The sequence below is a fragment of the Vogesella alkaliphila genome (genome assembly GCF_014652475.1).
Taxonomy (GTDB): Bacteria; Pseudomonadota; Gammaproteobacteria; order Burkholderiales; family Chromobacteriaceae; genus Vogesella; species Vogesella alkaliphila.
The window spans coordinates 229,727-285,839 of sequence record NZ_BMYW01000004.1; the positions used below are offsets into that span (position 1 = coordinate 229,727).

At 66.7% G+C, this 56,113-nt stretch carries 53 protein-coding genes and 1 other RNA gene (1 of these 54 only partly in view); 38 read left to right on the plus strand and 16 right to left on the minus strand.

The window, feature by feature from the left end; all coding sequences use genetic code 11:
- Positions 1-59: 59 nt before the first annotated feature.
- A complete protein-coding gene (gene typA / locus IE100_RS08265; protein WP_189373630.1) occupies positions 60-1,877 on the minus strand; it encodes a translational GTPase TypA in 1,818 nt (605 codons plus the stop codon).
- 116 nt (positions 1,878-1,993) lie between these two features.
- On the opposite strand from typA, the gene IE100_RS08270 reads away from it, so the two are divergent.
- Complete coding sequence (locus tag IE100_RS08270) at positions 1,994-2,857, plus strand: hypothetical protein (protein WP_189373631.1); 864 nt, start codon at positions 1,994-1,996, stop codon at positions 2,855-2,857.
- Positions 2,858-2,960: 103 nt separating this feature from the next.
- Here IE100_RS08270 and IE100_RS08275 read toward each other — a convergent pair whose 3' ends face one another.
- Positions 2,961-3,953, minus strand: a complete 993-nt coding sequence (locus IE100_RS08275) for an NAD(P)H-quinone oxidoreductase (protein WP_229800290.1) — start codon at positions 3,951-3,953, stop codon at positions 2,961-2,963.
- 48 nt (positions 3,954-4,001) lie between these two features.
- On the opposite strand from IE100_RS08275, the gene IE100_RS08280 reads away from it, so the two are divergent.
- The 14 genes from IE100_RS08280 to ubiT all read left to right on the plus strand — a co-directional run bounded on the left by IE100_RS08280 (position 4,002) and on the right by ubiT (position 19,361).
- On the plus strand, positions 4,002-6,425 hold the full coding sequence (locus tag IE100_RS08280; RefSeq protein WP_189373632.1) for a heavy metal translocating P-type ATPase: 2,424 nt from the start codon (positions 4,002-4,004) through the stop codon (positions 6,423-6,425).
- Positions 6,425-6,601, plus strand: a complete 177-nt coding sequence (gene ccoS, locus IE100_RS08285) for a cbb3-type cytochrome oxidase assembly protein CcoS (RefSeq protein ID WP_189373696.1) — start codon at positions 6,425-6,427, stop codon at positions 6,599-6,601. The genes IE100_RS08280 and ccoS overlap by 1 nt, the downstream gene beginning before the upstream one ends.
- 390 nt (positions 6,602-6,991) lie before the next feature.
- Positions 6,992-8,362 carry a Trk system potassium transporter TrkA gene (gene trkA, locus IE100_RS08290; RefSeq protein ID WP_189373633.1) on the plus strand — a complete coding sequence of 457 codons (1,371 nt, stop codon included), beginning with the start codon at positions 6,992-6,994 and terminating at the stop codon, positions 8,360-8,362.
- On the plus strand, positions 8,362-8,754 hold the full coding sequence (gloA2, locus tag IE100_RS08295) for an SMU1112c/YaeR family gloxylase I-like metalloprotein (protein ID WP_189373634.1): 393 nt from the start codon (positions 8,362-8,364) through the stop codon (positions 8,752-8,754). Before trkA ends, gloA2 begins: the two co-directional genes overlap by 1 nt.
- A complete protein-coding gene (locus IE100_RS08300; RefSeq protein ID WP_189373635.1) occupies positions 8,755-10,209 on the plus strand; it encodes a TrkH family potassium uptake protein in 1,455 nt (484 codons plus the stop codon).
- 2 nt (positions 10,210-10,211) lie between these two features.
- Positions 10,212-12,050, plus strand: coding sequence for a lytic transglycosylase domain-containing protein (locus tag IE100_RS08305; protein WP_229800291.1), 1,839 nt, complete (start codon positions 10,212-10,214; stop codon positions 12,048-12,050).
- 24 nt (positions 12,051-12,074) lie between these two features.
- Positions 12,075-13,025, plus strand: coding sequence for a complex I NDUFA9 subunit family protein (locus IE100_RS08310; protein ID WP_189373637.1), 951 nt, complete (start codon positions 12,075-12,077; stop codon positions 13,023-13,025).
- On the plus strand, positions 13,022-14,257 hold the full coding sequence (locus tag IE100_RS08315) for a multifunctional CCA addition/repair protein (RefSeq protein ID WP_189373638.1): 1,236 nt from the start codon (positions 13,022-13,024) through the stop codon (positions 14,255-14,257). Before IE100_RS08310 ends, IE100_RS08315 begins: the two co-directional genes overlap by 4 nt.
- Complete coding sequence (locus tag IE100_RS08320) at positions 14,254-15,366, plus strand: 2-methylaconitate cis-trans isomerase PrpF family protein (RefSeq protein WP_229800292.1); 1,113 nt, start codon at positions 14,254-14,256, stop codon at positions 15,364-15,366. Before IE100_RS08315 ends, IE100_RS08320 begins: the two co-directional genes overlap by 4 nt.
- Before the next feature lie 104 nt (positions 15,367-15,470).
- A complete protein-coding gene (locus IE100_RS08325; protein WP_189373639.1) occupies positions 15,471-16,319 on the plus strand; it encodes an SPFH domain-containing protein in 849 nt (282 codons plus the stop codon).
- A 182-nt stretch (positions 16,320-16,501) separates the two neighbouring features.
- Positions 16,502-16,813, plus strand: coding sequence for a pyrimidine/purine nucleoside phosphorylase (gene ppnP, locus IE100_RS08330; RefSeq protein WP_120809766.1), 312 nt, complete (start codon positions 16,502-16,504; stop codon positions 16,811-16,813).
- A 177-nt stretch (positions 16,814-16,990) separates the two neighbouring features.
- Entirely contained in the window at positions 16,991-17,998 is a 1,008-nt protein-coding gene (ubiU, locus tag IE100_RS08335) for a ubiquinone anaerobic biosynthesis protein UbiU (protein ID WP_189373640.1), read from the plus strand.
- Positions 17,999-18,016: 18 nt separating this feature from the next.
- Positions 18,017-18,940 carry a U32 family peptidase gene (locus IE100_RS08340; protein ID WP_229800293.1) on the plus strand — a complete coding sequence of 308 codons (924 nt, stop codon included), beginning with the start codon at positions 18,017-18,019 and terminating at the stop codon, positions 18,938-18,940.
- Positions 18,927-19,361 (plus strand): ubiquinone anaerobic biosynthesis accessory factor UbiT, encoded by a 435-nt coding sequence (gene ubiT, locus IE100_RS08345; RefSeq protein ID WP_189373641.1) that lies wholly within the window; start codon positions 18,927-18,929, stop codon positions 19,359-19,361. The genes IE100_RS08340 and ubiT overlap by 14 nt, the downstream gene beginning before the upstream one ends.
- An 87-nt stretch (positions 19,362-19,448) precedes the next feature.
- On the opposite strand, the gene IE100_RS08350 is transcribed toward ubiT, so the two are convergent.
- Positions 19,449-20,558, minus strand: coding sequence for an HD-GYP domain-containing protein (locus IE100_RS08350; RefSeq protein WP_189373642.1), 1,110 nt, complete (start codon positions 20,556-20,558; stop codon positions 19,449-19,451).
- Between the two features lie 331 nt (positions 20,559-20,889).
- Here IE100_RS08350 and IE100_RS08355 point away from each other — a divergent pair, with 331 nt between their 5' ends.
- Both IE100_RS08355 and IE100_RS08360 read left to right on the plus strand, forming a co-directional pair.
- The gene (locus IE100_RS08355) at positions 20,890-21,093 is read left to right on the plus strand and encodes a cold-shock protein (RefSeq protein WP_047965275.1); all 204 of its coding nucleotides are present in this window, start codon (positions 20,890-20,892) and stop codon (positions 21,091-21,093) included.
- 84 nt (positions 21,094-21,177) lie between these two features.
- The gene (locus IE100_RS08360) at positions 21,178-21,744 is read left to right on the plus strand and encodes a DUF1415 domain-containing protein (RefSeq protein ID WP_189373643.1); all 567 of its coding nucleotides are present in this window, start codon (positions 21,178-21,180) and stop codon (positions 21,742-21,744) included.
- Positions 21,745-21,798: 54 nt separating this feature from the next.
- Here the strand turns inward: IE100_RS08360 and IE100_RS08365 are convergent, their stop codons facing one another.
- Both IE100_RS08365 and IE100_RS08370 read right to left on the minus strand, forming a co-directional pair.
- Positions 21,799-22,374, minus strand: a complete 576-nt coding sequence (locus IE100_RS08365; RefSeq protein WP_189373644.1) for a lysophospholipid acyltransferase family protein — start codon at positions 22,372-22,374, stop codon at positions 21,799-21,801.
- A 115-nt stretch (positions 22,375-22,489) separates the two neighbouring features.
- Positions 22,490-22,972 (minus strand): AtaL-like protein, encoded by a 483-nt coding sequence (locus IE100_RS08370; protein WP_189373645.1) that lies wholly within the window; start codon positions 22,970-22,972, stop codon positions 22,490-22,492.
- 339 nt (positions 22,973-23,311) lie between these two features.
- On the opposite strand from IE100_RS08370, the gene IE100_RS08375 reads away from it, so the two are divergent.
- From IE100_RS08375 to msrB, 5 genes are all read left to right on the plus strand, one after another.
- Positions 23,312-24,193 carry a hypothetical protein gene (locus tag IE100_RS08375; protein ID WP_189373646.1) on the plus strand — a complete coding sequence of 294 codons (882 nt, stop codon included), beginning with the start codon at positions 23,312-23,314 and terminating at the stop codon, positions 24,191-24,193.
- A gap of 111 nt (positions 24,194-24,304) precedes the next feature.
- Complete coding sequence (locus IE100_RS08380) at positions 24,305-25,654, plus strand: deoxyguanosinetriphosphate triphosphohydrolase (protein ID WP_189373699.1); 1,350 nt, start codon at positions 24,305-24,307, stop codon at positions 25,652-25,654.
- Between the two features lie 120 nt (positions 25,655-25,774).
- On the plus strand, positions 25,775-26,650 hold the full coding sequence (locus IE100_RS08385) for an AEC family transporter (protein WP_189373647.1): 876 nt from the start codon (positions 25,775-25,777) through the stop codon (positions 26,648-26,650).
- Positions 26,651-26,662: 12 nt separating this feature from the next.
- Positions 26,663-27,298: a histidine phosphatase family protein gene (locus IE100_RS08390; RefSeq protein ID WP_189373648.1), complete on the plus strand. Its 636-nt coding sequence runs from the start codon at positions 26,663-26,665 to the stop codon at positions 27,296-27,298.
- Between the two features lie 62 nt (positions 27,299-27,360).
- The gene (gene msrB / locus IE100_RS08395; protein ID WP_189373649.1) at positions 27,361-27,771 is read left to right on the plus strand and encodes a peptide-methionine (R)-S-oxide reductase MsrB; all 411 of its coding nucleotides are present in this window, start codon (positions 27,361-27,363) and stop codon (positions 27,769-27,771) included.
- Between the two features lie 126 nt (positions 27,772-27,897).
- Here msrB and hflX read toward each other — a convergent pair whose 3' ends face one another.
- The 4 genes from hflX to IE100_RS08415 form a co-directional block, all read right to left on the minus strand.
- On the minus strand, positions 27,898-29,286 hold the full coding sequence (gene hflX / locus IE100_RS08400) for a GTPase HflX (RefSeq protein WP_189373650.1): 1,389 nt from the start codon (positions 29,284-29,286) through the stop codon (positions 27,898-27,900).
- A 381-nt stretch (positions 29,287-29,667) separates the two neighbouring features.
- A complete protein-coding gene (locus tag IE100_RS08405; RefSeq protein WP_189373651.1) occupies positions 29,668-29,904 on the minus strand; it encodes a hypothetical protein in 237 nt (78 codons plus the stop codon).
- 139 nt (positions 29,905-30,043) lie between these two features.
- Positions 30,044-31,306 (minus strand): Y-family DNA polymerase, encoded by a 1,263-nt coding sequence (locus IE100_RS08410; RefSeq protein ID WP_189373652.1) that lies wholly within the window; start codon positions 31,304-31,306, stop codon positions 30,044-30,046.
- Positions 31,303-31,725, minus strand: coding sequence for a LexA family protein (locus IE100_RS08415; protein ID WP_189373653.1), 423 nt, complete (start codon positions 31,723-31,725; stop codon positions 31,303-31,305). The genes IE100_RS08410 and IE100_RS08415 overlap by 4 nt, the downstream gene beginning before the upstream one ends.
- 295 nt (positions 31,726-32,020) lie before the next feature.
- On the opposite strand from IE100_RS08415, the gene IE100_RS08420 reads away from it, so the two are divergent.
- The 3 genes from IE100_RS08420 (at position 32,021) to IE100_RS08430 (ending at position 33,450) form a co-directional block, all read left to right on the plus strand.
- On the plus strand, positions 32,021-32,728 hold the full coding sequence (locus IE100_RS08420; protein ID WP_189373654.1) for a hypothetical protein: 708 nt from the start codon (positions 32,021-32,023) through the stop codon (positions 32,726-32,728).
- Positions 32,729-32,820: 92 nt separating this feature from the next.
- An RNA gene (gene ffs / locus IE100_RS08425) (signal recognition particle sRNA small type) lies at positions 32,821-32,919 on the plus strand.
- Positions 32,920-33,123: 204 nt separating this feature from the next.
- On the plus strand, positions 33,124-33,450 hold the full coding sequence (locus IE100_RS08430; protein WP_047968489.1) for a helix-turn-helix domain-containing protein: 327 nt from the start codon (positions 33,124-33,126) through the stop codon (positions 33,448-33,450).
- 97 nt (positions 33,451-33,547) lie between these two features.
- Here the strand turns inward: IE100_RS08430 and IE100_RS08435 are convergent, their stop codons facing one another.
- On the minus strand, positions 33,548-33,997 hold the full coding sequence (locus IE100_RS08435) for a universal stress protein (RefSeq protein ID WP_189373655.1): 450 nt from the start codon (positions 33,995-33,997) through the stop codon (positions 33,548-33,550).
- Positions 33,998-34,124: 127 nt separating this feature from the next.
- Between IE100_RS08435 and IE100_RS08440 the strand changes: the two genes are divergently transcribed.
- The 4 genes from IE100_RS08440 (at position 34,125) to IE100_RS08455 (ending at position 36,832) form a co-directional block, all read left to right on the plus strand.
- Positions 34,125-34,571, plus strand: a complete 447-nt coding sequence (locus tag IE100_RS08440) for an acyl-CoA thioesterase (RefSeq protein ID WP_189373656.1) — start codon at positions 34,125-34,127, stop codon at positions 34,569-34,571.
- On the plus strand, positions 34,568-34,984 hold the full coding sequence (locus IE100_RS08445; protein ID WP_189373657.1) for a hypothetical protein: 417 nt from the start codon (positions 34,568-34,570) through the stop codon (positions 34,982-34,984). The genes IE100_RS08440 and IE100_RS08445 overlap by 4 nt, the downstream gene beginning before the upstream one ends.
- Positions 34,985-35,099: 115 nt before the next feature.
- On the plus strand, positions 35,100-35,945 hold the full coding sequence (locus tag IE100_RS08450; RefSeq protein ID WP_189373658.1) for an AAA family ATPase: 846 nt from the start codon (positions 35,100-35,102) through the stop codon (positions 35,943-35,945).
- Positions 35,942-36,832 (plus strand): tyrosine-type recombinase/integrase, encoded by an 891-nt coding sequence (locus IE100_RS08455; protein ID WP_189373659.1) that lies wholly within the window; start codon positions 35,942-35,944, stop codon positions 36,830-36,832. Before IE100_RS08450 ends, IE100_RS08455 begins: the two co-directional genes overlap by 4 nt.
- Before the next feature lie 9 nt (positions 36,833-36,841).
- Here the strand turns inward: IE100_RS08455 and IE100_RS08460 are convergent, their stop codons facing one another.
- On the minus strand, positions 36,842-39,037 hold the full coding sequence (locus IE100_RS08460; RefSeq protein ID WP_189373660.1) for a patatin-like phospholipase family protein: 2,196 nt from the start codon (positions 39,035-39,037) through the stop codon (positions 36,842-36,844).
- A gap of 100 nt (positions 39,038-39,137) precedes the next feature.
- Between IE100_RS08460 and IE100_RS08465 the strand changes: the two genes are divergently transcribed.
- A complete protein-coding gene (locus IE100_RS08465; RefSeq protein WP_189373661.1) occupies positions 39,138-40,664 on the plus strand; it encodes a cyclic-di-GMP receptor FimW-related protein in 1,527 nt (508 codons plus the stop codon).
- Positions 40,665-40,728: 64 nt separating this feature from the next.
- Here the strand turns inward: IE100_RS08465 and IE100_RS08470 are convergent, their stop codons facing one another.
- On the minus strand, positions 40,729-41,559 hold the full coding sequence (locus IE100_RS08470; protein WP_189373662.1) for an SDR family oxidoreductase: 831 nt from the start codon (positions 41,557-41,559) through the stop codon (positions 40,729-40,731).
- 180 nt (positions 41,560-41,739) lie between these two features.
- Between IE100_RS08470 and IE100_RS08475 the strand changes: the two genes are divergently transcribed.
- The 4 genes from IE100_RS08475 to IE100_RS08490 are packed head-to-tail and all read left to right on the plus strand — an operon-like array spanning position 41,740 to position 46,057.
- Positions 41,740-41,973 (plus strand): exodeoxyribonuclease VII small subunit, encoded by a 234-nt coding sequence (locus IE100_RS08475; protein ID WP_047968401.1) that lies wholly within the window; start codon positions 41,740-41,742, stop codon positions 41,971-41,973.
- Complete coding sequence (locus IE100_RS08480) at positions 41,963-42,859, plus strand: polyprenyl synthetase family protein (RefSeq protein WP_189373663.1); 897 nt, start codon at positions 41,963-41,965, stop codon at positions 42,857-42,859. The genes IE100_RS08475 and IE100_RS08480 overlap by 11 nt, the downstream gene beginning before the upstream one ends.
- Positions 42,860-42,883: 24 nt before the next feature.
- On the plus strand, positions 42,884-44,737 hold the full coding sequence (dxs, locus tag IE100_RS08485) for a 1-deoxy-D-xylulose-5-phosphate synthase (protein ID WP_189373664.1): 1,854 nt from the start codon (positions 42,884-42,886) through the stop codon (positions 44,735-44,737).
- 24 nt (positions 44,738-44,761) lie between these two features.
- Positions 44,762-46,057 carry an MgtC/SapB family protein gene (locus IE100_RS08490; protein WP_189373665.1) on the plus strand — a complete coding sequence of 432 codons (1,296 nt, stop codon included), beginning with the start codon at positions 44,762-44,764 and terminating at the stop codon, positions 46,055-46,057.
- 13 nt (positions 46,058-46,070) lie between these two features.
- Here the strand turns inward: IE100_RS08490 and IE100_RS08495 are convergent, their stop codons facing one another.
- Positions 46,071-46,496 (minus strand): acyl-CoA thioesterase, encoded by a 426-nt coding sequence (locus tag IE100_RS08495; protein ID WP_189373666.1) that lies wholly within the window; start codon positions 46,494-46,496, stop codon positions 46,071-46,073.
- A gap of 133 nt (positions 46,497-46,629) precedes the next feature.
- Here IE100_RS08495 and IE100_RS08500 point away from each other — a divergent pair, with 133 nt between their 5' ends.
- The 4 genes from IE100_RS08500 to IE100_RS08515 all read left to right on the plus strand — a co-directional run bounded on the left by IE100_RS08500 (position 46,630) and on the right by IE100_RS08515 (position 52,295).
- Entirely contained in the window at positions 46,630-47,181 is a 552-nt protein-coding gene (locus IE100_RS08500) for a thymidine kinase (protein ID WP_189373667.1), read from the plus strand.
- Between the two features lie 189 nt (positions 47,182-47,370).
- Positions 47,371-48,804, plus strand: a complete 1,434-nt coding sequence (locus tag IE100_RS08505; protein WP_189373668.1) for an NADH-ubiquinone oxidoreductase-F iron-sulfur binding region domain-containing protein — start codon at positions 47,371-47,373, stop codon at positions 48,802-48,804.
- A complete protein-coding gene (fdhF, locus tag IE100_RS08510; protein WP_189373669.1) occupies positions 48,792-51,449 on the plus strand; it encodes a formate dehydrogenase subunit alpha in 2,658 nt (885 codons plus the stop codon). Before IE100_RS08505 ends, fdhF begins: the two co-directional genes overlap by 13 nt.
- Before the next feature lie 18 nt (positions 51,450-51,467).
- Positions 51,468-52,295 (plus strand): formate/nitrite transporter family protein, encoded by an 828-nt coding sequence (locus IE100_RS08515; protein WP_189373670.1) that lies wholly within the window; start codon positions 51,468-51,470, stop codon positions 52,293-52,295.
- A 69-nt stretch (positions 52,296-52,364) separates the two neighbouring features.
- Here IE100_RS08515 and tldD read toward each other — a convergent pair whose 3' ends face one another.
- The 3 genes in view from tldD to IE100_RS08530 are tightly spaced (at most 11 nt apart) and all read right to left on the minus strand, a layout consistent with a single transcriptional unit that may run on beyond the window.
- Positions 52,365-53,804 (minus strand): metalloprotease TldD, encoded by a 1,440-nt coding sequence (gene tldD / locus IE100_RS08520; RefSeq protein ID WP_189373671.1) that lies wholly within the window; start codon positions 53,802-53,804, stop codon positions 52,365-52,367.
- Between the two features lie 11 nt (positions 53,805-53,815).
- Entirely contained in the window at positions 53,816-54,625 is an 810-nt protein-coding gene (locus IE100_RS08525; RefSeq protein ID WP_189373672.1) for a carbon-nitrogen hydrolase family protein, read from the minus strand.
- A protein-coding gene (locus IE100_RS08530) for a YhdP family protein (protein WP_189373673.1) crosses the window boundary here: on the minus strand, positions 54,622-56,113 show its final stretch. 2,381 nt of this gene lie beyond the right edge of the window; 1,492 of the gene's 3,873 nt are visible here — the last part of the coding sequence; its start codon lies off the right edge, out of view — the gene reads right to left on this strand; it ends in the stop codon at positions 54,622-54,624. Before IE100_RS08530 ends, IE100_RS08525 begins: the two co-directional genes overlap by 4 nt.

Consider the following 56,113-nt stretch of genomic DNA (forward strand, 5'->3'; position numbering starts at 1 on the left):
CAGGCCTGTCGGGCGGTTTTGCTGGCAGCCGGGAACCGTTGCCGGTTCCGGCCTGCCGATTAGTTGGCGGCAGCCTTGTTCATGCGGCGACGATCGGATTCGTTCAGGAAACGCTTGCGAATACGGATCGACTTCGGCGTGATTTCCACCAGTTCGTCGTCGTCGATGAATTCCACGGCCGATTCCAGTGTCATCTTGATCGGGGTGGTCAGGCGCACGGCTTCGTCGGTACCGGAGGCACGCACGTTGGTCAGCTGCTTGCCCTTGACCGGGTTTACCACCAGGTCGTTATCGCGGCTGTGGATGCCGATGATCATGCCTTCATACAGCTTGTCGCCCGGGGACACGAACATGCGGCCGCGGTCTTCCAGCTTCCACAGTGCGTAGGCCACGGCTTCGCCGTTTTCCTGCGAGATCAGCACGCCATTGTGACGGCCCGGCATGTCGGCTTTCACCGGTGCGTAGTCGTCGAACACGTGGCTCATCAGGCCGGTGCCGCGGGTCATGGTCATGAAGTCAGACTGGAAGCCGATCAGGCCACGTGCCGGAATGTGGTATTCCAGACGGGTACGACCCATGCCGTCGGATTCCATATTGGTCAGCTCGCCGCGGCGACGACCGATTTCTTCCATCACGCCACCCTGGTGGTTGTCTTCCAGGTCGATGGTCAGGTTCTCGTACGGCTCGCACTTCTCGCCGTTGATCTCCTTGTACACCACGCGCGGCTTGGCCACAGCGATTTCAAAGCCTTCGCGACGCATGGTTTCCAGCAGGATGGTCAGGTGCAGTTCGCCACGACCGGACACGCGGAACACGTCGGAGTCTTCGGTGTCTTCGACACGCAGCGCCACGTTGGTCAGCAATTCCTTGGTCAGGCGGTCGCGGATCTGGCGCGAGGTCACGAACTTGCCTTCGGTACCGGCCAGCGGCGAGGAGTTCACCATGAAGTCCATGGTCAGGGTCGGCTCGTCCACGCCCAGCACCGGCAGGCCGATCGGCTGGTCCTTGTCGCAGATGGTCACGCCGATACCGATGTCCTCGATACCGGAGATGATGATGATGTCGCCGGCTTCGGCGCTGTCAACCGGCACGCGCTCCAGACCACGGTAGCCCAGCACCTGGTTGATACGACCGGCGGCAACCTGCTCTTCGTGGTTCATGACCACGACTTGCTGGCCCGGCTTGATGCGGCCGTTCAGCACGCGGCCGATGCCCATGCGACCGGTGTAGGTCGAGTAGTCCAGCGCGGAGATCTGGAACTGCAGCGGGGCGTCGGCATCGCCGGCCGGAGTCGGCACGTGCTTGAGCACGGTCTCGAACAGCGGACGCATGTTGTCAGAGACTTCTTCCAGTTCCAGCTTGGCAAAGCCGTTCAGGCCGGAAGCGTAGATCACCGGGAAGTCCATCTGTTCGTCGTTGGCGCCCAGCTTGTCGAACAGGTCGAAAGTCTGGTCTACCACCCAGTCCGGACGTGCGCCCGGACGGTCTACCTTGTTGATCACCACGATAGGACGCAGGCCCAGGGCCAGTGCCTTCTTGGTCACGAAACGGGTTTGCGGCATCGGGCCTTCAACGGCATCCACCAGCAGCAGTACGCCGTCCACCATGCCCAGAACGCGCTCTACTTCGCCACCGAAGTCGGCGTGACCAGGGGTGTCAACGATGTTGATGTGCACACCTTCGTACTCGACGGCGGTGTTTTTGGACAGAATGGTAATGCCACGCTCTTTTTCAAGATCGTTGGAGTCCATTACACGTTCGTCAACTTGCTGGTTTTCACGGAAAGTACCGGATTGACGCAGCAGCTGGTCAACCAGTGTGGTTTTGCCGTGGTCAACGTGGGCGATAATGGCGATGTTACGAATTTGTCGGGTCATGGGAACACGTAGTTTTAGAAAGTCGCGCGAATCATAGCACAAACAGGGTTACAGTTCACCGCCTGGGGTGGCTTTATTTCGGTACACTGGCGGCGTTTCATCAGGAGAACAACACAATGTACGACTGGAATGCGCTTTGGCACACTCATGCCGGCAAACAGCAGCGTTTTGCGAGCGAGACGCTGGACATCAACCAGCTGGCCCCGGAACTGGGCGCCACGCTGCATCGCGCCGCGCGCAACCCGCACGACATCGCCGTCTATGACCACGGCGACCACTACAGCCTGCTGCGCCACGACCAGGGCCTGCAGCTGCTGCGCCTGGAAAAACGCGTCCTGTTCGACATTGCCATCCGCCTGGTCACCGCGGACGAGGGCCAGCCGCTGGCCCTGCCCTATCTGGAAGTGCTGGTCGACAACCTCGCCACCGGCGAAGCCAGCAGCTGGCGCGCCGAGGTTCGCTGCAACGAGGACGGCGAGCTGCTGGCCAACGACACCCCGCTGCAACACGAGCAGCCGCCGGCGATGGACTGGCCCGAGCTGAGCTTCGCCGACGACGCCCGCTTCGCCGCCGCACTGCGCGACAGCTGGCAGGAAGCCGCCGAAGCCGTCACCCTCGACGCCGCCGCCTGGTTCAACGCCGAAGCGCTGGAGCAGCACGCGGCCGAGCCGCCGCTGGACGCGCGCATCCAGCAGATGTGCGAGCGCTACGCCGAGATCGTCCGCCGCGAACAGGCGCTGCTGTCGCGCCAGTTCAGCGACGAGGAGCTGATGCTGATCGCCGAGGTGTTGCGCGGCGTGACCTTCGAATCCGCCGAATCCTGCCGCGGCCTGTGGCTGGCGGTGGAAAACCGGCTGCTGCAGGACGAGCTGGACCGCAAGCACGGCGTCGATGGCGCCGCGCTGCTGCGCCAGCTGCAACAGCTGAGCTACACCCAGGAAGTGGCGCTGATCGAGGCGCTGGCGCCGGCGCAGGACTGAGCAAAAAAAACGGGGCAATCCGTCCAAAGATTGCCCCTACCCCTATCCATTCAGCAGAAAGTGAACACCGTTTGCTGATGCACTGCATCATAGCGGCGCCAGATTACGCCGCCGTGACAGGGAACAGCGTCAGCACCACCTTGCCGAGATTGCGGTTGTCGGCCAGATACCGGTGTGCCTCGGCCACCGCCACCAGCGGATAGCTGCTGTCCAGCGTCACCCGCGCACGGCCGGACTGCAGCGCCGGCAGTACCTGCGTTTCCAGCGCCTGCGCCAGCTGCGCGCGCCGCGCCAGCGGCTGGGTGCGCAGGGTCGAGCCCTGCACCCGCAGGCGCTTCATCAGCAGCTGCGCCAGATTGATCTCGCCCTTGCTGCCGCCCATCACCCCGATCAGCAGCAGGCGGCCGTCGGCACGCAGACTGGCCAGATTGTCGGCAAACAGCGCGGCGCCCACCGGGTCGAGGATCACGTCGACGCCGCCGGCGGCTTTAAGGTTGGCCGCAAAGCCCGGCTGCCGGCTGTCGATGGTCAGCGTCGCACCCAGCGACTGGCAGTAGCAGCGCTTCTCCTCGCTGCCGGCGCTGGCCACCACCTCGGCGCCGAGCAGGCCGGCCAGCTGGATCGCCGCCGCGCCGACCCCGCTGGCGCCGGCGTGGATCAGCGCCCGTTCGCCCTCCTGCAGCTCGGCCAGTTCGACCAGGTTCAGCCACGCCGTCATCCACGCCTCCGGCAGGCTGGCGGCCTCGACCCAGCTCAGCCAGTCCGGCTTCGGGATCGCCACCGCGCTGTCCAGCAGTGCGTACTCGGCATAGCCGCCGCCCGCCACCAGCCCGAACACGGCATCGCCCTGCTGGAAGCGCGACGGGCCGTTCACCTCATCGACGATGCCGGCCACCTCCAGCCCCAGCAGCGGCGACGCACCCGGCGGCGGTGGGTAGTGTCCCTCGCGCTGCACCAGATCCGCGCGGTTCACCCCGGCGGCCAACACCCTGACCCGCAGCTGGCCCGGCTGCGGCTGCGGTTTCTCGATCAACGCCAGTTCCAGCGTCTCCACCCCGCCCGGGGCCTGTTGAATCACGGCCTGCATAGACATCATTGACCCTCCGCAAGCTAAGCATGTGCACTTGCATTACAATAGCACGCCATGAGCGCACCCTGTTTCCACTGCGGGCTTCCCGTTCCCGCCGATGCCGACTACCCCGTCCGTTACCGCCAACTCCACCAGCAAACCTGCTGCGCCGGCTGCCAGGCCGTGGCGCAGACCATCATCGACGCCGGACTGGACGACTACTACCAGCACCGCACCGAAGGCGGCCGCCAGGCCGAGGCGCTGCCGGCCGAGCTGCTGCAACAGATGCAGCTGTACGATAACGACGAACTGCAGAAAAGCTTCGTCCACCTCGAAAGCGAACAGGTCCGCGAAGCGGCGCTGATGCTGGAGGGCATTACCTGCGCCGCCTGCGTCTGGCTCAACGAGCAGCAACTGCGCCGCCTGCCCGGCGTGCTGACGGTGGACATCAACTACGCCACCCACCGCGCCCGCGTGCGCTGGGACAACGACCGGCTGCAGCTGTCCGCCATCCTGGAGGCCATCGCCGCCATCGGCTACCGCGCCCACCCCTACGACGCCTCGCGCCAGGAAGCACTGCACCAGAAGGAACGCAAGCAGGCGCTGAACCGGCTATGGGTCGCCGGGCTGTCGATGATGCAGGTGATGATGTACGCGGTGCCGGTGTACATGGCGCCGGACGGCGAGATCGAGGCGCAATACCTATGGCTGCTGCACTGGGCCAGCTTCGTGCTGACCGTGCCGGTGGTGATCTACTCCGCCATTCCGTTCTACCGCGCCACCTGGCGCGACCTGAAGACACGCCGCGCCGGCATGGACACCCCGGTCACCATCGGCATCCTCACCGCCTTCTTCGCCAGCTTCTGGGCACTGATCAACCGCATCGAACACGGTATCTACTTCGACTCGGTGTCGATGTTCGTGTTCCTGCTGCTGGGCGGGCGCTACCTGGAAGGCATGGCGCGACGCAAGACCGGCGAGGCCACCGAACGGCTGGTCAAACTGCTGCCGGCCTTCGCCCACCGCCTGAGCAACTGGCCGGCCTCGCGCGACAGCAGCGAGGTGGCTGCGGCCAACCTTGCGCTGGGTGACCTGCTACTGGTCAAGCCCGGCGAAACCATTCCCGCCGACGGCATCATCCGCGACGGCCAGTCCAGCATCGACGAATCGCTGCTCAGCGGCGAGAGCCTGCCGGTCGCACGCCGCAGCGGCGAGGAAGTGGTCGCCGGCAGCGTCAACAGCGCCAGCCCGCTGGTGATCGAGGTCAACCGCATCGGCCAGGGCACCCGCCTGGCCGGCATCGTGCGGCTACTAGACCAGGCGCTGGCGGAAAAACCGCGCCTGGCGCTGCTCGCCGACCGCTTCGCCAGCGTGTTTGTCGCCGCGCTGCTGCTGGTGGCGCTGGCCACCTTCGCCGGCTGGTACTGGTTTGAGCCGGCGCGCGCGCTGTGGATCACCGTCGCGGTACTTGTGATCTCCTGCCCCTGCGCGCTGTCGCTGGCGACACCGGCGGCACTCACCGCCGCCACCGGCCACCTGGCGCAGCTGGGCGTGCTCACCGCCCGCGGCCATGCGCTGGAGACGCTGAGCAAGATCAGCGACGTGGTGTTCGACAAGACCGGCACCCTCACCCACGGCCGCATGCAGCTGCTGCACACCCGGACCTTCGGCACGCTCGACGAGGGCGCGGCGCTGGCGCTGGCGGCGGCGATGGAGTCCGGCTCCGAACACCCGATCGCGCGGGCGCTGCTGGCCGCTAACGCGGCACCGCTGCCGGCGCTGGGCGACGTGGTCAACACTCCCGGCCAGGGCATCAGCGCCCGCCTGCAGGACACCGTCTGGCGCCTGGGGCGGCCGGAGTTCGTCAGTAGCCGCGCGCCAGCCACACCGGATAACTGGCCGGCGGCGGCGACCTGCATCGCGCTGGGCCACGACGACGAGATCGTCGCCCTGTTCGCCATCGGCGACCAGCCGCGCGCCGAGGCCGCCGCCGTGGTGCAGCAGCTGCAGCGCCGCGGCCTGACCCTGCACCTGCTGTCCGGCGACGCCGCGCCTGCGGTCGAACACCTTGCGGCCAACCTTGACCTGGATCACGCGCGCGCCGCGGCCACGCCGGAAGACAAGCTGGCCTACGTCAGCCGGCTGCAGCAACAGGGCCGCCGCGTGCTGATGATAGGCGACGGCGTCAACGACGCGCCGGTGCTGGCGCGCGCCGACGTATCGCTGGCGATGGGCGGCGGCACCGACGTCGCCCGCGCCAGCGGCGACCTGATCCTGATCCACGACGAGTTGGGCCGCCTGCCGGCGACGCTGGCGCTGGCGCAGCGCACCATGCACATCATCCGCCAGAACCTGTGGTGGGCGGCGCTGTATAATCTGCTGGCGCTGCCGCTGGCCATCGCCGGCTGGGTCACGCCGTGGCTGGCCAGCCTCGGCATGGCGCTCAGCTCCTTGCTGGTGGTGGGCAACGCCCTGCGTCTGATCAAACGAGATAAATGATGGAAAGCCTTTATTTGCTGATACCGATGAGCATCGTGCTGGTGTTTTTCATCGGCGTGCTGTTCTGGTGGTCGACCCGCTCCGGCCAGTTCGACGATCTGGAAGGCCCGGCGCACCGCATCCTGATGGACGACGACGACACCAGCGACGACGGCACCCCGCCCGCCGCACGCTGAGCACCGCCCCACCCCTGACGCCACGTCGAGACTTCGGCGTGGCGTCGCGCTTTTCCGTCATGCCGCCACGCGGCGTGGCAAAAAAACGGGGGAGCAAGCTCCCCCTCGAAAACCGAACCGCTGCAGGGCACGCAGCCGGCACGGCCACAGCCCGACCGCCACCGTGTCACGGCGACCATCGGCTGGCCGCCATTGTCCGCAGCGGCGCATCAGCCGGCCAATTAATTGTCGCCAAACTGGTGATTATGTTTTTCAATCACCCTGCCGCGTCACAAGGCGGCGGGCAGCCGCTAAAATGGCCGGCCCGGCGCGATGATGCCAATGGCGTCACCCGCGATCCCCACCAACACAGCGCCGCCGCGATCGCGGCCAACTTAGGACACGACACAGATGAGAATCCTGATTCTGGGAGGAGGACAAGTTGGCGCCAGCGTGGCGGAGAATCTGGTCAGCGAAGGCAACGACGTCACCATCGTCGACCAGGACAGCGCCCTGCTGAAGCTGCTGCAGGACAAGCTGGACATTCGCACCGTGCAGGGCAACGCCGCCCAGCCCGCCATCCTGCAAGAAGCCGGCATCGGCGAAGCCGAAATGCTGCTGGCGCTGACCCGCAACGACGAAACCAATCTGGTGGCCTGCGCACTGGCGGAGCAACGCTACAACGTGCCCACCCGCATCGCCCGCCTGCGCGCCGCCGACTACGTGGACGGCGACACGCCGGTGATGCGGCAGTTTGGCGTCGAGCACGCCATCTGCCCGGAGCAGATCGTCACCGACAACCTGCTGCGCGTGCTGGCCTATCCGCGCGCGCTGCAGGTGCTGGACTTTGCCGGCGGCAAGGTGCAGCTGGTGGTGGCGCGCGCGGTGGCCGGCGGCAAGCTGCTGGGCAAGCCGCTGCGCCAGCTGCGCGAGGACATGCCGGAAGCCGATTGCCGCATCTGCGCCATCTACCGCAAGGACAAGCTGGTGCGCCCCGACGGCGACACCGTGATCGAGGCGGACGACGAGGTGTTCTTCATCGCCGCCCGCCCGGACGTGGCCGCCATGCTCAACGAACTGCGCGCCAGCGAGAAGCCGGTGCGCCGGGTGATGATCGCCGGCGGCGGCAATATCGGCTACCGGCTGGCCCGCATGCTGTCCGCCAAGTACGAGGTCAAGCTGATCGAGCACGGCAGCCAGCGCGCACGCTGGCTGGCGGAAAACCTGCCCAAGGCCCTGGTGCTGCACGGTGAAGCCACCGACGAGGGTCTGCTGGAAAGCGAAAACATCGACGAGATGGACGTGTTCTGCGCGCTGACCAACGACGACGAGGACAACCTGATGTCCACGCTGCTGGCCAAGCGCATGGGCGCGCGACGGGTAATCGCGCTGGTGAACCGCTCCAGCTATGTCGACCTGCTGGAAGGCAATCGCATCGACATCGTGATTTCGCCCTACCTGTCCACCATCGGCTCCATCCTCGCCCACCTGCGCCGCGGCGACGTGGTGGCCGCACAACCGGTACGCCGCGGCGCGGCGGAAGTGATGGAGGTGGTCATCCACGGCGACGAAAAAACCTCCAGCTTGGTTGGCTGCCGGCTGGACGCCATCGATTTGCCGGACGGTTGCAGCATCAGCGCGGTCATCCGCGGCCAGCAGGTGCTGATGGCGCATCACGACCTGCAACTGCAGGCGGAAGACCACGTGATCTTCTTTGTGCACGGCCGCCACAAGGTGCGGCAGATCGAAAAACTCACGCAAGTGAAACTGGGGTTCTTCTGATGGCCATTCGCGGCATCCACCACCTTGCCATCATCACCGCGGACTACCCGCGCGCCCGTGCCTTCTATACCGCCACGCTGGGCTTTGCCGTGCTGTCCGAGCACTACCGCCAGGCGCGCGAGTCGTGGAAGCTCAACCTGGCGCTGCCCGACGGCAGCCAGATCGAGCTGTTCAGCTTTCCCGCCCCGCCGCCGCGGCCAAGCCGGCCGGAGGCCTGCGGCCTGCGCCACCTGGCCCTGCGCGTGGACAACCTGGACGAGGAAATCGCCCGCCTGCAGGCGGCCGGCGTCGAGTGCGAAGCGGTGCGGGTGGACGAATACACCGGCCAGCGCTTTACCTTTCTGGCCGATCCGGACGGCTTGCCGATTGAGCTTTACGAGCAGGTGGACTAAATGAGCAAGCTGCTGCCCATCCTGCACGTGCTGTCCAAGCTGATGCTGTTGTACTCGCTGCTGTTCGCCATCCCCTGTGCGGTGTCCTGGCTGTATGACGACGGCACCGCCATCGACTTTGCCTACTCGGCACTGGCCGGCGGCGCCTTCGGCAGCGTGCTGTGGCTGCTCACCCGTCGCTTCGAGCGCGAGCTGAAGCCACGCGACGGCTTCACCCTGGTCACCCTGCTGTGGCTGACCTTTGCCACCATGTCCGCCGTGCCGCTGCTGCTCTACATCCCGGGCATGAGCTTCACCAATGCCTTTTTCGAGGCCATGTCCGGGCTGACCACCACCGGCGCCACGCTGATTCCCGGCCTGGACCGGCTGCCGCCGGCCATCAATTTCTGGCGCCACTTCCTGAACTGGGTCGGCGGCATGGGTATCATCGTGCTGGCGGTGGCCATCCTGCCGATGCTGGGCATCGGCGGCATGCAGCTGTACAAGGCGGAAACACCCGGCCCGATGAAGGACAGCAAGCTGGCGCCGCGCATCGCCCAGACTGCGGCCAACCTGTGGTACGTGTACGCCGGGCTGACCGCCGCCTGCGCACTGAGCCTGTGGCTGGCCGGCATGAACGGGCTGGACGCCGTCTGCCATGCGTTTGCGGCCTTGTCGCTGGGCGGCTTCTCCACCCATGATGCCAGCGTCGGCTATTTCAACTCGGTGGCGATCGAGGTCATCCTGTCCGGCTTCATGGTGCTGGCGGCGCTGAACTTTGCCACCCACTTCCTGGCCTGGCGTAGCCGCAGCCTGAAGAGCTATCTGCACGATACCGAGGCCCGCCATATCGTCGCCCTGCTGGCCGGCAGCATCCTGGTGCTCAGCCTGTGGCTGTGGTGGCTGGGCATCTACAGCCTGCCGGCCGCGCTGCGCCATGTTTCCTTCAACCTGATTTCCATCGCCACCGATTCCGGCTTTGCCAGCACCGACTACGCGCAGTGGCCGATCCTGGTGCCGCTGTGGATGCTGTTCCTGTCCTGCCTGACCGCCAGCTCCGGTTCCACCGGCGGCGGCATCAAGATGATCCGCACCCTGATCCTGACCCGGCAGGGCTATCGCGAGATGAGTACCCTGCTGCACCCGCGCGCGGTGCTGCCGCTGATGCTGGGCGGACGGACCATTCCCGACAGCGTCGCCTTTTCCGTGCTCGGCTTCATCTTCGTGTACTTCATCAGCGTGGTGCTGCTGACCTTTACCCTGATTGCCAGCGGCCTGGATTTCATCTCGTCCTTCACCGCCATCGTGGCCTGTATCAACAACGCCGGCCCCGGCCTGGGACAGGTGGGACCTGCCAGCAATTATTCCGGTCTAAGTGATTTTCAGACCTGGGTCTGCAGCTTTGCCATGTTGCTGGGCCGTCTGGAGATCTTCACCATCCTGATCCTGTTTACCCCAACCTTCTGGCGAAAATGACCATGCGACACCCCCTGACCCTGCTGGCTTTCGCCCTGCTACCCTGCTTTGCCCACGCCGTCAGCGACAGCACGCTACTGGCCGCACGCGAAGCCTTCCGCAACAACGACAGCGCCCAGCTGGCCAGCCTCGGCGACGGCAGCGGCGATCGCGACCCGCTCGCCGCGTGGCCCGGCTACTGGCAGGCGCGACTGGCGCTCGACAACGGCGACGACAACCCGAGCCGCGCCTTCATCAGCAACGGCGGCAACGCCTTCCTGCGCGAGCGGCTGCTCAACGACTGGGTACAGTCGCTGGGCAAGCGCGGCGACTGGGACGGCATCCTGCGCGTGGCGCCGGCACTGGCCAGCGAGGCGCGCGACGCCGACAGCGGCTGCTGGCTGGACGTCGCCACCCTCAACCGCCGCCAGACCGTGGCCAGCGCGCCGGACCTGTGGCAGAACGTGCGCCTGTCCGACGGCTGCGCGCGGCTGCTGGAAGAACAGGCCGCCCGCGGCATCCTGGCCCCGGCGCAGACCGAGGCGCGCATGCGCCTGCTCCTGGCCGGCAACTATCTGACCGTGGCGCGGCGACTGGCGGCTGCGGCCAACCTTGGCGAGCGCTTCTTCACCCCCGGCGGTGCCGAACAGCAGGTGCAGCAGCTGCTGACTCTCGGCAAGAACAACCCGGTGGCGGCGCTGGAGCGGGCCGCCGCCAGCGAGGCGATGTTCAGCAAGGCGCAGAGCGGCTTCCTGTATGGCCAGCTGGCGCTGCGCAGCGCGCAGCGGCTGAACATGCCGCAGGCGCTGGACGCCTTCGAGCGCGCCGACCCGCAACAGCTGACCGAAGAGCAATGGGAATGGTGGCTGCGCGCCGCACTGCGCCAGCAGGACTGGGCGCGGCTGGAGCAGCTGAGCCGCCGCCTGCCGGAAACGCTGGCCGCCAAGGGCGCCTGGCAGTACTGGCGCGCGCGCAGCCTGCAGGCGCTGGGCCGCGGCAACGAGGCCACGCCGCTGTTGATCAGGATCAGCTTCGAGCACAACTACTACGGCCTGCTAGCCAAGGAAGAACTGGGTACCACGCTGGAAGCGCCGCTCAGCCGCAGCCCGACCCCGCCGGCCCTGCAGCGCCAGCTGCTGGCCGACCCCGACATCCAGCACGCGCTGGCGCTGTTCGAGCTGTCGCTGCGCAGCAACAAGCCGGAGTGGCGTGAAGACGGCCGCCGCGTATGGCGCTGGGCGCTGCGCGGCCGCAACGACGAGCAACTGCTGGCCGCCGCCGAGATCGCGCTGGATCGCCACCTCTACGACATGGCGATCTACGCCGCCGAGCGCACCGTGCGCACCCACGACTTCAGCCTGCGCTTCCTGACCCCGTACCGCGACACCACCCGCCGCTACGCCAGCCAGCTGGAAATCGACGAGGCCTGGGTCTACGGTCTGATCCGCCAGGAGAGCCGCTTCCTCAACGTCGCCCGCTCCGGCGTCGGCGCCAGCGGCCTGATGCAGCTGATGCCGTCGACCGCGAAATGGGTGGCCGGCAAGATGGGCATGGGCAGCTACCAGGTCAACGACGTGGACACCAACATCCGCCTCGGCACCTGGTACCTGCGTCACGTGCTGGACAACCTGTCCAGCCACCCGGTACTGGCCACCGCCGCCTACAACGCCGGCCCAGGCCGCGCCCGCGGCTGGCAGGCGGCGATGCCGCTGGAAGGCGCCATTTACGCGGAAACCATTCCGTTTAGCGAGACCCGCGACTATGTTCAGAAGGTGATGGCCAATGCGGTCTATTACGCCGGCGCGTTCCGCCAGCCCGGCAACACGCTGAAATCGCGGCTGGGCACCATCCCGGCACGCTGACCAAGGCTCCGAAAGGACAAGAACATGCACCAATTCAACAGAATCGCCGTGATCGGCGGCACCGGCTTTGTCGGCAGCTACGTGGCCGAAGAGCTGACCCGCTACGGTGCGCAGCTGAGCATCGCCACCCGCCGCCGCGAGCGGCACAAGGGCCTGCTGCTGCACCTGCCGGGCGCGGACCTGATCGAGACCAACGTCCACGACGCCGCACAGCTGGAGCAATTCCTCACCGGCCACGACGCGGTGGTCAGCATGGTCGGCATCCTGCACGGCTCGCGCAGCGACTTCGAGAAGGCGCACGTGCAGCTGGTTGGCAAGATCATCGCCGCCTGCCAGAAGCTGGGCATCCGCCGCGTCGTCCACATCAGCGCGCTGGGCGCCGGCGAGACCGCCCCCAGCGACTACCAGCAGACCAAGGGCAAGGCCGAGCGCCTGCTGCGCGATAGCGGCCTGGACGTCACCATCCTGCGCCCGTCGGTGATTTTCGGCGCCGGCGACAGCTTCCTGACCCTGTTTGCCCACCTGGCCGCCGTCGCGCCCTTCATCCCGCTGGCCGGCGCCGACACCCGCTTCGCGCCGGTGTGGGTGGAAGACGTCGCCCGCGCGGTGCGCGTGTGCCTGGAGCAGGACACCAGCATCGGCCAGACGCTGGAGCTGACCGGCCCCAACACCTACACCCTGCGCCAGCTGGTGGCCTATGCGGCCAACCTTGCCGGCCATCCGCGCACGCTGATCGCGCTGCCGGAGGGCCTCGCCATGCTGCAGGCGACGCTGATGGAACTGCTGCCGGGCACGCCGCCGCTGAGCCGCGACAACGTGCGCTCGCTGCGGGTCGATAACGTCAGCCAGCAGCCGTTCCCGGCCCTGCTCGGCTTCAGCCCGGCGGCACTGGAGGCGGTGGCGCCGCTTTATCTGGGCGAGCGCGAGTTCAACCGCCAGCTCGACCGTTACCGCGCGCAGGCGGCCCGCCGATGAAGTGCTACATCGTCGGCGGCGCCGTGCGCGACCGCCTGCTGGGGCTGCCGGTGGCTGACCGCGACTGGGTGGTGGTCGGCGCCACGCCGGAGATGATGCAGGCGCGCGGTTTCCGCCCGGTGGGCAAGGACTTCCCGGTCTTCCTGCACCCGCAAACGCAGGAGGAGTACGCGCTGGCGCGCACCGAGCGCAAGAGCGGGCGCGGCTACCACGGCTTCGTGTTCCACACCTCGCCCGAGGTGACGCTGGAGGAAGACCTGATCCGCCGCGACCTCACCATCAACGCCATCGCCGAGGACGAACACGGCCAGCTGACCGACCCCTACGGCGGCCAGGCCGACCTGCAGGCGCGGCTGCTGCGCCACGTCAGCCCGGCCTTCGCCGAAGACCCGGTGCGCATCCTGCGCCTGGCGCGCTTTGCCGCGCGTTTCGACTTCGCCGTCGCCGAGGAGACCATGCAGCTGATGCGTGACATGGTGGCCGCCGGCGAGGCCGACGCGCTGGTGGCGGAACGGGTATGGCAGGAGCTGGCCAAGGGCCTGATGACGGCCAAACCGTCGCGCATGTTCACCGTGCTGCGCAACTGCGGCGCGCTGGCGCGGCTGCTGCCGGAGCTGGACGCGCTGTTCGGCGTGCCGCAACGCGCCGACTACCACCCGGAAATCGACACCGGTGACCACGTGATGCGGGTGCTGGACTACACCGCCGCCTGCGGCCAACCCTTGAGCGTGCGCTTTGCCGCGCTGATGCACGACCTGGGCAAGGCGCGCACCCCGGCCGACATCCTGCCGCGCCACCTCGGCCACGAGGCGCGCGGCGAGGCGCCGCTGCTGGCGCTGTGCGAGCGGCTGCGGGTGCCGGCCGACTGCCGCGATCTGGCGCGCCTGGCCACGCTCTACCACACCAAGATCCACCGCGCCGCCGAACTGCGCGCCGACACCGTGCTGCGCCTGCTGCGCGACTGCGACGCGTTGCGGCGGCCGGAACGCTTCCTGCAGCTGCTGGAGGTGTGCGTCGCCGACGCCCGCGGCCGGCTGCACTTCGAGCGCTGCGACTACCCGCAGGCCGGGTGGCTGCGCCAGCTGCTGGCCGCGGCGCAGTCGGTCGACGCCGGCGCCGTCGCCCGCGACTGCGCCGACAAGCGCGACATCCCGCAGGCGGTAGACCGCGCCCGCGTCGCCGCCATCGCCGCCTGCCGCCGCCAGCTGTTCCCCGCCGAAAGCCAGTCGTGAGCGCGCTCGATGTCACGCTGCTGCGCGGCGGCACCAGCAAGGGCCTGTTTTTCCGCCACGACGACCTGCCGCCGGCCGGCGCGGCGCGCGATGCGCTGCTGCTGCGCGTGCTGGGCAGCCCCGACCCCTACGGCAAGCAGATCGACGGCCTCGGCACCGGCATCTCCACCACCAGCAAGGTGGTGCTGCTGCGGCCGTCGCAGCGTGACGACCACGACATCGACTACCTGTTCGGCCACGTGTCGATCGCCGCGCCGCTGATCGACTGGTCCGGCAACTGCGGCAACCTCAGCGCCGCGGTGCCACTGTTCGCGCTACTGCAGGGCATGGTGGCGCACGCGCCGCGCGACGGCGCCGTCAGCGTGCGCATCTGGCAGGCCAATATCGGCAAGACCATCATCGCCGAACTGGCCATGCGCGACGGCCGGCCGGTGTGGGAAGGCGACTACCGCATCGACGGCGTCGCCTTCCCCGGCGCGCCGCTGACGCTGCGCTTCCTCGACCCCGCCGGCGGCGCCAGCGGCCGGCTGTTTCCCACCGGCCGCGTCTGCGACACGCTGAACCTGCCGGACGGCAGCACCCTCGCCGCCACGCTGATCGACGCCGGCAACCCGACCGTGTTCGTACGCGCCGCCGATGTCGGCCTCGCCGGTGACGAGCGCGGCGACATCGCCGATGCCGCGGTCAACCGGCGGCTGGAGTGGGCTCGTGCCGCCGGCGCGGTGGCGATGGGCCTCTGCACCGACATCGACACCGCCAGCCGCGAACGCCCGGCGACGCCCAAGGTGAGCTTTGTGTCGCCCGCCACGGAACCCGGCGCGGCGCTGACCGCGCGCATCCTGTCCATGGGGCGGCTGCACCACGCCTACACCGGCACCGGCGCCATCGCGCTGGCGGCTGCCGCCGCGATCGACGGCACGCTGGTGGCCGAAGCCTGCGGCGGCGTGGTGCGCGGCGAGGCGCTGCGCTTTGCCCACGCCAGCGGCCAGCAGCAGCTGGAGGCGCGGCTGTCGCCCTCGCCGGCAGGCTGGCACATCGACGAGGTGGTGATGACGCGCACCGCGCGGCCGCTGCTGCAGGGCAGCCTGTTCCTGCCGAGCCAGCACTGAGCGTTGCGGCCAACCTTGGCCAAGGTTGGCCGCAATAGTGCCCGTTAGCTCTTTGTCATCGCATGCTGGCATACTGCGGCTTTCCACCTGCACCAGGAGCCACCATGGCCATCCTTATCCTGTTCGGCCTCGTCACCCTCATCGTCATCGCCGGCCTGCGCGTCATCGACCAGCAGACGCTGGCCATCGTCGAGACCTTCGGCAAGTTCGCGCGCGTGCTCACCCCGGGCCTGAACTGGATCATCCCCGGCGTGCAGCGCATCGCCTGCCTGATGGACCTGCGCGTGCAGGAGCTGTCGGCGCAGGTCGAGGTCAAGACCCGCGACAACATGTTCGTCACCCTGCCGGTGGCGATCATGGTGCGGGTGATTCCGGAACGCGCCGCCGATGCCTTCTACCAGCTGGCGTCGCCGCAGGAGCAGGTCAAGACCTGGGTGCTCAATACCCTGCGCTCGTCCACCGCGGCGATGACGCTGATGAACATGTACGAGGACCGCGACGAGCTGGCGCAGCAGATGCAGGCCAGCCTCGCCGAGCGCATGGGCACCTACGGCTACGAGATCGTCAGCGTGCTGATCGACCAGCCGACGGTGTCGGAAGAGGTGCAGCACGCGTTCAACAGCGTGATCGCCTCCGAGCGCAAGCGCGAGGCGGCGGTGCAGGAGGCGGAGGCCAAGCGCATCCTGATCGTCGGCGAAGCCCGCGCCGAGGCCGAATCGCAGCAGCTGCGCGCCGAGGGCCTCGCCCGCGCCCGCACGGTGCTGGCCGCCAGCCTGACCGAGGCCATCGCCCAGGCCAAGGGCAGCGGCATCAGCGAGAACGACATCATGTACCTGCTGCTGGAAACCAACCGCCTCGACACCGTGAAATACGCCAGCGAGAAGGGCAAGCTGGTGCTGATGGACCTGCGCGCACCCGCCAGCCAGGCCGGGCTGCAGATTCCGCTGGATTGAGCCAGCCCCGCCCGCCGCACAGCACAAGGTTGGCCGCAAGCTTGCGGCCAACCTTGTTTCGCCTTCCGGCCGCCGCCACGATGCGGCAAGCTTATTGACGTTGCACCACGGCAGCGGGCATGATGCCAGAGCACAAATAAGCGGGATCCACCCGCGCTGCAGACAAAGGAAGCGGAGAAACCATGAGTCAGTTCGACAACGTCAGCGTCGTAAAAGAAGCCAATGTTTATTTTGACGGCAAGTGCGTCAGCCACGGCATCATCATGCCGGACGGCAGCCGCAAGTCCGTCGGCGTGATCCTGCCGGCCAAGCTGCTGTTCAGCACCGGCGCGCCGGAAATCATGGAAATCCTGGCCGGCGAGTGCAAGGTCACCCTCGCCGGCGAAACCAGCGCCAGCAGCTACAAGGCCGGCGACTCGTTCAAGGTGCCGGGCGAAAGCTCGTTCCAGATCGAGGTCAGCGACACCGTGCACTACGTCTGCCACTTCGGCTGAGCCGTACGCCGGCACGACCAGCGGGGCCACTTCGGTGGCCCCGTTTTCATTGCGGCCAAGCCCGACTACGCCATTGGTGGCAGCCGCTTCCGCCGGATGGTCGGCCTTGACCCAGAACAAGGCCGCCCGCCTTGCCGCTTGCTACTGTGCGCCGGTCCCGACTGACGGAAACACAGCATGCAACGTCTTCCCGAACTGATCTGCCCGGCGGGCAGCCTGCCCGCGCTGAAGGCCGCCATCGACAATGGCGCGGACGCGGTCTATCTCGGCCTCAAGAACGACACCAACGCCCGCAATTTTGCCGGGCTGAACTTCGACCACCGCAGTGCCAGCGAGGGCATCCGCTACGCCCGCGACCGCCAGCGCAAGGTGCTGATGGCGATCAACACCTACGCCCGCGGCGGCGACAGCCTGCGCTGGCGCACCGCCATCGACGAGGCCGCCGCGCTGGGCGTCGACGCGGTGATCCTCGCCGACCTGGGCCTCCTCGCCTACGCGCACGAACGCTACCCGGCGCTGCGCCTGCACCTGTCGGTACAGGGCTCGGCCACCAACTACGAAGCCATCAATCTGGCGCAATCGCTGTTCGGCGTGCAGCGCGCGGTGTTGCCGCGGGTGCTGACGCTGGACCAGGTGCGCCACGTGATCGCGAATACCAGCGTCGAGATCGAGGTGTTCGGCTTCGGCAGCCTGTGCGTGATGGTGGAAGGCCGCTGCCTGCTGTCCAGCTACGCCACCGGCGAATCGCCGAACAGCCACGGCGTCTGTTCGCCGGCGCGCTTCGTGCGCTGGGAGGACAACGGCCAGGGCATGGACGCCCGCCTCAACCACATCCTGATCGACCGCTACGGCGCCAGCGAAACCGCCGGCTACCCGACGCTGTGCAAGGGCCGCTTCGAGGTGGAGGGCCACACCGACTACGTGCTGGAACAGCCGTCCAGCCTCAACGTGCTGGCGATGCTGCCGCAGCTGCTGGACGCCGGCGTCGCCGCGATCAAGGTCGAAGGCCGCCAGCGCAGCCCGGCCTATGTCGCGCAGGTCACCCGCGCGCTGCGCGAGGCACTGGACCAGGCCGGCCAGAGCGCACAGCGCTTCAGCGTCAAGCCGGCCTGGCAACAGGCGCTGGCCAAGGTGTCGGAAGGCCAGCAGGTCACGCTCGGCGCCTACGACCGCCCGTGGAAATAACAAGGAGACGCTTCAGTCATGTCACATCCCGCCATGAGGCTCTCGCTCGGGCCGCTGCAGTACTTCTGGTATCGCGACCAGGTCATGGAGTTTTACGCCGAAGCCGCCGGCTGGCCGCTGGACATCATCTATCTGGGCGAAGTGGTCTGTTCGCGGCGCCAACAATTGCGCACCCGCGACTGGATCGCCCTCGCCGACGATCTTGCCGCCAGCGGCAAGGAGATCATCCTGTCCAGCCAGGTCCTGCTGGAGAGCGAAAGCGACCTCAAGCGCCTGCGCCAGCTGATCGAACACGGTGCCGTGCGGCTGGAGGCCAACGATCTGGGCGCGGTGCGCCTGCTGCACGAGCGCCAGCTGCCCTTCGTCGCCGGCCCGCACCTCAACATCTACAACCGCGACACCCTGCGCCTGTTCCAGCGACTGGGCGCCTACCGCTGGGTGTGCCCGCTGGAGTGCAGCGCCAGCCTGCTGCGCGACATCCTCGGCGACGAGGAAGACCTGCCACAGACCGAGCTGTTTGCCTGGGGCCGGCTGCCGCTGGCCTACTCCGCGCGCTGCTTTACCGCCCGCCACTACCGGCTGAACAAGGACGACTGCCAGTTCAAGTGCCTGGAGCATCCGGAAGGCATGACCATGCACACCCAGGACGGCCAGCCCTTCCTCGCCATCAACGGTATCCAGACCCAGTCCGCGGCGCGGCAATCGCTGCTGGCGCACTACCCGGCGCTGCAGCACAGCGGCGTCGACATCCTGCGCCTCAGCCCGCAGGCCGACAACATGGCCGCCATCGTGCAGCAGTTCCGTGACGTGCTGACCCAGCCGGCCACCGCGGCTGCTGCCGCAACCCGGCTGCAGTCGCTGTCCGCGATGCCGCTGGCCGACGGCTACTGGCGCGGCGAAGCCGGCATTGCCTACCAGGGAGACCACCATGCCTGTTCCTGAATTTACCCTGCCACCCTTCGGCCGCCGCTGGCTGCAACGCCTGCCGGCGACGCCGCCGGCGTGGCTGCTGGTGCACAGCCTCAACCAGCTGCAGAAGCGGCAGGTGCTGGCCGCCGACATGAGCCTGCTCAGCGGCAAGACCTTCGCCGTGGAGATCTGCGACGCCGGCCTGACGCTGACCTTCCGTGCCGATGACGAGCGCTTCCACACCGGCAGCAGCGGCGACGCGCCCGACCTGCGGCTGGCCGCCAATCTGGCCGACTTCCTGCGGCTGATGCTGCGCGAGGAAGACCCGGACACGCTGTTCTTCTCGCGCCGGCTGCGCATCGAGGGCGACACCGAGCTGGGGCTGATCGTGAAAAACCTGCTCGACAGCGTCGACTGGGACAGCACGCCGCTGCGCCGCTTCATGCAGCACTAGCGCTGTAAACCCGCTATGGCAAAAGGTTGGCCGCAACGCCGCGCAGCGTTGCGGCCAACCTTTTGTCCGTTCGTCAGCCCTTCGCGATTAGCGGATGTGCGGCAGCCCCTCGCCGCTGGCGATGCGCTGGTGCACCACGGCATTGAAGTGGCCGATCCAGCGCCGGTCGAACTGCGACTCGCAGGCGTTCAGCTCCGCCACCGCGCGCAGCAGCGATCGGGCCTGCTGGCGCTGGCTGTGCTTCAGGATCACCGCCTCGAACGCGTCGACGATCGCGATCAGCCGCGCGCCGTCGCAAATGCTGTCGCCGCCCAGTCCGGCCGGATAGCCCTTGCCGTCCAGCCGTTCGTGATGCTGGCGCACCATCAGCGCCGCCTCCTCCCAGCCCGCCATCCGCGCCAGCAGCTCGGCGCCCCACTGCGGGTGATGCACCAGCTGCGCCCGCTCCTCCTCGCTCAGCCGCCCCTGCTTCAGCCATAGCGCTTCCGGCAGGAACATCATGCCCAGATCGTGGAGGTAGATCGCCGCCTCCAGCTGCAGCGGGTTGACCGCGAAACCCGCCGCCTCGTTGCAGGCGCGCGCCAATAGCAGGTTGCGCTCGGTACGCCCCTGGAACAGCAGCGAACGCTGCTCGAACTGCATCGCCAGCTGGTGGAACAGGCGCAGGTCGTCGCGCTGGCTGGCGCTGAGCGCGGCGGCCTCGGCGTCGGCCTGATACGGCACCACCGGCTTGTAACCGGTCACCGTCTCGATCAGATGCGCGATGGCGCCGTCCAGCGCCGCCGGAGGCGTTTGCGCGACCTGCGCCAGCTCGTGACACAGCAGGTGGAAGTCGGCCAGCATCGCCTCGCTGTGCAGCTCCAGCGTCTGCATCAGCAACTCCAGCCGGTCCAGCGCCAGGAACAGCACCTGCTCGATGTTGTAGCTGAACAGCAGCTCGCCGCTGCGCACCCGTACCAGCACTTCCTCCATGCCGTGCAGCAGGGGCGCCACGAAGCCCAGCCGGCACAGCCCGGCGTCGCCCTTGATGGTGTGCAGCAGGCGCATCAGTTCGCCCAGCAGCGCACTGTCGCCTGGCTTTTGCCGCAGCGCGCTCAGCAGATGGGCGATCCGCGGCGCATAGTCTTCCAGCGCATTCTGGAAATCGGTAAAGCTTTCTTCGTCTTCGATGCGGTAATACGCAGGTAAATTGGCCACGCCACGTCTCCGGAGAATGTCGGGTCTAGTCTGTCTTATCGATGCTGTATAGCCAATGACAACGCAATGTGCCACAGCCGGCGGCAACGCGCCGCCAAAGCTTGACCAGACGCAATGATTGCCGCCTTCCGCCCAGGATTTCCGACAATTTTCTCCCCGCACGCCAAAAAACACTTGCCGAGGACGACACCAACAGGCAGACTGCGTTCTGCAGTTTTTCAAGATGTGATCTGTCAGTTGTTGTAGTGGCCCTGCCCGTACCACAGTTTGTCATTTCTCTTGATTGACATGCGCTTTTCTCAATTTACCTATTCTCCAAAGGGAACAGAACATGGCAACCGGTACCGTTAAATGGTTTAACGACTCCAAGGGCTTCGGCTTCATCACTCCTGACAACGGCGGCGACGACGTTTTCGCTCACTTCTCCCAGATCAACTCCAAAGGCTTCCGCACCCTGGCTGAAAACCAGCGCGTAAGCTTCGACATCGTTGACGGCCCTAAGGGCAAGCAAGCTTCCAACATCCAGCCAGAGTAATTCTGCCGCTGGCTGTACGAAAGCCTAAAAAAACCCGGATCATGTCCGGGTTTTTTGTTTTGTTACCCCGTGCAAGGCACCGCCATGAACACCACCGACCAAGACGCCATTCTCGATGCAACCCGCCGTTGGCTGGAAAACGCCGTCATCGGGCTGAACCTGTGCCCGTTTGCCAAGTCGGTCTACGTCAAGAACCAGGTGCGCATCATCGTCAGCGAAGCACGCGATCCGGCCACCCTGCTGGAACAGCTGATGCTGGAGTTGCGCCTGCTGCAGGAAACCGATCCGCAGGAAACCGACACCACCCTGCTGGTGCACCCGTACACGCTGCAGCGCTTCCTCGATTTCAACGATTTCCTCGAAATTGTCGATGCCGCGGTGGCCGACATGGGGCTGGAAGGCGAAATCCAGGTGGCCAGCTTCCACCCGAAATTCCAGTTTGCCGACACCACCGTCAACGATATCGGCAACTTCACCAACCGCTCGCCCTACCCGACCCTGCACCTGATCCGCGAAAGCAGCATCGCGCGCGCAGTCGAGGCCTTTCCGGAGGCGGAGGCGATCTTCGAGCGCAATATCGAGGTGCTGGAAGAGCTGGGTCACGCCGGCTGGGCGGCGCTGGATGTCGGCCCGGAACGCAACAAGCGATAAAAAAACATCACGCCTGGCGTGATGTTTTTCATTACCGGCTGGCCGTGGCGCCGCTTACTGCTTGTGCGGGTGCCTGCCGGTGATGTCGCGGTAAAAGGCGCGGATCTGCGGCATGTCCGCCGCGATATCGCCGCTGGGCTGATACAGCGCCAGGATACCGCCACGCTTGCGGGGATAATCGAGATACGCCAGCGCAATCGGCACGCCGGCGCCCTGTGCGATGTAATAGAAACCGCTCTTCCACTCCGTCACCCGGCCACGGGTGCCCTCCGGCGGCACCGCCAGCACCAGCGCGTCACGCTGGCGGAACTCGGCCACCATCTGCTCCACCAGCGAGTTGTTCTGGCGACGGTCAACCGCGACGCCACCCAGCCAGCGCATCAGCGGCCCGAACGGCCCGCTGAACAGGGTGTGCTTGCCCATCCAGTAGATACGGGCACGGGCGGCAAAGCAGAACATCAGGGTGAGCGGAAAATCCCAGTTGCTGGTGTGCGGCGCACCGATCAGCACGTACTTCTGCAGGCGGGGGAAATCGCCGTCCAGCCGCCAGCCGAGCAGACGCAGCGTGGCAACGGAAAACCAGCGACAAAGGGTACGCACGACCGGCGTATCGAAAATGGTGTAGTGCATGCAACGCCCCAAAGGCGATAACCGCAGGGGCTAGCGCAATCCGATCAGCTTGCCGGCCACCAGGGTGGCCGGCGCAAAGAGGGCGAGAGTGTACACCATGTGCCGCAGCGCGGGCTTAATGCGGCGGCAGCTGTCCGGTCACGATCAGCTTGATGATGCGCTCGGCGGTGTCCATGTCCGCCTGCTGGTACGCCGACTTGACGTAGGGCAGCAGCCGCGCCAGTTCCGCCTCGCTGGCATTCGCGACCAGTGCCGACATGTCGTAGATGAAGCGCACGAACAGCACACCCGGCTCCGGCTCCTCGATGCGCATGATGCGCGAGCCGCCCGGATGCAGCTCCGAGGCCTGGGCGTGGTAGCGCACCTCCTGCTCCGCCTCCAGCTCGATACGCTCGTGCACGATCAGGGTGCCGAAGGCGATTTCACGCTGCCAGACGCTACCCTCGCGCGACACGATGCGCGCACTGGTGATGTTTTCGTCGAACTGCATCGGCAACTCGGCGCGCAGCACCAGCCCCTGCCACAGCTGCTGCCGGGTCAGCATCGGCGCCTGGCTGCTATCGGCGGGAGAGATGCGAATCAAATGTTCAAACTGCATGACAACAATCCTCACAGTGGCGGTTTCGCCGGTGATGTTCCGATGCCGGTTATTGTAGCTTGGTTGCAATTTTGCAACACAAAAAGCCGGCACTCACAGCATTTTTTAATCAAACAACACCGCAGCTTAAAGCCATTAATCACACATTATTAAGCAACAACGATAACGCCATTAATCAAAGATTAAGACATGCTCTAATTGCATACGCTATGCCATAACAGAGCATGCCCATAAGGCCATGCCGTGGCGCCGCCAAGCGGCCGGCAAGCACAGCGGCCGGCCATACGGTACAGAAGATCAACCCCACACCAACATCGAGACTCGGGTTCGCTTCTTCCCATGATTGCACCACTACAAAAAGCGTCGTACCTCGGCAATGCCAGCGTCAGCCAGTTCGTGACCCAGCTGGCCGACTGGCTGGATGGCGAGGCGTTTGGCGAACACCAGTTCTACATCCGCGACAAGATCCTGCCGGACGGCTACGACCGCGCCTTCCGTGCCGACACCCTGCAGCAGGCCTTCCAGCGTTTTTACTGGAATGGCCGCCACTACGACCAGCATCTGGCGATCCAGCAGTCCTTGCGCGAACGGCTGACCCTGGCGCTGAGCCAGCAGCACGACGCACTGGTCGACATCATCGACGACACGCTGCTGTGGGCCTCCGGCGGCAAGGTGATCAAGCTCTACACCCTGAACCGCGACTGGGCCCGCAGCCATGCGGCCAACCTTGCCACCAAGCTGCAGCGCAGCCTCGCCATCTTCGCCAGCGACACACCGGATTGCAGCGCCTTCGACGGCGAGCTGCGCATGAACGCCGGCTTCACCAAAGTGTACACCCTGGCCGCGCCGCGATTGCTGGCCTACGACGGCCGCACCGGCGCCGCCCTGGGTTATCTGGTGCGCCAGTTCTGCGAGAAAAACCGCCTGCTGCTGGACCCGAACCTGTGCTTCCCGTGGGCGCCAGGCGCGTCCACCATGAACCGCAACCCCAGCACCGAGCTGCTGCACTTCAAGCAGCTGGCCAACCGCAGCCGTTTCCACGCCGAGTGGAAAATCCGCGCCGGCTGGCTGCTGGGCGCCGCCTGTGACGCCGCCCGCAGCGACTGGTGCAAGGGTGACGCCGGCCTGCGCCGCGTCGAGGCCGCACTGTTCATGATCGGCTACGACATCCCGCTGGCCAAGAAGCCGGCCCGCGCCGGCCGTAGCCTGCTGGCCGTCTGAGGCCGCCCCGCCTGCGCGCCCTCCGCGTTTCTGGCATGATCAGGGCATGGCAAGCGCACGTTTGCCGTGCCTGTCGACCTCAAGGACCATGCCGCCGTGACTGATCATGTAATGAACTGGGAAGCGCTGCTTTCCACCCGCCGTTTCAAACTGCAGGCCGGCAAGGTGCTGGCATCAACGCCCCCTGCCACGCTGGAGGCCACGGCGGGCCTGCGCAGCGACTTTCACATCGACCACGACCGGCTGGTATTCTCCAGCGCCTTCCGCCGCCTCGGGCGCAAGACCCAGGTGCACCCGCTGGCCAGCCACGACCACACCCACAACCGCCTCACCCACAGCGTGGAAGTCGCCAGCGTTGGCCGCAGCCTCGGCAACCGCGTCGGCGCCATGATGCAGCACGCCGAGCTGCTGCCGGCCGGCTACACCCCGTTCGACATCGGCAGCGTGGTGCAGGTCGCCTGCCTGGCCCACGACATCGGCAACCCGCCGTTCGGTCATACCGGCGAAGACGCGCTGCGCGAATGGTTCCGCGACCCGCGTCACGCCCACCTGCTGCACGGCCTGTCCGCGGCGGAACAGGCCGACATCCGGACCTACGAGGGCAATGCCCATGGCCTGCGCATGGTCGCCAGCCTGGAGATGTACGGCAGCGAAGGCGGCATGCGGCTGACCTGTGCCGCGCTCGGCGCGCTGATCAAGTATCCGTGGACCTCGGACGCACCGCGGGCGCAGGCGCGTGGCAAGTTCAACATCTACCGCACCGAGCTGGCCTACTTCGAGCATGTCGCCGCCGAGCTGGGGCTGATCCGCAAGGGCGCGCACGAGTGGGCGCGCCACCCGCTGTCCTACCTGATGGAGGCCGCCGACGACATCTGCTACGCCATTCTCGACCTGGAAGACGCGGTGGAAATCGGCATTCTCGACGTGCGCGAATTCGAGGCGCTGTTCAGCCACTTCGGCGAAACCGAGCGCCTGTGGCACACCGACGATCCGCGCCAGAAGTGCGCGATGCTGCGCGGTATCGCCATCGGCCGCTGTGTCGCCGAAGTCGCCGAGAAGTTCATGGTGCACCAGGACACGCTGCTGCGCGGCAGCTTCCCCGGCAAGGACCTGATCGACGTCTGCGCGCCGCAGATCAAGGAAACCCTGCTCGCCGCCAAGCTACTTGCCAGCCACAAGGTGTACCGCCACCGCACCAAGCTGGTCACCGAACTGGCGTCCTACCCCTGCATCGGCACCGTGCTGGACGTGCTGGTGCCGGCGATCCACACCCGGCTGACCGCGGGTGAAGACGCGCTCAGCGCCCGCCACCAGCTGGCGCTGAACCTGCTCCCCGCCCCGTTGCACCCGGAACAGGGCCTGTACCACGCCTACATGCAGGTGCTGGACTACGTCGGTGCCATGACCGACAACTATGCGGCCAACCTTGCCCGCGAGATCTCCGGCGTCGGCATCCTGTAATCCCGCCCGTGCCGGCAGAACACGCTGTTCTGCCGGCACCGCCCCGCGCAAGGGTTTACCCTCGCACACGGCGACCGGGCGCTGCGCCACAATGTTTGCCCCACCCTCGCGAGCCCACCCATGTTCGAACGCATCCTTACCATCATCCTGCCGGTACTGGTCATCGTGCTGATCGGCGGCGTGTACGCGCGCCGCGCGCGTCCGGACATGCGCGCCGCCAACAAGCTGAACATGGATGTCTGTGTGCCGCTCTTGGTGTTTTCCGCGCTGGCGGCCAAGGATTTCGATCTGCTGGCGCACTGGAAGCTGGTGCCGGCCGCGGCGCTGATCGTGCTGCTGTCCGGCGTGCTGAGCTGGCCGGTGGCGCGGCTATGCCGCATCGACCCGCGCACCCTGCTGCCGGCGATGATGTTCAACAACTGCGGCAACATGGGCCTGCCGCTGGCGCTGCTGGCCTTCGGTCAGCAGGGCTTCCAGGCCTTCGTGGTGCTGTTCATCGTCTCCAACCTGCTGCACTTCACCCTCGGCGCCTTCATTTTCAGCCACCACACCAGCCTGGCCGGGCTGCGCCGCAACCCGATCGTGATCGCCACCCTGCTCGGTCTTGTCTTTGGCCTGAGCGGCATCACCCTGCCAGAGTGGCTGATGGCCGGCATCAGGATGCTGGGCGAGATGACCATTCCGCTGATGCTGTTCGCGCTGGGCGTGCGCATGGTGGACGTCAGCCTTGCCGGCTGGCGCGTCGGCCTGCTCGGCGCCGTGCTGTGCCCGTTGACCGGCCTGGCCGGTGCCGCGCTGGCGATGCCGCTGCTGCAGCTGGCGCCGGAGCAGACCGCGCTGGTGGTGCTGTTCGGCGCGCTGCCACCGGCGGTGCTGAATTTCCTGATGGCCGAGCTGTACAAGCAGGAGCCGGAGCGCATGGCGTCCATCGTACTGATCGGCAACCTTGCCAGCCTGCTGTTTGTACCGTTAGGCTTGGCCTTTGCCTTGCGCTAGAGTGCCACCGACATGACCGTTACCCGCATCTGCCTGGTTCGTCACGGCGAAACCGACTGGAACGCCGAGCGGCGCCTGCAAGGCCAGCTGGATATCCCGCTCAACGGCAACGGCAGGCAGCAGGCAGACCGTCTCGCCGCCGCCCTCAAGCGGGCGGCCCACCCGTTTGCCGCGCTGTACAGCAGCGACCTGCAACGCGCCGCCAGCACCGCGGCGCCGATCGCACAGCAGCTGGGACTGGCGGTCACCGCCCTGCCGGCGCTGCGCGAGCGCCACTTCGGCGCCTTGCAGGGCGTGACCCTTGCCGATGGTCCGCAACAGCAGCCGCATGCCTGGCACGGCTACAGCCAGCGCGAGCCGGCACACGACCTGGGCGGCGGCGAAAGCCTGCTGGCGTTCTCGGCGCGCGTGCGCCACGCACTGGCGCGACTGGCGGTGGAGCACCTCGGCCAGAGCATCCTGCTGGTCTCCCACGGCGGGGTGCTGGACATGGCCTACCGCTTGGCCAGCGGCCAGCCGCTGACGGCGCAGCGCGCGGTGCCGATCCCCAATGCCGCGCTCAACTGGCTGGGCGTCGATGCCGCGCAATGGTCTATCATCGAGTGGGCCGACCAGCGTCATCTGGCACAAACCCTGGACGAGCTGTAAGAAAACCACTTCCGGCGCGACTATCTGCCAGCGCCCAAGGTTGGCCGCAAAGGAGATGCATCATGCCCGACAAGCTTTTCAAGACCCCGGCTGAGTGGCGCGCCATTCTCACGCCGGAGCAATACTACGTCACCCGCGAGGCCGGCACCGAGCGCCCGTTCAGCGGTGACTACTACCTGCACAGCCAGGTCGGCAATTACCACTGCGTGTGCTGCGACGCGCTGCTGTTCGAATCTACCACCAAGTTCGACGCCGGCTGCGGCTGGCCCAGCTTCTGGGAAGAAGCCGTCAAGGGCAGCATCCGCCGCATCCGCGACACCAGCCACGGCATGATCCGCACCGAGGTGCGCTGCAACCGCTGCGACGCCCACCTCGGTCATGTCTTCGATGACGGCCCGCCACCGAGCGGCGAGCGCTTCTGCATCAATTCCGTGGCGCTGTACTTCGTCGCCAACGAGCAGGGCGAGCTGTAGCAATGCCGGGGTAGTGAAAGCTTGGCGCGGAAACAATGAAATGCCCAACGGGCGCACGCTTCATTGCCCCGCGTCGGGCGGCAGCCCGCAGATCAAGACCGTGGCCGATCTGGCCCGGCCTGTACCTCAGACTTCCCAGTATTCCTTTTCCCTGCCCTGCATGCCCGGATTGAGCTGCTCGCGCAGACTGCGCAGTTTTTCCGGCTCGCCACGCACGCGGAACCAGCTGCCCTCTTCCTCGGTACGCTCTTCCAGCACCTGGCAGTGGCTGTAAATGTCACCGCGCAGCTGTTGCGCCGACCACGGCAGCAGCAGCTCGTCTTCCACCAGATCCTGCTGGAAGAAGGAGACGATGGTCGCATGCAGGCTGGCCACTTCCTCCGGACGGCGCGCACTCATCACCACGCAGCCCGGATAGCGCTGCTGCAGTTCGGCCGTCCAGGCCGCCTGCTCGGCTTCATCTCCGACATGGTCGATCTTGTTGAACACGCGAATGCGCTGCACTTCGTCGGCGCCGATTTCCTGCAGCACCTCGTCGGTCACCTCCAGCTGGCGCAGGAAACCGGGATCACTGGCGTCGATCACGTGCAGCAACAGCGCCGCATCCAGCGCCTCTTCCAGCGTCGACTTGAATGAGGCCACCAGTCCGTGAGGCAGGTTCTTGATGAAGCCGACGGTATCGCTGACCAGCACGCGCGGCACGCTTTCCGGGTAGAGGGCACGCACCGTGGTATCCAGCGTGGCGAACAGCTTGTTGGCCACCAGCACCTCGCTGCCGGTCAGCGCCCGCATCAGTGTGGACTTGCCGGCATTGGTATAGCCCACCAGCGACACCCCGCCCAACCCCTGGCCCTGACGTTCCAGCCGGCGCGCGCGCTGGGTCTTGCGCTCCAGCTCCATGGCGATGATTTCGCGTTGCAGCTCGGCGATGCGGTCACGCACCTTGCGACGGTCCAGCTCGGTATGCGACTCACCGGCACCACGCCCACCCATGCCGCTACGCTGCCGGCCTTGCGGACCGGCCAGCTTGGCCGCTTCGCGCAGGCGCGGGGCCATGTAGCCGAGGCGGGCGATTTCCACCTGCGCACGTGCCGCGCGCGAGCGGGCATTGCGATGGAAAATCTCCAGAATGACCATGGTGCGGTCCATCACCGGGCAACCCACGGCCAGCTCCAGATTGCGCGCCTGCGACGGCGAGATTTCGTGATCCACCAGCAACACGTCGAACTCGACAGTATCGGACTCCAGCGCTGGTGAGCCGGTTTCCAGCTCGTCGTTGCGGACGCCGCGATTGACGAACGTGCTGACTTCTTCCAGCTTGCCCACGCCCAGATAGGCGGTGCGGTCGAAGCTGCTGCGCTTTTGCACAAAGGTCTGCACCACCTGGAAACCCAGCGTCTTGGCCAATTCGCTCAGTTCGGCGAGCGACGCCTCGAACTCGATATCACTGACATCCGGCAACTGGACCGATGCCACCAGGGCGTAGCGGGGCTTCTCTTTGACTTCTGTTTGCATGGGCAGATGGCTTCAACTTGATGGCTAACCGAGCATAGTACTCACAAATGGCCCCGTCCGTTGCCCGAATGCGAGACGGGCAGTCAATCGCCACTAGATCCACGCGCGCGGAGAGAGGCCACTTGGCGCGCGCAGGCTTCGCCGTCCGACACCGCCACTTCAGCAATGGCAATTTGGCGACGCCAAAGAAAATCACGGAGGGGAGGATGCAGTCGTACCCCGACATGTTTTATCTACCCACCGCCTTGCCGCCCAAGCGGACCGTGTCAGCGGACCGTGCTTCGGCACCAGTACGGCATGGCGTAGTGCAAAGATACGCACCAGAAAGGCCGGTGGGGTCTGTTCGCCACCGCCCATCGCGGCCGCCCGGTCATTGGCCGGCTACTTGCCGCGATACTCGATGCGTGCGGTCATTTCCTCGATCGCCAGCGCCAGTGCCTTGGCCGCACCCGCCGCATCGCCGGCGATATCGGCGTAGTCGGTCCATTCGCCGTAACGCAACTGCCAGCCGCCCGCCCCGGCGCCCTCTAGCCGCAGGATGTACTCCGGCACGGAGAACTGCTCACCGGCTGCGGTAGTCAGCGGGCGGTACTGCACCGCGTCGCCCCAGCCGTTCATGACCGGCGCTCCGCCGGAACGGGCGCCATGCATGGCAGCCCGAAGAGATTGGAATAGCTCATCGGCCGATTCTAGCAAGTCGCCGCCGTGCCGGCTGCAGCGCTAGCGTGATGCCTGTTATGCCGCGACGCGGCCTGCGCTAACTGACCACCGGCAGCTCGTCCCAGCAGGTGGTCCAGCGCGGCGAGCGTTGCTCCTGCCGCATCCGCCAGTCCGCGCTGACCGCCTCCGACGCCAGTCGCAGCGTACCGCTGCCATAGTGGCGGTTTACCTGATCCAGCGTTCGCAGCAAGGCAGCGCGCCGTGGGTCGGTGCTGACGGCAAACAGGTCCGGCTGCCGCGCCTGGGCGGCGCTGATGCCCAGCAGCACCACGCCCGCCTTCTTGTAGCCGTGGCCGGGCTGGTAGATCGCCTCCAGCCCGGCCAGTGCCGCCTTGACCAGCACAAAGGTGTCGGCGGCGGGGCCAAGCAGCGGCACCACCGTCCAGCCGCGCTGCGGTGGCGCGTCGCCAAACGGGTTGCCACGGATACTGACGCCGACCAGCTGCGCCACGCTGTGCTGCTGGCGCAGCTTCTCGCCGACGCGGGTGGCGTGATGGGTGACCGCCGCCGCCAGCGTGGGCAGCTCGCTCACCGCGCGCGCAAACGAGCGCGACGAGATCAGCTGCTGCCGTGGCGCGGCGATGTCGTCCAGTTCGAGACAGGACACCCCGTTCAGCTCGGCCACGGTACGTTCCAGCACGATGCCGAAATGGCGCTGGATCAACTGCGGCGCGGCACGCTGCAAGTCCAGCGCACTGTGGATGCCGAGGCGGGCGAGCTTTTCTGCGCTGCGCCGGCCTACACCCCAGACCCGGCTTGCGGCCAACCTTGCCAGCAGTTTTTCCTGCCAGTCGCGCGCAAGCCAGTCCCAGGCGAACACGCCATTGCAGCGCGGATGGGTCTTGGCCACGCTGTTGGCCAGCTTGGCCAGCGTCTTGCTGCTGCCGATGCCGACACAGTTAGGGATGCCGACGCGCTGCAACACGTCGGCGCGCAGGCGGGCCGCGTGGAGGCGCAGCTCGGGGATGCCGTCGAGGGTGATGAAGCTCTCGTCGATAGAGTAGATTTCCTGCTCGATGCCCCAGCGCGCCACGACCTGCATCATCCGTTGCGACATGTCGCCATACAGCGCGTAATTGCTGGAAAACACCGCCACGCCGTGACGGCGGCACTGCGCCGCGATCTGGTAGTACGGCAGGAAGGCGTCGATGCCGAGCGCCTTGGCTTCGGCCGAGCGCGCGACGACACAGCCGTCGTTATTGCTGAGCACGATGATGGGCTTGCCGGCCAGATCGGGACGGAACACCCGCTCGCACGAGGTGTAGAAGCTGTTGCCGTCGACCAGTGCAAAGGTGCTCATGTGAAGCGCTTGACGCAGGCGGTGACCACGCCCCAGATGCACAGTTCCTGCTCGCCGCCCAGCTCCAGCGGCGCATAGGCCGCATTCTCCGCCAACAGCGCCACGCGGCCATCGCGGCGGTGCAGGCGCTTGACGGTGAACGCGCCATCGATGGCGGCCAGGACGATGTGCCCGTGCAGCGGAGGCAGGCCGCGATCGACCACCAGCAGATCGCCGTGATGGATGCCGGCATCGGCCATGGAATCACCGCTCACCCGCACCATGAACGAGGACGCCGCGTCACGGATCAGGTAACGATTGAGATCCAGCGGGCTGTCCTTGTAGTCGTCGGCCGGCGACGGAAAACCGGCCGGCACGCTGACACCGAACAGCGGCACGCTCTGCGGCAACGGTGCCACGACCGGTAGATAAAGCTGCATGCTGACTCTCCATAATCGAATTTTGATTATGTACGATTTCAAACAAACTGCAAAGCCCACGGTTGCCGCACGGTAAGCAGCCCCCCACCACCCGTGGACGACGAGTGCGAGAGCCTCCGCAGCAGGCCGACATCGCGCCAGCCATCACGGCGCCGCACCTCGCCTGCGGCCAACCTTGTTCACCCCTCCTGTAGCACAGCGCGCCATGGCGGACACTGCCCGCCCCTGCCGCCACAACAGCGCACCGCGTCAAAGCGCCTATAAATCAACTATCCAGCCCGCAACGGAGACAGGCATGAAGCCGGTTCGGCGCAAACAGTTCGTCAGTTTCGGCAGCGGTTCGTCGTGGCCGCACGTCACGCCGCCGCTCACCAGCGCGCCGCCCTCTGTCGCCCTCAGCCGGCCACAGCTGGGGGCGGAGTATCTGGCGTGGGCGCATTGGCTGGATGCGCTGCACAAGCGCGCGAGCCAGGGCAACGAGGCCGATGCCTGGGCACTGGCGGAAGGCAAGCTGGCCTTCGTGCTGCGCCGCAGCCTGCTGCTGCGCGAAAAAGTCATGCTCGGCGGCAGCCTGTCTCGGGCGGTGACCGAGGAAACCGCGGCACTGGTGCAGGAGCTGGAACAGGTTATCGGCGAGCTGACCGGGCGCGAGATGCTGGCGGTGGACGACTGGCCGCTACCCTATCGCCTTTACCGCCGCCAGGGCGAGGCCGGCAAACCGGCGACCGGCGCCACGCCCCAAACCCCACCTCCTGCCGGCCACGACCGACGCCAGGGCAGCCGTCAGCGCAAGAACCTGCTGTCGGCACAGGCGCAACAGGATTGCCAGCAGGCGGTAGGCTGTCTGCGGCTGGCGCTGGAGATCCTGCACCGCCAACCGGCACTGGCCAAATCCGACGCTTGGCAGGCGGCCAACCTTGGACTGGCGCGGGTGATCGTGCTCGGCCACCTGAGCAGCCAGCCTGGGCACAAGCTGGCAGGTCAACACGCCTCGCCGCAATAACAGTCGGTCGGCAAACCCGCGCCAAGCCAAGCGCTAACGACAAACTCTCCTTGTCATTGCGAGGCTTTATCTGTAGAATGCCTTTCCTCAATGGCGGGTCTCCCCGCATTGTGCGATGGTCAACCTGGTCAGGTCCGGAAGGAAGCAGCCACAGCCGTTTAGCGCAAGTGCCGGGGGTCGGGCTCGCCACCCCAATTTACCCCGTTGCCGATAAACCTCTATCGGCAACGGGCGTTTCGCATAAATTACGCTGTCCTTTTTCTCGCAATCCTGCTATCATACCGATGCAAGTCAAATAAGGCTGGGCAAAGACTCGGCCGTATGTTTTATTTTTTGCAAAAGTCACGCGGACACTACCCCGTCCATGATTACAGAACTCATATGCGAGGAACGCCATGAAATTGTTTGATAAAATCCCCAATCCGCGCGAAATCCGCCGCAAGCTTGGCTTGAACCAACAGGAATTCTGGAGCCGCATCGGCGTTACCCAGTCCGGTGGTTCGCGCTACGAAAGCGGTCGCAACATGCCAAAGCCAGTGCGCGAATTGCTCCGCCTGGTGCATGTCGAGCAGATCGACTTGGCGAAAGTCCGTCGTGAAGACTTCGAGATCGTCGAGTATCTCAAGGAAACCCACCCGGACCTGTACAAGAGCCTGCGTAAAGCGGTTCGCGCCCGCCTTGACACCCAGGGCGAAGCAGAAGGCACCGTTGCCGAAGCCTGAGCAAGCGGTTGATGCAACCATAAAAAAACGCCCCGGTCCACCGGGGCGTTTTTCGTTGTCTGAACGACGGGCCGGCAATACCGGCGGCACAGCACCATCAGTCCCCGGCATTGCGCACCAGCAGCACCGGCACATCGGCGATCTTCAGCACCCCTTCGGCGACACTCCCCAGCAGCAGGTGCATCAGCCCGCCGATGCCGTGAGTCCCCATCACCAGCAGGTCCGCCCCCCACTTGCTGGCGTCGTCCATGATGACACTGGCGATGCGATCGCCCCAGCTTTCGATTATGGCCGTCTCCGGCACCACGCCCAGCGCCTCGGCGCGCGTACGCGCCTGCGACAGCACCTGCTCGCCCGCCTCGCGAATCGAACCCTGCAATTCCGCGGCATCCAGAAACTCGGCGCCACCCCAGCCAAACTGTGCCAGATCCACCACGTGCACCATCCTCACGGCAGCACCAACCTCCTTGGCCAGCTTGCACGCTTCAGCCAGGGCCAATGCCGATGTTGCGCTATCGTCAACCGGCACAAAAATACGCTGATACATGGTAACCTCCCGTCTCGACACACGATTGAATTGCTGTATTCATACTAGATTACCGGCACCGAGGAAAGTATTGATAAAGATTAACGGCGGGCGCAGTATGACAAAAATCCTCGCGACAGGTTAATACATGGCACGCCTCACCTTGCCGGAGATCGACAATCCGGTGTTCGACTGCCGGCTCGACATCCGCATCAGCGATATCAACTACGGCGGCCACCTGGGCAACGATGCCGCGCTGCGCTTCGCCCACGAGGTCCGGCTGCGCTTCCTACAAAGTCTTGACTGCACCGAGATGGATGTTTACGGTGCCGGCATCATCATGAGCGACGCGGCGGTGATCTACCGCAACGAAGCCTTCCATGGCGACACGTTGGCATTCAGCCTCGGCATCACCGACTTTAGCCGCTGTGGCTGCGATTTCATTTACCAGGCCCGACGCTTGAGCGACAATGCCGCAATACTGCATATCAAGACCGGCATTGTCTTTTTCGACTACCAGCAGCGGAAAGCAACCGCTGTACCAGCCGCCTTTGCCGCGCAATTCAGACTGAAACAAGAAGGAGTCGCGACATGAAGAACTACCCCACGAACAGTCCGGAAGCCCTTGCCCGCATCCTTGCCATGTTCATGATTACCGATGGCGAAATGGCCGCGCGCGAGATCGAATCCCTGGAAAGCCTGAACGTCTATGAAATCATCGGCCTGTCGCGCAAGCGCTTCATCGAGGTGCTGGCCAAGTACTGCGACGACATCTCCGACGAAGCCGAAAACGACGGCACCATCCACCTGCTGTCACCGCAGCGCGTCAACGAAGTGCTGGACGTGATCACCGATCGCAGCAAGCGCCTGCTGTGCTGCGCCATCGCGCTGGACATCTGCAAGGCCGACAGCGCGATCAGCGACCCGGAAATGCTGCTGCTGCGCCACATGATGCAGCACTGGCAGCTATCGCTGGAAGACCTGGAAAACGAATTCATCCGCCAGTAACACCCTGGCGTACCCTGTAGCTGAACCATAATCAGCGCAGGCACTGCTGCACCGCAACGGCCACCCTGAGTGGCCGCTTTCGTTCGGCAACCACCATCCAACGCGAGCCCATCACATGAAGCAGACATTCACCGGCAGCGAGCAGTACATTGCCACCCCCGACCTGATGACCGCGGTCAATGCCGCCATTACCTTGGAACGCCCGCTGCTGATCAAGGGCGAGCCCGGCACCGGCAAGACCATGCTCGCCGAACAACTGGCGAAGGCGCTGGGCAAGCAGCTGATCGTGTGGCCGGTCAAATCCACCACCAAGGCACAGCACGGCCTGTACGAGTACGATGCCGTATCGCGCCTGCGCGACTCGCAGCTGGGCAACGAGCGCGTGCACCACATCGGCAACTACATCGTCAAAGGCAAGCTGTGGCAGGCGTTCGAGGCCAGCGAGGCGCCGGTGCTGCTGATCGACGAGATCGACAAGGCCGACATCGAGTTCCCCAACGATCTGCTGCGCGAGCTGGACCAGATGGAATTCTTCGTGCACGAGACGCAGGAGCAGATCAAGGCCCACCAGCGTCCCATCATCGTCATCACCTCCAACAACGAGAAAGAGCTGCCCGACGCCTTCCTGCGCCGCTGTTTCTTCCACTACATCCGTTTTCCGGATCAGGACACCCTGCAGCGCATCGTCAACGCGCACTTCCCGACCCTGCGTGACAGCCTGCTGCGCAATGCGCTGGAGAGCTTCCTCGCCATCCGCGAGCTGCCCGGCATCAAGAAGAAACCGTCAACCTCGGAGCTGCTGGACTGGCTGCGCCTGCTTGAGGCCGACGGCACACCGGACAGCGCGATCCAGAATGGCGGCGTGCCGCCGTTTGCCGGTGCCCTGCTGAAGAACGAGCAGGACATGTCGCTGCTGGAGCGCATCCTCAACGCCACCCGCGCGCGCCGCAACGGATCATGAATGAAGCCTGGACCGCCAAGCTGCAGCAGTTCGACCAGCAATTGCAGTTGGCCGCAAGGAGCGAGCACACGCGCGAGGCCTACGCGCGCGATATCGCCTATCTCGCCAGCCTGACCCGGCTGGAGCAGCCGGAACAGGTCAACACCCTCGCCGTGCAGCGGGCGCTGGCGCAGTTGCGCCAGCAGGGGCTGTCGCCGCGCTCGCTGGCGCGCATCCTGTCCAGCTGGCGCAACCTGTTTCACTGGATGATCCGGCAGGAGCACATTGCGGCCAACCCTTGCGCCGGCCTGCGACCGCCACGGGCACCGCAACGCCTGCCCAAGGCGCTCAGCGTCGACGCCACCATGCAGCTGCTGGACCAGCCCAGCGAGGGGCGGCTGCAGTGGCGCGACCACGCCATGTTTGAATTGATGTACTCCTCCGGCCTGCGCCTGAGCGAAACCACCGCGCTCAATGTCGCCGACCTCGACCTGTCGCAACAGTTGGTCAAGGTCAGCGGCAAGGGCAAGCGCGAACGGCTGCTGCCGGTTGGCCGCAGCGCCGTCGACGCGCTGCAGCGCTGGCTGGAAGTGCGCGGCAGCGCTCAGGATGACGCGCTGTTCGTGTCGGAGCAGGGGACGCGGCTGTCGTCGCGGCAGCTGGCGCGGCGGCTGGAAAAATGGCGACTGCAAAGCGACTGCGAACAGCACGTGCACCCGCACATGCTGCGCCACTCGTTTGCCAGCCACATCCTGCAGTCGTCCGGCGACCTGCGCGCGGTACAGGAAATGCTGGGCCACGCCAACCTGGCCACCACCCAGATCTACACCAGCCTCGACTTCCAGCATCTGGCCAGGGTCTACGACGGCGCCCACCCGCGCGCCAAGAAGACACCGGACAACTCGTAACGCGCACGCTCAATACTGCGCACCGAGGCTGAAATAGCCGGTCCACTGCCCGCCCTTGGCATTGCCGACACCGACCGACCACGGCCCCAGCACGGTGTCGGCGCCCAGGAATAGCGTCATGCCCGGCAACCAGCTGCTATTGCGCTGATCCCACACCGTGCGCCACGCCTTGCCGGCCTCGAACGACACCCCGGCATACAGCCCGGAGCCGAGCACCGACGGCAAGCCGGCAGCACGCCAGTACAGCATGCTGCGCAACAAGGCGGTGCGACTGGCCAGCAGCTCGCCCGGCTGGTAGCCGGACAGGTTGTTGAAGCCGCCCAGCGCGTAGACCATGCCGTCGCCGCGGCCGAAGGAGCCGTCAAAGCGCGCGGTGGTGCGCAGCGTGACGTCGCGCGGCAGCAGCTGCGCCGCGTCAAGGCGGATGCCGACACTGTGATAGCGCTCATCCAGCGCCATGGTGTACGGCGCCGACAGCGAGAACTGCGCCGCCATGCCCTGTCGCGGCCAACGTGGATTGTCCAGCTGGTCGTAGTTGAACAGCACCCGCACACCGCGCGCACTCTGCCCGTAGCGGGCCTCGTCGTAGACCGCCGCCCCGGTCTTCAGTCGCAGCGCGGTGCGGCTCTGGTACACCCCCAGCCGCAATTCGCCGAACCGGCGGAAATCCCACCCCAGATCGGCATTGGCCTGCGTGGTGCCGAAGATGAAATCCGCCTCGCGCCGGTGACCGGGCGAGTACAGCGAATACAGCCGGTCCTCGTAGCGTGCCGACAGGCTGGCGAACAGCGGACTGTCGGCCGCCAGCGGCTGGTACCACTCGCTGCGCAGCATCGGCTCCTCGCCCAGCCGCAACTCGTTGAGCCACATGCCGCCCGCTGCATTCAGCCAGCTGCGCTTGTGCTCGCCCAGCAGCGCGAAGCTGGCGCGGCCGTTGGTGGCGCTGCTCAGGCTCAGGCCGGCACGCAGGTAATTGGGGCCGACAAAGCGTTCTTCCGCCGTCACTCGCGCCACATTCTGCCCCTGCTCGAACGCGGCGCGGTAGGACAGGCGCTCCAGGTCACCATCGGCAAACACCTCGGTCAGGCGACGGTGAAAGATCTCCAGCGGCAGCGCGGTGGAGGCGGCCGACAGCCGCTGCTGCAGCGCCTGCGGGTCGACAAAGTCGAAATTGCCGGCCACCTCGACGCGGTCGATGCGCGCCGTCTGCGGTGCCCGCTGCGTCGCCTGCCAGGCGGCATAGCGCTCCGGCGGCAGCGCGAACGGCGCCAGTTGGGTGGCGATGCCCTGCGCCGCGCGCCGGCCGGCCTCGACAATGTCGGCGTTGCGCGCAAAGTCGGCGGGAGAAAAGCCGTCCAGGGTTGGCCGCAACAGCAGGTCCTGCGGCCGCATCTTCGCCAGCTGCTCCTTGCTGTTGCGCGCCACCATCAGATAGCTGGTCTGGTCCAGCACATTGATGAAGCTGCGCAGCTGCTCCGCCTTCAGCGGCGGGGTGCCGACATCGATCACCAGCAGCACGTCGGCACAGCCACCAAGCAGCTCTTCCACCGGCAGCTGCCGCGCCAGGCCACCGTCCACCAGCAGCCGGCCCTCATGCTCCACCACATCGAACAGCCCCGGCACCGCCATGCTGGCGCGCATCGCCAGGCTCAGGTCGCCACGGTCAAACACCACCGCATCGCCGCTTTCCAGGTCGGTGGCCACCGCGCGAAACGGGATCGACAAGCGGTCGAAGCCGGGCTCGTCGCGGGCGCGGGTCAGCTCGCGGATGAACAGGTCGATGGCCTGTGAATTGATCGCGCCGCGCGGAATGCGCAGCTCGCCGTCGCGCACGCCGAAGGACAGATCGAAGTAGTTGACCAGATCGCCCTGCTTGCGCAGGTAGGGCACGTCCTGCCGCGCCGGCTTGCCCGACAGCAGCACATCCCAGTCGGCCCGGCGAAACAGCCCGGCCATCTCGTCCAGCGAACGGCCGCTGGCGTAGGCGCCGCCGATCAGGGCGCCGGCACTGGTGCCCGCGATGCAGGCCACCGGCACCCGCAGGCGCTCCAGCTCCTGCAGCACGCCCAAGTGGGCAAAACCGCGCGCGCCACCGCCGCCCAGCACCACCCCCAGCCGTGGCGGGGTGGCACTGGCGTGCGCCAGCAGCGGCAACAGCAGCAAGACGACGGCCAGGCGCCGGCGCCAGTATCCGGAAAAAAGCATGGGTAGCAACGACACTTTCTGTTATTGGTCCGAGATACGATAATATAGCGGGATAATCACCGTACCCTGGCCTTCAACCTCGCCGAGCCGTCTTCACGTAATGATCGACAACATCAAAACCATACTGGGATCCCTGATCGGGAAACACAAACCCAGCGACAGCACCGTCTCCGCCACCCTGCTGGTGAAAAACCTGCCGAGTGACGAGTACTACACGGCGCTGATCGAGGTCATCAAGGCGGTCAGCAAGATCAACAAGGATGCCACGGTCACCCTGAAGGACCGCATCAGCACCCTGCTCTACGTCGACAGCCAGTCCGCAGGCATGCACAGCAAGCTGTGCAGCGAATTCCTGCGCGGCTCGCCGCGTTCAAAATCCTTCCTGCCCAGCATCCTGTCCTACTGGACCGAGCTTTCCAACGGCTACCAGCTGTGCCTGCGCCAGATGCACAGCGCCAAGAACTTTGTCGTCGACGACAATATCGAGCTGGCCGTCGCTCGCGCGCTGCACCACCAGCTGAGTCTGGTGAAATGGAGCGCGCTGCGCTACATCGCAGCCGAGGGCAACACCTGGCAGCAAGCCTACCACCTGTACCTGTTTGCAGAGCAGGAGCATTTCCACACCAAACGCATTGCGCTGTACGACCGGCTGAACAGCAGCATCTCCCCGGAGGAACTGCTGATCCAAGCGGCAATGCTGCACCTGGCGCAGACCGACAACCTGCTGCCGCAGGAAATCGAGGCCATCCACCTGCTGCTGGAAAGGCTGGTGGAAGGCGTGCACCTGGAGCTGCAGTCCACGCAAAGCGAATTCCAGTACGTGATCAATCTCGACATGCCGGCCGCGCCACAACTGCTGCGCCGCGGCGTGCTGGGCAAGGGCTGCCGCTACTGGTCCGGCGACCACGTCGTCAACCGCCTCGCCGACCTGATCCTCGATTTCGACCAGGGCATCCCGGACGCCTTTGCCCGCGCACTGCCGGAAATGAGCCTGGAACTGTGGCGCGACATGCTGCAGAAGCTGTCGACGCGCTGGTCGCAGGACGGCGGCAAGTCGATGCGCCGTTGCGAACGGCTGTCGTCGACCGGGCAGGCGCGGGTGGAAGTCGGTTTCGAGCGCATCGCCCACCACCTGAAAGTCAACCGCACCCTGCCACAGGGCGACGACAACCTGGTGCCGGAATGGCGAGTCAACGACACCAGCGAAGTCGGCATGGGGCTGATCTACATCGGCCGCGCGGTGGAAAGCCTGATCATCGGCCGCAGCATCTGGGTATCGCAAAAAGACCGCCCCAACCAGCTCGGCATCATCCGCCGCGTGCAACGTCTGCCGGAAGGCGGCACCCGCATCGGCGTCGAGCTGCTCGGCAGCCTGCCCCTGCCGGTGATCCTCAGCGAAAACGAGCGGGAAGCCATCTCCAACCACAACGGCCTGTACATCACGCAGACCAACGCCCAGAAAGGCAAGCGCGTCTTCCTCGTGCCCAAGTCCTTCGCCAAGCCGGGCAAGCTGCTCAATTTCCTCGCCAACGGCAAGTCCTACCAGATCCGCATCAGCAGCGTGATCACCCAGTTCGAGGACTGCCACCAGGTCGAATTCGAGACCCTGGAACGGCTCAGCGACTGAGCCGGCCTTCGCCCGGCGACAAAAAAGGCGGTCGCCAGTGGCGACCGCCATTTGCGTCTGGCGTTCACGCCGCACGCCCCAGCACCGCGTCCAGCCAGCGCGTCGGCAGCAGCCGCTTCAGCCACCAGAACAGGTGCGTCGGGAAGGTGACGCGGTAGCGCGCTGCCGGCCGCACGGCCAGCAAGGCCCGCTCCACCTTGGCCAGCACCGCCGTCGCCGGCAGGGTGAACGGCGCGGCGTGGCCCTCCTTCTTCAGCCGCTGCAGCTGCTTTTCGTAAGAGACCCGATGCGCGCTATGCGCGATGTCGATGTTGGCCAGAAACCTGGCCAGCGCATTGGGACGGAAACGGCTCTCGATCGGCCCCGGCTCGATCAGGCTGACATGGATGCCGCTGCCGGCCAGCTCCAGCCGCAGGGTGTCACACAGCCCTTCCATCGCGTACTTGCTGGCGTTGTAGGCGCCGCGATACTTCATCGCGGCAAATCCCAGCACCGAGCTGTTGAACAGCACGCGGCCATGGCCCTGGCGCCGCATCACCGGCAACACCGCATTCATCAGCTCCCAGGCGCCGAACAGGTTGGTCTCGAACTGCGCCCGCATCGCGTGGCGCGGCACGTCCTCGGCGGCGCCGGGCTGGCCGTAACCGGCGTTGTTGAACAGCGCGTCCAGCGTGCCGCCGGTGCGATGCAGCACCTCCGCCACCGCGGCGTGGATGCTGGCGCTGTCGTCCACGTCGAGCAGCAGCGCTTCCAGCCCCAACTGCTGCAGGCGGCTGACATCCTCCGCCTTGCGCGCACTGGCAAACACGCGCCAACCCTTTGCGGCCAACCCTTGCGCCACCACCAGGCCGATGCCGGACGAACAACCGGTAATCAAGATGCTTTTGGCCGCCACGCTGCCATCCTTTCGTCAATCGTTGAGGCCGCCACGATAAACAGCCACCCGCTGGGGGTCAAACGCAAGCCGCCTGTTGCCGTGCGGCGCGGCGGGCAAACACCGGCGCCACTTTGTGCGGGCGCAGAAAACACCTACAATGGCGACCGGTAAACCGAACAATGCACGAGGAATAAGGTAATGGCCAAATCCGCCAAGGCGCCGGCAAGCTTCGAAAGCTCGCTGGCACAACTGGAAGACATCATCCAGGCAATGGAAAGCGGCGACATGCCGCTGGATGCGGCACTCGCCTCCTACAAGCAGGGCATCGAACTGATGAAGTTCTGCCAGGCCAAGCTGGCCGATGCCGAACAACAACTGAGAGTGCTGGAAAACGGCGAACTCAAGCCACTGGACATCAGCCATGAGCAATGAAAACCTTGTCGGCTGGATGACCGCCACCCAGCAATACGTCGAAAACGCGCTGGAAGCGGCGCTGCCGGACGAACAGCGCGCGCCGCAGCAACTGCACCAGGCGATGCGCTACAGCACGCTGCAGGGCGGCAAGCGCGTGCGCCCGCTGCTGGCCTTCGCCGCCGGCGAGCTGGTCGCCGCCGATGCGGCCAACCTTGGCCGCGTTGCCTGTGCCGTGGAGATGATCCACGCCTACTCGCTGGTACACGACGACATGCCGTGCATGGACGACGACGTGCTGCGTCGCGGCAAGCCGACCTGTCACGTCGCCTACGACGAGGCCACCGCGCTCTTGGTCGGTGACGCCTTGCAGACGCTGGCCTTCGAGCTGATCGCCACCCCGCTGCCGGGCGTGGACGCAGCGCAGCAGCTGGCCATGGTGAAGCTGCTGGCACAGGCCTCCGGCCACGCCGGCATGGCCGGCGGCCAGGCCATCGACCTCGCCAGCGTTGGCCGCAACCTGAACCAGACCGAGCTGGAGTTCATGCACCTGATGAAAACCGGCGCGCTGATCCGCGCCGCGGTGCTGCTCGGCGCCATGTGCGGCCAACCCTTGAGCGCCGAACAGAGCGACAGCCTCGACCATTTCGCCAAGCGCATGGGACTGGCGTTCCAGGTGGTCGACGACGTGCTGGACGTAGAGGCCGACACCGCCACCCTCGGCAAGACCGCCGGCAAGGACGAGGCCAACGACAAGCCGACCTACGTCAGCCTGATGGGCCTGCAGCAAGCCAAGCAGTTTGCCCGCGAACTCTACAACGACGCGCTGGCCGCGCTGGCACCGTTTGGTGACCGGGCCGCGCGCCTGAAACAGCTGGCCGACTACATCGTCGCCCGCTCGTTCTGAACGACAACACAACACAACAACAATATGACCACACTGCTCGACACCATCCACAGCCCGGCGGACCTGCGCCAGCTGAAACGCAGCGACCTGCCGCAGCTTGCGCGCGAGCTGCGCGAATTCATCGTCGAATCGGTGAGCAAGACCGGCGGCCATTTCGCCTCCAACCTCGGCAGCGTGGAGCTGACCGTCGCCCTGCACTACGTGTTCAACACCCCGGACGACCGTCTGGTGTGGGATGTCGGCCACCAGACCTACCCGCACAAGATCCTCACCGGCCGGCGCGAGCGCATGCACACCATGCGCCAGCAGGGCGGCCTCGCCGGCTTCCCGAAGCGTGACGAGTCCGAGTACGACACCTTCGGCGTCGGCCACTCGTCCACCTCCATCGGCGCCGCGCTGGGCATGGCGGTCGCGGCACAGCTGCAGGGCATCGAGCGCCACTGCGTCGCCATCATCGGCGATGGTTCGATGACCGCCGGCCAGGCCTTCGAGGCACTGAACAACGCCGGCGCGATGGACACCAACCTGCTGGTGATCCTCAACGACAATGACATGTCAATCTCGCCCAATGTCGGCGCGCTCAACAACTACCTGGCCAAGCTGATGTCCGGCCGCTTCTACGCGGCCATGAAACAGGGCAGCAACAAGGTGCTGGGCGGCATCGCCCCGCCGCTGCGCGATATCGCCAGCAAGGTGGAAGAGCACGTGAAGGGCTTTTTCACCCCGGGCACGCTGTTCGAGGAGTTCGGCTTCAACTACATCGGCCCGATCGACGGTCACGATGTCGACGTGCTGACCGACACCCTCCACAACATCAAGAGCCTGAAAGGCCCGCAGTTCCTGCACATCGTCACCAAGAAGGGCCAGGGCTACAAGCTGGCCGAGAACGACCCGGTGAAATACCACGGCGTGACCAAGTTCGACCCGGCCAACGGCCTGTCCGGCAGCAAGAGCGGCGGTAAGCCGCAGTACACGCAGGTGTTCGGCGACTGGATCTGCGACATGGCCAAGCTGGATTCGCGCCTGGTCGGCATCACCCCGGCGATGCGCGAAGGCTCCGGCCTGGTGCGCTTCGAGCAGGAGTACCCGCAGCGCTACTTCGACGTGGCGATTGCCGAACAGCACGCGGTCACCTTTGCCGCCGGCCTCGCCTGTGACGGCCTGAAGCCGGTGGTGGCGATCTACTCCACCTTCCTGCAGCGCGGCTACGACCAGCTGATCCACGACGTGGCGCTGCAGAACCTGCCGGTGGTGTTCGCCATCGACCGCGCCGGTCTGGTCGGCGCCGACGGCCCAACCCACGCCGGCTCCTTCGACCTGTCCTTCCTGCGCTGCATCCCCAACATGACGGTGATGGCACCGTCGGACGAGAACGAGTGCCGCCAGATGCTGTACACCGCGTTCACGCTGGACGGCCCGAGCGCGGTGCGCTACCCGCGCGGCACCGGCCCCGGCGCCGCCATCGTGCCGGAAATGTCAGCGATGCCGATCGGCAAGGGCCACATCCGCCGCCAGGGCGCCGGCAAGGTGGCCATTCTCGCCTTCGGCAGCATGGTGACGCCGGCGCTGCAGGCGGCCGAGGTCTTCGACGCCACCGTCGCCGACATGCGCTTCGTCAAGCCGCTGGACGCCGAACTGGTGCTGCAGCTGGCCGCCAGCCACGAGCTGATCGTCACCGTCGAGGAGAACGCGATCATGGGGGGCGCCGGCAGTGCCTGCGGCGAAGTGCTGGCTGCGGCCAACGTGCAGGTGCCGCTGCTGCACCTGGGTTTGCCGGACGACTACGTCGAGCACGGCGACCCTGCCGTGCTGCTGGCCGGCTGCGGCCTCGACGCCGCCGGCATCGAAGCCGCCATCGCCGCCCGTCAGGGGCGCTAACCCGCATCGCCGGAGGGCGCGCGCATGAGCAACTGGGATCTGGGCAGCTGGCTGTCACTGGCCGATTCGCCGTATGCCGCGCTGCCGGCCATCGTGACCAGCCTCGGCATCGGCCTGCTGATGGGGGTGGAGCGCGAGCGCAAGAAGCGCACGCTGGCCGGCATCCGCACCTTCCCGATGACCGCGGTGTTCGGCTGCCTGCTGGCGGTGCTGTCGCAGCACGGCAGCCCGAACTGGCTGCTGCCGGCGCTGGGCCTGCTGGTGATCGCCAGCCTCGGCTTCCTGCCGCTGGGCCGCGAGTCGGAGGAAAACGAGCCGCGCACCACCACCGTGGTGGCACTGGTGGTGGCCTACGGCCTGGGCCTGCTCTCGGCCAACGGGCTGGAAGAGCTGGCCGTCGCCGTTGCCATCATCGTCACCGGCCTGCTGTACCTGAAGCCGGAGCTGAGCGGCATCAGCCAGCGCCTGGACCGCCGCGACCTGCTGGCGCTGCTGCAGTTCGCCGCCCTCACCTTCATCGTGCTGCCGGTGCTGCCGAACCAGGGCTTCGGCCCCTACGCCGCCTTCAACCCGTACCGGGTCTGGCTGATGGTGGTGCTGATCGTCGGCGTCGGCCTCGCCGGCTACTTCGCGGTGCGCATGCTCGGCGAACGCGTCGGCACCCCGGTGCTGGGCATCCTCGGCGGCCTGGTGTCCACCACCGCCACCAGCCTGGTCTATGCCCGCGCCGCGCGCGACAACCCGGCCTCGGTGGCGCTGTCGGCACGGGTGATCCTGCTCGCCAACCTGGTGCTGTTCGTGCGGCTGGCACTGATCACTGTCGCGGTGACACCAGAGGCACTGGAAGGCGCCATCCTGCTGATGGCCCCGCCGCTGCTGCTCGGCCTGTTGACGGTGATGCTGCGCCCGCGCCATGCCGCCAATGGCCAGCACGAGACGCCGGCGCTGCAGCTGAGCAACCCGGCCGAGATGAAACTGGCGCTCAGCTTCGCGCTGGTGTTCGCCATCGTGCTGGTCTGCAGCGCGTGGCTGAACGACCTGTTCGGCCAGCGCGGCGTGTACGTGATCGCACTGATCTCCGGTCTCAACGACGTCGACGCCATCACCCTGACCGCGCTGGAGATGCTGGGCAAGCAGCAACTGGCGATGATGCCGACCCTGCTGGCGATCAGCATCGCCATCGTCAGCAACACCCTGTTCAAGTTCGGGCTGATCTCCAGCTTCGGCGGCCGCCTGCTGGCGCTGCGCTGCCTGCCCACCTTCGTGGTGATGCTGCTGGGGCTGGCCATCGGCCTGTGGCTCAACCTGGTCGCCGGCTGAGCCTGCCCGCCGTTCAGGCGTCGGCGCCGACGGCGCGCAGCCGCTCGCGGATCGCCTCCGGAATCGACACCGTCTTGCCGGCCTGGTAGTCGACCCACACCAGCGTCGCCTCGCCCACCGCGTACACGGTATCGGCATCGCCCTCGACCCTGAAATGGTGGCGCAGCTTCAGGCTGCTGCGGCCAACCTTTTCCACCTCGATGCTGATCAGCACCGTCGCCGGATAGGTCATCTCGCGCTTGTAGACACAGCTGGTGCTCCCCAGCACCGGGCCGATGCCCTGCGGGTCGATCGGGTAGCCGATGTCGTCCAGCCACTCGACGCGGATCTGCTCCATGTAGCGGAAGTAGCAGGTGTTGTTGAGATGGCCGACCGCGTCCATATCGCCCCAGCGCATGCTGATGCGGCGGGTGTCGAGCAGTGGCAGGATTTTTTCCATCGTGGGCTCCGGTGTCTGGTTGCATTGCAGCATGCGATCATAGCGCGCTCCTGACGTTAACGTCAGCACGCTGCCGCGCAACACAGTGTTCAGCTTGCGCTAAAATGGTGGGCTTACCTGCCTTCAGCTCATCATGGCCAAACTCTTCTTCCGCTACGCCGCTATGAACAGCGGCAAAAGCACGCAACTGCTGCAGATCGCCAACAACTACGAATCGATGGCCAAGACGGTGCGGCTGTATACCGCCGCCATCGACGACCGCTTCGGCGTCGGCAAGATCACCTCGCGCCTCAATATCCAGCGCGACGCGCTGACCTACGACGACCGTCTCGATTTTCTGGCCGAGGACTACGCCGGCATCGCCTGCGTGCTGATCGACGAAGCGCAGTTCCTGAGTCCGCAGCAGGTACAACAGCTGCACCGGCTGGCGCATACCCGACACGTGCCGGTGATCTGCTTCGGCCTGCGCAGCGATTTTCGCGGCGAGCCCTTTCCCGGCGCCGCCTGGCTGCTGGCACTGGCGGAAGACATCGAGGAGATCAAGACCATCTGCCACTGCGGCCGCAAGGCCACCATGCACATCCGCCGCGACGGCGACGGCCGGCGCATCAAGGAAGGACCGCAGGTGGAGATCGGCGACGAGGCCCGCTACCACGCGGTATGCGCCAAGTGCTTCTACGCCTGAGCGGCAACACCACACTCCCCCGGCAAAAACGCCAGCGCCCGGCGCTGGCGTTTTTTCTGGCCGCCTTGCGGCCAACCTTGACCTCTCCGCCCGCCTTTTCCTGAGCGCGCCGCAGTCTCGCCTTTCTGTGGCGCCGGCCTTGGCACTATAAAGAACTGCCACCCCGTTTCCCGCCACAAGGAGCGCCCCATGTTGCCAGCCGGTAGTCAGGATGCGGTCGACAGTTTCTATCACCTGCACGGCGAGGACCCGGCCGCGCTGCCCTGCCAGGGGCTGGCCTGCTTTGCCGCACGCGCGCAGGCACCGGCGGCGTGGCACGCGGCGCAGCGGCAGGACCGCGGGCTGTACTGCCACGGCCAGTGCCACCAGCCTCCCGGAGCGGCGCCGGTGCGCCCGCACATCGCCAGCCTGCTGCCGCATAGCGTGCTGCTGGACAATGTGCTGGCCGGCGGCATCCACGACTTCGGCGCCTACCTCGCGCGCGGCGGCGGCGTGGCACTGCAGCAGGCGCGCCGCATGAGCCAGGTGGCGCTGCTGCAGGCACTGGACGACAGCGGCCTGCGCGGTCGCGGCGGTGCGGGCTTCCCGGCCGGACGCAAGTGGCGCGCCGCGGCGGCGGCCGGCGGCAGCCGCAAATACCTGGTGGTGAACGCCGACGAGGGCGACCCCGGCAGCTTTTCCGACCGCTACCTGCTGGAAGACGACCCGTATTGCCTGATCGAAGGCTGCCTGATCGCGGCGCAAGCGATCGGCGCCCGCCACGGCGTCATCTACCTGCGCAAGGAATACCCGCACGCCGCCCGCGTGCTACAGGTCGCGCTGCAACAGGCACGCGACGCCGACTGGCTGGGGACGGATTTCGAGCTGACGCTGCACATCGGCGACGGCAGCTACCTGTGCGGCGAGGAAACCGCGCTGCTCAATGCGCTGGAAGGCCGGCGTCCGGAGGCACGGCTGCGCCCGCCACAAATCACCACGCACGGACTGCACGGCCAGCCCACGCTGCTGCACAACGTGGAAACCCTGTGCGCGGTACCGTGGCTGATCCGCCACGGCGCGGCGGCCTACGCCGCACTGGGGGTTGGCCGCAGTCGTGGCAGCAAGCTGCTGTCGCTGAACGCGAGCTTCAACCGCCCCGGCCTGTACGAGGTGCCGTTCGGCCTGCCGCTGCACGCCATCGTGACCGAGCTGGGCCTGGGGCTGCGCCACGGCAGCCTGCGCGGGCTGATGGTAGGCGGACCGCTGGCAGGCCTGGTGCCGCCGGCGCTGCTGGACACGCCGCTGGACTACGAGGCGCTGCACGCCATCGGCTGCGCCGTCGGCCACGGCGGCGTGATCGCCTTTGCCGACGACACCCCGCTGCTGGCCATCATGGCCGAGGTGTTCCGCTTTGGTGCGCGCGAGTCCTGCGGCAAGTGCACGCCCTGTCACTACGGCGCCGCCGAGCTGGCGCGGCAGTTTGCCGCCGCCGCCGACGGCCAGGCCATCGACGGCGCCCGCTGCCGGGCGCTGCTGGACAATCTGGCGCAGGCCAGCCTGTGCGGCCACGGCCGTGGTCTGGCCGAGTTCGCCCACGCCCTGCAACGCCACTACCCGGAGGAGCTGCGCGCATGCCTCGCCTGATACTCAACGGCCAAGCCCATGACGTGCCGGCCGGCACGCTGCTGCTGGACGCACTCGCCGCTGCCGGCAGCCAGGTAGCCCATCTGTGCCACGACGCGCGGTTGGCACCCAGCGGTGGTTGCCGGCTGTGCCTGGTCGCCATCGACGGCCAGCCGCTGCCCCAGCCCGCCTGCGCCACCCGCGCCGAAGACGGCATGGTGGTGCACAGCCACACCCCGGCGCTGGAAGCGCTGCGCCACAGCAATCTGCAACTGCTGGCCGAGCGCTACCCGGCCGACGCGATGGCAGCGCACCCGGAACTGCCCTTCCATGCCCTGCTGCGCCAGTACCACATCCAGCCCGGTGGCAAGGCGACCGGCAACGGCTTCCGTGACGACAGTCATCCCTACATCGGCGTGGACATGGATCGCTGCATCCACTGCCAGCGCTGCGTGCGCATCTGCGACGAGGTGCAGGGCCAGCTCGTGTGGGCGGCGTGGGGGCGCGGCGAGCAGACCCGCATCGCCACCGCGCACGGCAACAGCATGCTGGCCGATGGCTGCGTCAGCTGCGGTGCCTGCGTCGACAGCTGCCCCAGCGGTGCGCTGTTCGACAAGCCGGTAACCGCCGCGCAGCAATGGACGCGCACCACCTGCGGCTACTGCGGCGTTGGCTGCCAGATGGACGCCGGCAGCGCCGATGGCCGCGTGGTGGCGGTGCGCCCGGCGCAGCACCCGGTGAACCGTGGCCACCTGTGCCTGAAAGGCCGCTACGGCTTCGAATTCAACCACGCCGCCGACCGCGTCACCCAGCCGATGATCAAACAGCACGGCGAGTGGCAGCCGGTAGGCTGGGACGAGGCGCTGGGCTTTGTCGCCAACCGCCTGCTGGCCATCCGCGGCCAACACGGGCCGGACGCCATCGGCGTGCTGGGCTCGGCGCGCGCCAGCAACGAGGAAAACTACCTGGCGCAGAAGTTTGCCCGCGTGGTCGTCGGCAGCAACAACGTCGACTGCTGCGCCCGCGTCTGCCACACCCCCAGCGCCAAGGCGCTGAAAACCATGCTCGGCACCGGCGCGGCCACCAACCACTTCGACGACATCGAGCAGGCCGCCACCATCCTGCTGTGCGGCTGCAACCCCACCGAGAACCACCCGGTCGTCGGCGCCCGCATCAAGCAGGCGGCGCGCCGCGGCGCCCGGCTGCTGGTGATCGACCCCCGCCGCACCGAGCTGGCCGCGATGGCCGACGTCCACCTGCCGGTGCGCCCCGGCCACAACGTGCCGCTGCTCAATGCGATGGCCGCCACGCTGATAGCGGAAGGCCTGCTGAACCACGACTTCATCGCCGCGCGGGTGACGGGTTACGCCGAGCTGGCCGACTTCCTGCGCGACTACACCCCGGAACGGGTCGCCGCCGGCTGCGGCGTGGCGGCGGCCGACATCCGCGCCGCGGCGCGCCTGTACGCGACGCAAGGCCCGGCGATGTGTCTGCACGGCCTGGGCGTCACCGAGCACCTGCAGGGCACCGAAGGCGTGATGTGCCTGATCAACCTGGCCCTGCTCAGCGGCAACCTGGGCAAGCCCGGCAGCGGCATCAACCCCTTGCGCGGGCAGAACAACGTGCAGGGCGCCGCGCACATGGGCTGCGACCCGGCCACCCTGACCGGCGCGCAGTCGTTCGCCGACGCCGGCGAGCGCTTCGCCGCGCACTGGGGCACGCCACTGCCACAGAACCGCGGTCTGGACCTGCTGCAGATGATGGACGCGGCCCGCGACGGCCGGCTCAAGGCGCTATGGGCGATGGGCTACGACATCTACCTGACGCTGGCCAACGAGGCCGCCACCGCGGCCTCGTTGGCGCAGCTGGAGCTGGTCATCGTGCAGGACCTGTTCCTCAACGAGACCGCGCGCCGCTTCGGCCACGTGTTCCTGCCGGCAGCCTCCTTCCTGGAGAAGGACGGCACCTTCATGAATGCCGACCGCCGCGTGCAGCGCATCCGCCAGGTGGTACCGCCGCCCGGCGACGCCTTGCCCGACTGGCAGATCATCTGCCGCCTGGCCGCCGCCATGGGCCAGCCGGCGGGCTTCGACTTTGCCGAGCCGCAAGCCGTCTGGGACGAGATCCGCGCGCTGTGGCCGGCCGGGGCCGGCCTGAGCTACGCGCGGCTGGCACAGGAAAGCCTGCACTGGCCCTGCCCGGACGAACAGCACCCCGGCACGCCGGTGCTGCACGGCACGCGCTTTGCCAGTAGCCAGACCGCCACGCTGGCCTGCATCCCCTTCCTGCCCAGCAGCGAGCAGCCGGATGACGACTACCCGCTACTGCTGGTCACCGGCCGCGCGCTGGTCCACTTCAACGCCGGCACCATGAGCTATCGCGGCCGCAACGCGCTGCTGCGGCCGTCGGACACGCTGGACATGGCGCCGGCGGACGCCGCGCGGCTGGGGCTGCAACAGGGCGAGCGCGTGCGCCTCCACAGCCGCTACGGCAGCGCGGTGCTGCCGCTGAACATCAGCGACGCACAGCAAGCGGGGCAGCTGTTTGCCAGCTTCCACCGCCCGGACCTGCTGCTGAACCGGCTGACCTCTAGCGTGCGCGACCGGCTGGTGCACGCCCCGGAGTACAAGCTGACCGCGGTGCGGGTGGAAAAGGCGACGGATTAACCGACAGGGGGAAACGCCATGGCGCTATACGGTTTTGACGCCTTCTCGCCGGCACAGATCGCCGAGAAGATCGAGCAGGTCGGCGTCAGCAAGGCGCGGCTGCCGCTGCTGCAGATGGTGCTGCTGGGCATGCTGGCCGGCGCCTTCATCTCGCTGGGCGCGCTGTACTTCGTGCTGGTCGTGAGCGATGCCACGCTGGGCTTCGCCGCCAGCCGCGTGCTGGGCGGTGTGGTGTTTTCCTTGGGGCTGTTGCTGGTGGTAGTGGCCGGTGCCGAACTGTTCACCGGCAACAACCTGCTGATGATGGCCTGGGCCGACGGTCGCATCAGCAGCTACGCGCTGCTGCGCAACTGGGTGGTGGTGTGTGCGGCCAACTTTGCCGGCGCCGCCGGCATGGCGCTGCTGGTGTGGCTGTCCGGCCACCCGGCGATGAACGACGGCCGCGTGGCGGCGCTGGTGGTCACGCTGGCCGGCGCCAAGTGCGCGGCACCGTTGGCCGCGCTGTTCTGGAAGGGGGTGCTGTGCAATATCCTGGTGTGCCTGGCGGTGTGGATGGCGATGGCCGGGCGCAGCGTCACCGACAAGTTCGTGGCCGTCGTGTTCCCAATTTCGGCCTTTGTCGCCGCCGGCTTCGAGCACAGCATCGCCAATATGTACCTGATCCCGCTGGCGATGCTGCTGCAGGACAGCGTGCCGGCTGCGCTGGTATCGCCAGCGCTGGGCGTGGCCGGCCTGCTTCGCAATCTGGCGGCGGTGATCGCCGGCAACATCCTCGGCGGCAGCGTGCTGGTGGCGCTGGTCTACCACCTGATCTACCGCCGTGGCCTGCCACCGCCGGCAGCGTAGCGGGCCTGGAATGAAAAACGCCATCGCAGCGCGACGGCGTATCGGGCAGAAAGCTTGTGGCCAACCTTGTCAGGCGGTGCCGCCGACGGTGAGGCCGCCGTCGATGCGCAGCGTCGGCTGGCCGACGCCGACCGGCACGCTCTGGCCTTCCTTGCCGCAGACGCCGACGCCCTCGTCCAGCGCCAGGTCGTTGCCGATCATCGACACGTAGTTCAGCACGTCCGGGCCGTTGCCGATCAGGGTGGCGCCCTTCACCGGGTAGGTCAGCTTGCCGTTCTCGATGCGCCACGCCTCGGAGGCGGAGAACACGAACTTGCCGCTGGTGATGTCGACTTGGCCGCCGCCGAAGTTGGCCGCGTAGATGCCGTCCTTGACCGAGGCGATGATCTCTTCCGGCGCCTTGTCGCCGCCGAGCATGTAGGTGTTGGTCATGCGCGGCATCGGGATGTGGGCGTAGGACTCGCGGCGGCCATTGCCGGTCGGCGCCACGCCCATCAGGCGCGAGTTCATCGCGTCCTGCATATAGCCCTTCAGGATGCCGTCTTCGATCAGCACGGTACGGTTGGTGGCGTTGCCTTCGTCGTCGATCGACAGCGAACCGCGGCGCGCCGACAGCGTGCCGTCATCGACCACGGTGACGCCGGCGGCGGCCACGCGCTGGCCGATCATGCCGGAGAAGGCCGAGGTGCCCTTGCGGTTGAAGTCGCCCTCCAGGCCGTGGCCGATGGCTTCGTGCAGCAGCACGCCCGGCCAGCCGGAGCCGAGCACCACCGTCATCTGCCCGGCCGGTGCCGGCCGCGCCTCCAGATTGACCAGCGCCTGCTGCACCGCCTTCTGCGCGTGGTGCTCGATCACCGCGTCGGTAAACTGCGTCAGGTCGTAACGGCCACCACCGCCACTACTGCCCATCTCGCGGCGGCCATCCTGCTCGGCGATCACCGTCACCGAGATGCGCACCAGCGGCCGCACGTCGGCGGCGCGTACGCCGTCATGACGCGCGACATAGACCACGTCGTACTCTGCGGCCAACCCTGCCATCACCTGGATCACGCGCGGGTCGATGGCGCGCGCCAGCCGCTCGATGCGCTCCAGGATCGACACCTTGGCCTCGGCCGGCAGGCTGCCGACCGGGTCGATCGCCGGATACAGGCCGCTGCCGCGACGCAGCGCCACCGCGCCGGCATTGCCGTGGCCGCCGACGGCGCCGATGGCGCGCACCGCGTCGGCGGCCTCGCCCAGCGCGAAGGCACTGATGTCGTCGGAGTAGGCGAACGCGGTCTTGTCACCGGACACCGCGCGCACGCCGACCCCCTGGTCGATGCTGAAGCTGCCGGCCTTGACGATGCCCTCTTCCAGGCTCCAGCCCTCGCTGCGCGTGTACTGGAAATACAGGTCGGCGTAATCGACCTGATGCTGCAGCATGCGGCCGAGGGTGGCCTCGATCACCTGTTCGTTGACGCCGTACGGCGCCAGCAGCAGGCTGTCTGCGATGGAAATGGCGTTGCTCATGACTTTTGCTTTCAGGAAAAAACGCGATGCGCCAGCGCCGGCAGCCGGCTGCGCACCGAGTGGATGATTTCGGGGTCGATCTCGGCGATCACCACGCCCTCGCCCTTGTCCAGCTGGGCGACGATGCGCCCCCACGGATCGATGATGAGGCTCTGGCCGTGCGTCTTGCGACCGTTTTCGTGACTGCCGCCCTGCGCCGAGGCCAGCACGTAGCACTGGTTCTCGATGGCGCGGGCGCGCAGCAGCACCTCCCAGTGCGCCTCGCCGGTCTGCGCGGTGAACGCCGCCGGCAACACCAGCAGGTCGAACGGTGTCATCCGGCGGAACAGCTCGGGGAAGCGCAGGTCGTAGCAGATGCCGAAGGCGATGTCGGCCAGCGGGGTTTCCGCACGCAGCGGCTGGCTGCCGGCGACGATGCTGTCCGATTCGCAGTAGCGCTCGCCGTTGCCGGTAAAGCCGAACAGGTGGATCTTGTCGTAGCGGCTGTGCACGCTGCCGTCCGGCGCGTACAGCAGCAGGCTGTTGAGCACCTTGTTGTCGTCGTCGCAGGCCAGCGGCAGCGTGCCGCCCGCTAGCCACACCTTGTTGTCGCGCGCCATCGCCGCCAGCTGCTGCTGGATCGGCCCGTCGCCGAACGGCTCGCGGATGCGCACCTTGTCGCCTTCCTCGCGCCCCATCAGGCAGAAATACTCCGGCAGCACCACCAGTTGTGCGCCGTCACGGGCTGCCTGCGCCACCAGGCGGGCGGCGGTGTCGAGGTTCTGCTGCAGGCGGGTGGTGGACACCATCTGGATGGCGGCGACCTTGAAAGCTGTCTTCATCTGTTGTCCTCAGGTGTCTTGGGCGGCGGCACGGGGCTGGCATTTTCCCCCACCTTGCTGACCTGCGGATCGGTCAGGCTGCCGCTGATCTGGTATTCAAAGGAAAATACCTGATTAATCGGGTCTTGCAATATTTTTTGCGTCAGCAGCGTCGCCGCACCCAGCACCGGGTTGACCAAGGTGGCGCCGGCCAGCAGCGACACGCTCTCGGAAATGTGCGGCGTGATGCGGGCGCGCACGTTCTGCTGGTTGCGCGGCAGGTCGGCCTCGCCGCGCAGGGTGACCTGCGCCGCCGGCCCGGTCATGCGCACATCGTCGGAGGCAAACACCCCGTCGCGTACGGCGGCGCTGCCGGTGATCGCGTCAAAGGCAAAACCGCTGCTGAACACGTCGGTGAAATCCAGCCGGATGCGGCGCGACAGCGACTGCAGGCTGAGGATGCCCAGCAGGCGCGCGACGCCAGGGTTGACCTGGGCGAAGCGGCCGTCGCGCACGTCCAGCCGCAGCTGGCCGCCGAGGCGCGCCAGCTCGAAGTCGTGCAGGCGGCCCGGCCACGCCAGCTGGCCGTCCAGCCGGCCGCGGCCACCGTACAGCGCATCCGCGATGCCGAAGCGCGTCAGCAGCCCGCCGGCGTCCTCGGTATCGAAGGCGACATCGACCCGTGTCAGCGGCTGGCGGCTGCCCTCGCGCGGCGCCACGCCATTGAGCTGCAGGCGCCCTTCCGGCATCTGCAGCGTGACCTTGTCCAACTGCCACTGCTCGCCGCGCGGCTGCGCCAGCAGCGTCAGCTGGCCGAGCTGGTAGCGCTCCCAGAACAGCTGCGCCACCGCCACCTCCAGCGCCGGCACGCTGACATCCGCCAGCAGCGACCCGGTACCGGCGTCGCCGGCCGTCGGTGTCTCTTCCGGCAACGGCAGGGTCAGCCGCGACAGCTGTGCCTCTACCCGCCCGTCGCCGGCCGCGCTGTAGCGCAGCTGGCCGGCGGCCTCGCGGCTGTCCAGCTGCAGCTGCAGCGGCGCCTCACCGCCTGGCCAATCGAGACGCCCGTCCACGTCGTGCAGCCGGTAATTGGCCAGCTGCAATAGCGGCGTCGCCAGCTGCAAGTGCAGCGGCAGGCCGGCGCCTTCCGTCGTGCCGGTCGTGCCGGCAAGCTGCCGTACCACGCCCAGCCACGGCAGCAGGTCCAGCTGCGGCTGACGGATGGCGATGCCGATCTGCTGCGGGCTGGCCGGCACCTCGGTGCCGACACCGACCCCGACGCCACGCAGATTGCCGTGCGCATCCAGCGTCACCGTGCCCTGCGCCCGTTCCTGCTGCTGCCAGGCCAGCTGCCAGCCCTGCAAGGTTGGCCGCAGGCGCAGCAGCAGCGGCCATTCGGCGTCGGCCGGCTTGGTCAGCGGCGCCGGCGCCTGGATGGCAACGCCGCGCAGGCTCAGCAGCAGCTGCAGGTCATCAAGATTATTGCTGATGTCGAAATTGGCCTGGTAC

Excerpts from the sequence above, each read along its gene's own strand:
- typA (WP_189373630.1), bottom strand. The coding sequence starts at position 1,877 with ATGACCCGACAAATTCGTAACATCGCCATTATCGCCCACGTTGACCAC.
- IE100_RS08270 (WP_189373631.1), top strand. The coding sequence starts at position 1,994 with ATGTACGACTGGAATGCGCTTTGGCACACTCATGCCGGCAAACAGCAG.
- IE100_RS08275 (WP_229800290.1), bottom strand. The coding sequence starts at position 3,953 with ATGATGTCTATGCAGGCCGTGATTCAACAGGCCCCGGGCGGGGTGGAG.
- IE100_RS08280 (WP_189373632.1), top strand. The coding sequence starts at position 4,002 with ATGAGCGCACCCTGTTTCCACTGCGGGCTTCCCGTTCCCGCCGATGCC.
- ccoS (WP_189373696.1), top strand. The coding sequence starts at position 6,425 with ATGGAAAGCCTTTATTTGCTGATACCGATGAGCATCGTGCTGGTGTTT.
- trkA (WP_189373633.1), top strand. The coding sequence starts at position 6,992 with ATGAGAATCCTGATTCTGGGAGGAGGACAAGTTGGCGCCAGCGTGGCG.
- gloA2 (WP_189373634.1), top strand. The coding sequence starts at position 8,362 with ATGGCCATTCGCGGCATCCACCACCTTGCCATCATCACCGCGGACTAC.
- IE100_RS08300 (WP_189373635.1), top strand. The coding sequence starts at position 8,755 with ATGAGCAAGCTGCTGCCCATCCTGCACGTGCTGTCCAAGCTGATGCTG.
- IE100_RS08305 (WP_229800291.1), top strand. The coding sequence starts at position 10,212 with ATGCGACACCCCCTGACCCTGCTGGCTTTCGCCCTGCTACCCTGCTTT.
- IE100_RS08310 (WP_189373637.1), top strand. The coding sequence starts at position 12,075 with ATGCACCAATTCAACAGAATCGCCGTGATCGGCGGCACCGGCTTTGTC.
- IE100_RS08315 (WP_189373638.1), top strand. The coding sequence starts at position 13,022 with ATGAAGTGCTACATCGTCGGCGGCGCCGTGCGCGACCGCCTGCTGGGG.
- IE100_RS08325 (WP_189373639.1), top strand. The coding sequence starts at position 15,471 with ATGGCCATCCTTATCCTGTTCGGCCTCGTCACCCTCATCGTCATCGCC.
- ppnP (WP_120809766.1), top strand. The coding sequence starts at position 16,502 with ATGAGTCAGTTCGACAACGTCAGCGTCGTAAAAGAAGCCAATGTTTAT.
- ubiU (WP_189373640.1), top strand. The coding sequence starts at position 16,991 with ATGCAACGTCTTCCCGAACTGATCTGCCCGGCGGGCAGCCTGCCCGCG.
- IE100_RS08340 (WP_229800293.1), top strand. The coding sequence starts at position 18,017 with ATGTCACATCCCGCCATGAGGCTCTCGCTCGGGCCGCTGCAGTACTTC.
- ubiT (WP_189373641.1), top strand. The coding sequence starts at position 18,927 with ATGCCTGTTCCTGAATTTACCCTGCCACCCTTCGGCCGCCGCTGGCTG.
- IE100_RS08355 (WP_047965275.1), top strand. The coding sequence starts at position 20,890 with ATGGCAACCGGTACCGTTAAATGGTTTAACGACTCCAAGGGCTTCGGC.
- IE100_RS08360 (WP_189373643.1), top strand. The coding sequence starts at position 21,178 with ATGAACACCACCGACCAAGACGCCATTCTCGATGCAACCCGCCGTTGG.
- IE100_RS08365 (WP_189373644.1), bottom strand. The coding sequence starts at position 22,374 with ATGCACTACACCATTTTCGATACGCCGGTCGTGCGTACCCTTTGTCGC.
- IE100_RS08370 (WP_189373645.1), bottom strand. The coding sequence starts at position 22,972 with ATGCAGTTTGAACATTTGATTCGCATCTCTCCCGCCGATAGCAGCCAG.
- IE100_RS08375 (WP_189373646.1), top strand. The coding sequence starts at position 23,312 with ATGATTGCACCACTACAAAAAGCGTCGTACCTCGGCAATGCCAGCGTC.
- IE100_RS08380 (WP_189373699.1), top strand. The coding sequence starts at position 24,305 with ATGAACTGGGAAGCGCTGCTTTCCACCCGCCGTTTCAAACTGCAGGCC.
- IE100_RS08385 (WP_189373647.1), top strand. The coding sequence starts at position 25,775 with ATGTTCGAACGCATCCTTACCATCATCCTGCCGGTACTGGTCATCGTG.
- IE100_RS08390 (WP_189373648.1), top strand. The coding sequence starts at position 26,663 with ATGACCGTTACCCGCATCTGCCTGGTTCGTCACGGCGAAACCGACTGG.
- msrB (WP_189373649.1), top strand. The coding sequence starts at position 27,361 with ATGCCCGACAAGCTTTTCAAGACCCCGGCTGAGTGGCGCGCCATTCTC.
- hflX (WP_189373650.1), bottom strand. The coding sequence starts at position 29,286 with ATGCAAACAGAAGTCAAAGAGAAGCCCCGCTACGCCCTGGTGGCATCG.
- IE100_RS08405 (WP_189373651.1), bottom strand. The coding sequence starts at position 29,904 with ATGAACGGCTGGGGCGACGCGGTGCAGTACCGCCCGCTGACTACCGCA.
- IE100_RS08410 (WP_189373652.1), bottom strand. The coding sequence starts at position 31,306 with ATGAGCACCTTTGCACTGGTCGACGGCAACAGCTTCTACACCTCGTGC.
- IE100_RS08415 (WP_189373653.1), bottom strand. The coding sequence starts at position 31,725 with ATGCAGCTTTATCTACCGGTCGTGGCACCGTTGCCGCAGAGCGTGCCG.
- IE100_RS08420 (WP_189373654.1), top strand. The coding sequence starts at position 32,021 with ATGAAGCCGGTTCGGCGCAAACAGTTCGTCAGTTTCGGCAGCGGTTCG.
- IE100_RS08430 (WP_047968489.1), top strand. The coding sequence starts at position 33,124 with ATGAAATTGTTTGATAAAATCCCCAATCCGCGCGAAATCCGCCGCAAG.
- IE100_RS08435 (WP_189373655.1), bottom strand. The coding sequence starts at position 33,997 with ATGTATCAGCGTATTTTTGTGCCGGTTGACGATAGCGCAACATCGGCA.
- IE100_RS08440 (WP_189373656.1), top strand. The coding sequence starts at position 34,125 with ATGGCACGCCTCACCTTGCCGGAGATCGACAATCCGGTGTTCGACTGC.
- IE100_RS08445 (WP_189373657.1), top strand. The coding sequence starts at position 34,568 with ATGAAGAACTACCCCACGAACAGTCCGGAAGCCCTTGCCCGCATCCTT.
- IE100_RS08450 (WP_189373658.1), top strand. The coding sequence starts at position 35,100 with ATGAAGCAGACATTCACCGGCAGCGAGCAGTACATTGCCACCCCCGAC.
- IE100_RS08455 (WP_189373659.1), top strand. The coding sequence starts at position 35,942 with ATGAATGAAGCCTGGACCGCCAAGCTGCAGCAGTTCGACCAGCAATTG.
- IE100_RS08460 (WP_189373660.1), bottom strand. The coding sequence starts at position 39,037 with ATGCTTTTTTCCGGATACTGGCGCCGGCGCCTGGCCGTCGTCTTGCTG.
- IE100_RS08465 (WP_189373661.1), top strand. The coding sequence starts at position 39,138 with ATGATCGACAACATCAAAACCATACTGGGATCCCTGATCGGGAAACAC.
- IE100_RS08475 (WP_047968401.1), top strand. The coding sequence starts at position 41,740 with ATGGCCAAATCCGCCAAGGCGCCGGCAAGCTTCGAAAGCTCGCTGGCA.
- IE100_RS08480 (WP_189373663.1), top strand. The coding sequence starts at position 41,963 with ATGAGCAATGAAAACCTTGTCGGCTGGATGACCGCCACCCAGCAATAC.
- dxs (WP_189373664.1), top strand. The coding sequence starts at position 42,884 with ATGACCACACTGCTCGACACCATCCACAGCCCGGCGGACCTGCGCCAG.
- IE100_RS08490 (WP_189373665.1), top strand. The coding sequence starts at position 44,762 with ATGAGCAACTGGGATCTGGGCAGCTGGCTGTCACTGGCCGATTCGCCG.
- IE100_RS08495 (WP_189373666.1), bottom strand. The coding sequence starts at position 46,496 with ATGGAAAAAATCCTGCCACTGCTCGACACCCGCCGCATCAGCATGCGC.
- IE100_RS08500 (WP_189373667.1), top strand. The coding sequence starts at position 46,630 with ATGGCCAAACTCTTCTTCCGCTACGCCGCTATGAACAGCGGCAAAAGC.
- IE100_RS08505 (WP_189373668.1), top strand. The coding sequence starts at position 47,371 with ATGTTGCCAGCCGGTAGTCAGGATGCGGTCGACAGTTTCTATCACCTG.
- fdhF (WP_189373669.1), top strand. The coding sequence starts at position 48,792 with ATGCCTCGCCTGATACTCAACGGCCAAGCCCATGACGTGCCGGCCGGC.
- IE100_RS08515 (WP_189373670.1), top strand. The coding sequence starts at position 51,468 with ATGGCGCTATACGGTTTTGACGCCTTCTCGCCGGCACAGATCGCCGAG.
- tldD (WP_189373671.1), bottom strand. The coding sequence starts at position 53,804 with ATGAGCAACGCCATTTCCATCGCAGACAGCCTGCTGCTGGCGCCGTAC.
- IE100_RS08525 (WP_189373672.1), bottom strand. The coding sequence starts at position 54,625 with ATGAAGACAGCTTTCAAGGTCGCCGCCATCCAGATGGTGTCCACCACC.